Genomic DNA, 55694 nt, shown 5'->3' with positions numbered 1-55694 from the left:
CCACCGGGACCGTCACGGGCACAACAGGATTCACCGAGCCGGCCGGACAGCCGCTCACCTACAGCGTTACCACCGATCCCGCGCTCGGATCGGTCATGCTCACCGCCACGGGCGGCTTCACCTACACCCCGACCGTCGCTCTGCGGCTGGCCACCACCGACACCTTCACCGTCACCGCATCCGACGGGCTGGCCGCAACCTCAGAATCCATTACCGTCCCGGTCGCCGCGCAGGCCGGCTCACCCGTCACGACAGTCAACGGTCCGTCAGGTCTGACCATCAATCTCATCTGGGACTCCAGCGTCGCCCGAGCACCGGCGTCCTTCAAGGCGAACATCGAACAGGCCGCCCAGATGCTCGAGTCGACGGTCACAAACAAGATCACGCTGAATATCGCTGTCGGGTATGGCGAAATCGGTGGTACCCCGATTGGTCTCGGCTCGGCCGAGGGAGCGACATTCGGTGACCAATCGGAGAGCTATGCCGCACTGCGAAGCCAGCTGACTGCCTGCGATACCACCGCGATCGGGCAGTCGGTGGTCGCTCATCTGCCCGCGACCAACCCGTTCGGCTCCTTGAGCTATGACGTATCGGGAGCTCAACTCAAAGCCTTCGGCGTCGACCCCGCGAACAGCACCCAACTCGACGGCGAAGTGGGCTTCTCGACCGACTGGCCCAGCAGCGAGCTGGTTGCCGCCGCGCTGCACGAACTGACCCACGCAATGGGCCGCAACTCCGGCTGGGGATCGGCCGCCAACGGCTATGACATCACCCCACTGGACCTCACCCGGTACTCGGCTCCCGGCGTGCTGGTGTGCGACGGTTCGGTGGCACCCTCGGCGCGCCCCCAGTATTTCTCGGTCGACGGCGGCGCCACCGTGCTGGCCGACTACAGCAACTCATCGGACTACGGCGACTGGGCGACCACCAGCCTGACCTACACCGACCCGTACGACGCCTACGAGAACCCGGGCTCCAACTCGCTGACCGCCGTCGACGTCGAAGTGCTCGATGCGATCGGCTACACCACCATCTGAGGCTCACACCGCGGGGTAGCCCAGACTCCAGCCGCGATACGTCCAGCCATATCCGACATGGGGACTCGGGATGATCTGGATGTTGTGCCCGTTGCCGTAGCCTCGCTTGAGTCCTTGGACACCGCCGGAAAGATAGGTCCCGTCGCCGAGGGCAATGTCGATGTGGGCGCCGTAGGGGCTCTTGCTGAACACCAGTGCGCCCCGAGGGGCATTCATGTCGGTGTGTAGCTCGCCTTGGCGAAGTAGCGTCTGGTACATGGTCTCGGCCGCGCCGTCCCAGCCGTACTGGGCCTGCGGCACGCCGTACGCGTAGGCCACGAAGGCTTCGCATCCGTACGGGCCGAACATGTCTGAGCCGAGCACACTTTCGCCCCTGGCGATGGCGGCCTCGGCGCCGGGGATGGCATCAGCCGAGGCGTCGGAGGCGAATACCAGTGCCGCACCCAGAACAGTGGCAGACAGTAGTGAACATATCCGGGCGTACAAACTGGTGGCTCCGTTCCTGGCGCTGTTGGGCGTCTTGTGGACTCCGGGCGCGATCCCGAAAGGATCGAGCGACCTCGCGACGCTCGTTTCCCCGGAGTTCATGACTCGTTCAAGTTTCGCTCACATACCCGCCGGGCGATAGTTGAAACCGGATGTACTGCAGCTCGGCCTGGTAGCGGGACAATCCGCCGTCGCCAACGCCTCGCCCGCCTACCATCAGCCGATGCGTGGATCCAAGATTCTGATCACCGGTGCCAGCGGCCAGGTCGCGGTCCCGGTCGCCCTGGCCCTGGCTGCCGACAACGAGGTGTGGGGCGCTGCCCGCTTCACCGATCAGGCCGCCCGCGAGCGACTCGAGAAGGGCGGCGTGCGCACTCACGCCGTCAACATGGCCGCCGGGGACTTCACCGGCCTACCGACCGACTTCGACTATGTCCTGAACCTGGCCGTCGCCAAGAGCGGCCGCTGGGACAAGGACCTCGCCGCCAACGCGGAATCGGCCGGCCTTCTCATGGCTCACTGCCGCGAGGCCACGGCGTTTCTGCACTGCTCCTCCGGAGCCGTCTACGACCCGCCGGATGACGAACCCCGGACCGAACGCACGGTGCACGGCGACAACCACAAGCCCCTGCTGCCCACCTATTCCATCTCCAAGATCGCCGGGGAAGTCGTCGTGGCCACCATGGCGCGCGTCCTGGACCTGCCGGCCACCATCGCCCGCCTCAACGTGCCCTACGGCAACAATGGCGGCTGGCCACTGTTCCACCTCGACATGATGCTGGCCGACATGCCGATTCCCGTCCCACCCGGCGGACCCGCCGTTTACAACCCCATCCACGAAGACGACATCATCGCGATGATCCCGAAACTGCTTGCGGTGGCGTCTGTTCCGGTCACCACCGTCAACTGGGGCGGCGACCAGTTCATCAGCATCCAGCAGTGGTGCACCTATCTCGGCGAACTCGTCGGCAAGCAGCCGGTCTTCGCCGAGACCGACCAGACCCTGCGCGGGAATCCGTTGGACGTCACCAAGATGCACGAACTCATCGGTCACACCACCGTCGACTGGCGCGACGGCATGCGTGCGATGGCCGCCACCTTCCACCCGGAGCTGGTCGGCCGCTCGTGGTCCGCTTGAGTCCAGCACGAGGTAACCGCGAGTGGCTGACGCTGCTGCTCACCGGTCTCTGCATACTGGCACTGATATGGCCGGGGCGCGCTGCAGCCGACCCGGTGACCACCATCAACGGCACCACGCCGCCCGGCGTCCTGCAGCCCCTCGACGACGTGACGACGATGCTGGACACCATCACCGCCGATGGTGATCGACTGCTCGTCGTCCAGGGAACCCGCAAGGCCGGAACCCGGGCCGTCATCCACGTCCACGCCTATGGCGGCTACACCTGCGTCTTGACCGGCGCCATCACCGATTACGTCGAGGGACAGCCGCCGACGGTGTTCCCCGCGGGCAGTTGCTATTACATGCCCCCCGACGTCCCGATGACCGCGGTGAACCTGGGTACCGAGGACGTTCGCCTGATCGACAACTTCACGATTCCGCCCGGCGCAGCCCCGATGACGGTGCTCGAACCCGGATGGGGATCGCCGATGCCGATGCCCTGAGGGCGCGGCGAAGCGAGGCGATTTGGTGCGTTGACGCTCCGGGAACGCGCAGTCACCTTATGGTTTAGCCGTGCCTGAGTTGGATCGCCGAAACATGCTGTTGATGTCGGGGCTGGGCCTGCTGGCCGCCGCCGTCCCGCTGCCGAGCGCGCAGGCGAGCCCGTCGCCGCTACCCAAAGCCCCACCGGGTGGCTACCTCTACGTCGACGAGTTCGACGGTCCGGCCGGCTCGGCCCCCAATCCGGCCAACTGGACGGTCCAGAACTGGCAGGACGATGTCTGGCCGCCGGTCGCCAGCCAGTATCGCGACGACCGTCAGAACGTCTTCGTCGACGGCAACTCGAACCTGGTGATCCGCGCGACCAAGGACAACGACACCTACTACAGCGGCAAGGTGCGCGGGAACTGGCGCGTCCCCATGGGCCACACCTGGGAGGCCCGGGTCAAGCTCGACTGCATCGCCGCCGGGGCCTGGCCGGCCTACTGGGCGGTCAACGAAGACCCGCTGCCCGACGGCGAAGTCGATGTCATGGAGTACTACGGCAACATGAGCTGGCCCCCGGGCACCACGGTGCACGCCGCGTCCAACGGCAAGACCTGGGAGAGCAAGTCGATCGCCGGTTTGATCGACGGTGCCTGGCACACCTGGCGGATGCGTTGGGACGCAGACGGATTCAAGTTCTGGCGAGACTACACCGATGGCGCGGCCCCGTACTTCTCGGTACCGCCCAAGCCGATTCCGGTGCACGGCAACCCCACCGATCTGCGGTGGCCGTTCAACAATCCGGGCTACTGGCTGGCGCCGATGTTCAACCTCGCCATCGGCGGCCCCGGTGGGGGAGACCCGGCACTGACCACGTTCCCCATCTCGATGCTCGTCGACTGGATCCGCATCTGGTAGCGTCCCGAACCCGGGCCAGCTTGTCCATGCGTGTGTTCATGCCCAGGATGGGTCGCTGGAAAACCGCCGTCACGGTGAGCGTGGCAGCTGAGCACCCTCAGCGCGTACCGAGCCGCGGCGCTTCGCGGGTCCGGCCGCCGCGAGCGGGGTGGCGATGTCTTCCAGGGACTTTCCTTCCGCGTCGACAGCGAGGAACAAGGCCACCAGCCCGCCGGCAACCATGACCGCGGCCCCCAGCAGATAGCCCAGGAACAGCCGGACCGGCTGCGATCCGTCACCGATCAGCGCCCCATAGATCACCGGACCCAGGGCGCCGAAACACTGTGCGATCGCGAAGAAGACGGCGATCGCTTTCGCGCGAACCTCCAGTGGGAAGATCTCGCTCACGGTCAGGTAGGCCGAACTGGCGCCGGCCGAGGCGACATAGAAAATGACGCACCATGCGATGGTCTGCGTCAGGGCAGTGAGCAGGCCCGCGTTGAACGCCACGGCGCTGAGCGCCAGCAGCAGGCCGGACAGCACGTAGGTGCCCGCGATCATCTTCCGGCGACCGATGGTGTCGAAGAGGTGTCCGATGGTCAGTGGGCCGGCGAGATTGCCGACGGCGAAGGCGATCAGATACAGCGGTGCCGACTCCGAGGAGACACCGTAGAACTTGCCCAGCACCAGGGTGTAAGTGAAGAAGATCGCGTTGTAGAGGAACGACTGGCTGATCATCAGCGAGGCACCCAGGATCGACCGACTCGGATACTCGCGGAACAGAACTCGGGTCAGGGCCAGGTAGCCGACCTTCTCGGTGGGCTTGAGCTCGATGGCTTTGCTCTCATCGACGCTGGGAAGCGTTGCGCCGGTAGCCTTCACCTCGCGCTCGATGTAGGAGATCGACTCCTCGGCCGCCGCTTCCTGCCCGTTCATCACCTGCCAGCGTGGACTCTCCGGCAGATGCCGTCGCACCACCAGGATCACCACGCCGAGCACCGGTCCGATCAGGAAGGCCAGCCGCCACCCGATGGACAGGTCCATCGACTTGAGGAACACGAATGTTCCCAAGGTGCCGAGTATCGCTCCGGCCCAATAGGTTCCGTTCACCGCGATGTCCACCCGGCCGCGGTAGCGGGCCGGGATCAACTCGTCGATCGCCGAGTTGATGGCGGCGTACTCGCCACCGATACCCATTCCGGCGATGAAGCGGGTGACGTAGAGGAACACCAACCAGCCGGCGCCGTTACCCAGTGTGAGCGCGGTCAAAGCGCTGCCCAGCAGGTACACGCCGAGGGTCACCATGAACAGGTTGCGCCGCCCGAGCTTGTCCGACAGGCGACCGAAGAACAGCGCCCCGACCACCTCACCGGCCAGATAGACGGTGGCCAGGAAGCCCACCGCTGCCGACGACAGGGCGAGCGTCTCGGGCTGGCTCAACGTGTCGGCCACGGCGCTGGCAATGGTGATCTCCAGGCCGTCGAGGATCCAGGCGACACCCAACGCCATGACCATCCGGGTGTGGAAGGACGACCACGGCAGCCGGTCGATCCGTGCCGGGATCAGACTGCGGATCGCCTGATCGGCCCCCGTCGGTGCGGCCATGATCGCCTCCTCGCGAAACGGCGTGCTACCGAACGGGACTTCCCACCTTCGCGTCGCGGGAAACCACGAAGCCGCACGACGATTGGCCACTTACGCCACGCATCGGGCGCAACGGCGTGACGCAGGTGGCCATCCGTCGGGTCAGGACCGGCTCAGAAGCTTTCCTCGGGTTCCATCAGCACTACGGTGTTGCGGTCACCGGCCTTGGCCTGATACATCGCGGCATCGGCCCGCGCCATTACCGCCGTGACTGTTTCACCCGGAATGGCAAGGGTGGCACCGATACTCAGCGTGGCGCGGATTGTCTCGCCATTCTCCGCGATCGGCTCGGCGGCTTGTGCGCGAATCGTCTCACTGATCTCCAGCAGCTGATCGAGACCGCTGAGCCCGGGCAGCACCACGAGGATTTCGTCACCGCCCGTACGCCCGACGGTGTCACCGTGGCGCACACAATGGCGGATCCGTGCCGCCAACGTCGACAACACGGTGTCGCCGACGCCGTGTCCCCACGTGTCGTTGATGCTCTTGAAGCGGTCGACGTCGCAGAACAGCACGCCCAGGTGCGTTTCGACAGCCGGGGGATGCCGCAATGCCGCCGCCAGTTGGTTGATCGCCTCACCGCGAGTGGCCAGACCGGTGAGGGCGTCGAACCGGGCCAGGCGCTCCAGCTGCTGCTCCACCTTGACGCGGTCGTCCACGATCCGAAGGGACGCGATCACGCCGTCGGTCCCCCCGTCGGCGTCGACGTAGGGCTTGGCGTGAGCGTCGACCCAGCGGTAGTCGCCGTCGGCGGTGCGGAATCGCAGCCGCTGCGCGGCGGCATTGCCTTGAGCGACCTCCCGTACCACCGCCACGACCTCCGCGAGGTCGTCGGGATGAATCTGGCTCCGCAGATCCAGCCCGACCCAGTCGTCCTCCCGGTATCCCAGCGCGGCGTGCACTGACGGGGACACCCATTCGACCGCACCAGCCCGCAGATGCACGATGACGTCGACGGCGTTGTCGGCCAGGATCCGGTAGCGCTTCTCGGCCTCGGCGCGCTCCTGTGCCAGCTGCTCACTCCTGATCAGTGGATCCTGCTCGCCGCGGCGCAGCCGGAACCCGACGACCATGGTGATGATCGTGCACAGCAGCACCGAGAGGGCGAAGGCCGAGCGCTCGTCGCAGCCCAGGGCCAAGAAGATCAGCCGCAGCAGCGCCATGGTGATCGGAAACCCGATCGCCAGACCGTAGAGCCGCACCAGCGCCGCGCGGTCATGGCGTTCGAGCAGCCACGCCAGCGGAGGCCGGTCCGGGCGCACAGCCGACAGCGTGACCACGAGCGCGAGCGCGCCCACCGCCGTCAACATCGCCATTCCGGTCGAAGGGCCGTCGTAGACCAGCGCTGTCGCGTCGAACAGGTAGGCAACGATCGACACCACCGGGATGACGGCACTACCGAGGATGCACGCTGCCCACACGGCCGAAACCCATTGCCGGTCAAGTCGAATCAGGCCGGCAGCCGTGGCCAGCGGCAGTACCGACACGGCGGCCTGCCAGCTGGGGCGCCCGGGCGATGGCATGTCCAGCGGCCGCAGGGTCTCGGTGAACCACACCTGGTCGATGCCCCATGACCGGCCCGTCACGTTCTGCACCAGAAACACGAGATAGGCGACGCCCACCGCGGCGGCTGCACCGCGGGCGATCCAGACGCGGACCCGGCCGGGCCGACCAGACTGCAGCAGGATCGCGGCCGTCAGCACCGACAGCAGCAGACAGGTCCACGGAGTAATGGGCGGCCAGTCCGGGTCGACCCGCGTCAGGTACTCGATCCCGGTCGTCCAGCCCACCCAGCCGAGGGCTGCGATGGCGAGGGCGATGACGGCGGCGGCCCGCCGAGTCCGGGCCACGACCTCCGGCAGGGGAGCGCGGCGTCCGTTCATCGACACGCCTCCCCCAAGGTGGTGCAGCGGCACTTCTTGCCGCACGAACATCCTCGGCGGCATCGCCTCTCTTGGCAACCGTCGGCCGCGAGGCGTCACAGTTACGCGCTCCCACCCATCGGTACTTGCGCCCGGCTGCCCATGGTGCTCTGTCACACTCCGGGAATGATCCAGGGCTTCTCCCATATCGGCGTTTGCGTGAGCGATCTCGACCGGTCGGTGTGCTTCTATACCGAGGTATTCGGCTTCGTGGTTCTCTACCGACTCGACTTCGAGAACAACGAGGTCGCCGCCACCATGGAGCAGGAGGGAAAGTTTCGCTCCGCGATGCTGCTGCGCGACGACATCCGGATCGAACTGCTGCAATGGGTGGATGTCGCCACCACCGGATCCGGGGAGCGCAAGCCCATGACCGAACGCGGCCTCACCCATCTGTCCTTCCGTGTCGAGGACGTCGACGGCCTGACCGAGGCCATCCTCGCCGCGGGTGGGACGTTCCTGGAGTCGACGCGCACGGTGCTCGGTGACGTCGTCGATCCGACTTCTGGCCGGTTCATCTATCTGACCGATCCCGACGGCACCCGGATCGAACTCATGCAGAATGTGCCCGACCTGTCGGGGATCAGCGCTACCGATATCGCTGCCGCCGCCGCATCCGGTTAATCCGCGCAGGCTCGGCGCGGCAGGTCGGCGATCCGTACCGATGAGGCGATGATACGAACGTGACTGCTGATGCCAGTGTGACGAACTCCGAGCCGGTTTCCGACAAGCCCGCCGAGCAGGCCGCCCCGCCGTCCGCTGCCGAACCCACCCGGCAGCGCACCTGGTCGATGCCGAAGTCGCCGGTCAGCCGCGACCAGGCCGATCGGATCGGACGCGCAGCGCTCACGTCCATCTCCGCCGTCGGCCGGTTCGTCGCGGGAGTCGGCCGGACAACGGGCCGCATCCTGCGCCGGACCGTGCGCGCGGTGGAGGCGATCCCGCCTGCACTGCAACTGTTCTTCGGCGCCGCCATCCTGATGGGGCTCGGCATCGTCGGTGCCATCTCGTTGTCCTCTACCGCCGGACTGGTGTGCACCGTCGTCGTCATCCCGGTCTGCGCGGCGACCCTGGGCGCCCTCGGCTACCGCTGGTACAGCGGGCTCGGCACGGCCAGTCCGCAGCCGCGGGCCAGCGAGCCGTCCGAGTCGGACCTGATGCGCTCGGTGCACTACGTCGACCGCAAGCTCACCACCGCGCTGACGTCGTTCGGAACCGAGCAGCACCAGCAGGCGGTCATCGCTCTCTTTCAGGCCAAGACGGCCGTCGAACTCACCCTGGGAACCGAGGATGATCCGGCCAATTACGCCGACCTGACCCTGCGCCCGGACGACTACGGTCTACGCCCGCGGATCGGGGTCGAACCGGCTGTGCGAGAAGGCAATACGCTCGCGTCGTAACGCCGAGGCCGGACAGCACAACGGGTGGGACCCCGACTGGGGCCCCACCCGCTGCGTTGTGATGAACTACTCGCTGCCGCCACCGCTGCGGGCGCTGCCGCCGGAAGCGCGGCTGTGCGTGCCCTTGTCCGACGACGACTGGCCCGCCGTGCTGGAGTGCGACTCGGTGCGCGAACGTGCCACGCCGGCAACGCTCTTGTCGGTCGCCGGTGTGGACGTCCCGGTCTCCGTCGTGCCCTCCGTGGTGGAGTCCGTGGTGCTCTTGGCCGGATCCGTGGTCGCCGTGCGGGTCTTCACTGCGCCACTGGACACCGCCGGGGTGTCGGCGGCCTCGGTCTCGGCGGGTGCCGACGGAGCCGAAACCGACGGCGCCTCGGAGACCGGGGCTTGCGCCACCGGAGCCGCGGTGGCGGCCAGCGCCCGTGCCGGGGCTGCGGGGGGAACCGGTGCGCCCAACGCCTGGGCGATGGTGTCGCGCGCCCCCAGCAGAGCGCTGATCAGGCCTGCGGAGAAATCCTTTCCGACAGTCAGGATCCCGACGGTGGATTGCGGCTCGTAGCCGTTGAGGAAGGCGTTGGTGATGACGGCCGGCGCGTTTACGATCGCGCCGACGGCGGCGGGGATGTCCCCGGCCTTCAACGCGTCGAAGACGGCCTGCCCGGTATCGCCGATCGCTCCGACCACGCCAGCAATCGGCGAGATGGCCGCCAGCCCGACCGGAAGCAGAACGTTCGGCAGTGCATTGAGCACGTTGGCGAAGTTCTTCGCGATTTGCCCGGGAATGTTGAACACCGGGAGCAGACTGATCACCGGAGCCAGAACCAGGCTCAATCCGGCCTGGAACAGGGTGCTTGTGGCGGCGCTGATCTGGCCGGCGGCCAGCTGCTGGCCGGCCTGGAACAAGGCCTGCGGAATCGCGGTGACGCCTGCGACCAGGCCGCCACCGGCCTGCGACAGGGCCGTCTCGATGGTTTGCACGTTCGCCAGCTGGTTCTTGACGAATTGATCCAGGATCGGGCTCGGGTCGCTCTGGACCTGCTGGCCGAGCGCCGCGATGTTGTTGAATGTCGTGTTCAGGACGTCAACCCACACGGCGATGGGGTTACTGGAGGACGTCAGCGTGGTCGCCACACTCGACATGTTCAATGCCGGTAGGTGGTCGGCAACCGGAGTCACCACCACCGGCGACAGGGCGATCGCTCCTGCCGTCAGCAGCGCCGCTCCCTCAGTGACCCTGGACCGTAGAAATGCCTGCACAGTGCTCCCCTAACCTTGTCGGAAACTTACCGATGCGTAAGGTTACTGTGAAGTAAGTCGACTAGTGGTCGGTTTCGCGAAATTCGTTAAACTCGCTAGCTTCATAGCTGCGGACGGCCTGTCAACGAGCTGGGTGGGCGTTGGCACGCTGCGACAACCTACGTTGAGCGCAACCTCAGCGAAGGTGACGTTCCCGCAAAAACGCACCGTTAAACATCACCGTCAAATTAGTTTTGGAGGATCGACACGGCCTCGTGCAGGGGATCCGACGTCGTCGCGATGCCGCCCAGGAACGGATGCGACAGCTCGAGGATGAGGAACAGATTGGCCGCGACGATCAGCCCCACGATCGCGACCATCGGGTAGTGCATCCCGGGCTTCTCCACGCCGTAGATCACCACGGTGCCCACCACCATGGTGCTGGTCAGGAAGATGACCGCCCACAAAGGCCACGGCGGTCCGGTGTCGTCACGCGCGGTCAGCAGGCGCACGGTGCGCGCCTGGCTGATGTCATCGAACTTGGTCATGGACGTCGACAGCGCGCTCTTCTGGACGTCGTTGGTTGCGTCGACCTGCCGGTAGGCGGCGCTCAGCTGGGTCAGGGCCGCCTCGGTCTCCGGTGACCGCACGCCGGTGCCCTGGTCCCACTCGGCGATGGCCGCCTGTTCGTAGCGCAGCAGGCTGGCTCGGATGCGGTCGGCGTCGGTCTTGGTGAATGCATCGAGGTTTCTTGCCATTTCGACGGCGGCCGCGCCCTCGGCGCGGGCATTGGCGTCGGCACTGTTGGTCTGACCCCACATCGAGGAGACCACGAACCCGATGAAGAAGGCGTAGATGAAGCCGATGAACCCGTAGGTGAACTTGGTGACGTCATTGTGTTCGTCACCGGTCAGGACGGGGAACCGTCGCCGCACCACGGCGACCAGCAGCATCGCGCCACCGGCGATCATCACGATCAATCCGACCAGGAGAAGCCCCGGCGGGATGTGGCTGACGATCCATCCGCTCATTGCCGGCTCTCGGCGGGCGGGAAGTACATCTCCTGTGCAACCGTGCACACCAGAACACCGTCGCGGTTGAACATCCGCCCGCTGGCCAGGGCCAGCGAATCGGTACCGCTGGGTGTGCATTTGTCGTAAAGCACCCAGTCACGCAGATCCGCGGGGCGATGGAAAGTCACCGAATAGCCGCGCTGCGCCGACTCGCCCCGCAACCCGCGCGACATGGTGACCATCCCGGCCAATGTTGCGGCAGACAGGTAGACCACCAGTGCGGCGACCACGGCCGGATCCTCGGGTACCTCTCCGCGTGGGCGCCACCAGATCTTCGACCAGGCAGGGGTGGTGTCCTCGGCGTCGATGACCAAGCGGTCGAACCACTTCAAGCTCAGCCAGTCACCCTCGTAGGCAGCGGTGATAGTGCGGGGCGCCAACGGGACGTCGTCGGGGGCGGGCACCGCCGGCATCGGTGGCTGGTACTCGACACCGTCGCCGGTCCCGCTGCTGACCTTGAACGACACCATCGCCTCCAGCAGCACCCGGCCGTCCTGGCGGGCGGTGACCCGGCGCGCCGAGAACGTGCGGCCCTCCTGCAGGGTGACGACGTCGAAGTCCGCCGGACGGCGCGCATCACCGGCTCGCAGGAAGTAGACGTGCATGCTGTGCGCGGCCCGGCCCGGCGCGGTGTGCGCGGCGGCGATCAGCGCCTGTGCCGCGACGTGTCCACCGAGGACGTGGTTGTCCGGTGCCCGAAGTTGGTCGCCGACGAAGGACATGTCGTCCACCCGGCGAAGCGATAGCGCGGCAAGCACCTCGGGATAGGACGAACGCGTCACCGGCGAAATGCTGCCAGATCCGCGCGGTGATTCACACCCGCGCCCCGCGCAGCTGCTTGGCCCGGGCGAACGACGCGACGGTGTGGACGAATTGGTTGACCTCGTGATCGTGGACGCACGCGTGCGGGGCATCGCAGCGCCACAACCCGCTGCCCTCACCGCCGACTCGGCAGACCACCAAACGGCGTATCGACCTGCCGAACACCTCGCGGTGGGTGGGTGGCTCGTCGTGCAGGATCTGTACGCGCAGGGGCTTCCAGTCCTGCCGGTGCACGATCAGCGTGCGGGGTGTCCTCGTCACCACGATGGTGGTGGTGTCAGTCGGCCCGTGGATGCCCACCTGGATCACGTCGTCGATCAGTGGAACAGTCAATGAAACTGTCCCACAGCTCATTTCATCGATCGGCGGACACTGCATCGGTCACGGGTGGCTGTGGGTGATGCCCCATTCGGGCAGCGGATCGGGATAGCGGATCCACGCGGCCTGACCCGCGGCGAGTTCGGCATCGGTGAGCAATGCTGCGCGCAGCAGGTCGTGCACCTGCGCGTGATCGAGGCGGGCGCCGATGAACACGATCTCCTGGCCGGGCTCGATCTCGGTGGCCGACCAGTACTGCGCGGGCTCGATCACCAGGTTCGGGCCGGCCTGAGACCAGATCGCGGCGATCGACGGCCTGCTGGCGATCCAGCAGAAACCCTTGCTGCGCAACACCCTTCGAAGCTGGCCGAGCGCGTCACCGAGCCGCTGGGGATGAAACGGCCGCTCGGCGCGGAACGTGGTGCTGCTGATGCCGTACTCCTCGGTCTCGGGGGTGTGGCCGTCGGCGAGCTCCTCCTCCCAGCCCGGCGCGTTGGCGGCCGTGACCGGGTCGAACCGGCCGGTATCGAGCACCATCGACAGGGGGACGATGCCGTGGTCGGTGCGCGCGATGGTGGCCGAGGGATTCATCCGGCGGACCATCGCCTCGACCGCCCCGCAAGTCTGCTCGGGTACCAGGTCGGTCTTGTTGATCAGAATGACATCGGCGAACTCGACCTGATCCACCAGCAGGTCGGCGATGCTGCGGGCGTCACCCTCGCCGGCGGACATCTCGCGGGCGGCCAGCGCCTCCCCGCGGGCGATCTCGGTGAGGAACGTCGAGGCGTCGACCACAGTGACGAGTGTGTCGAGGCGGGCCACCTGGTCGAGCCGGAAGCCGTCCTCGAATTCCCAGCTGAAGGTCGCGGCCACCGGCATGGGCTCGGAGATCCCGGTCGACTCGATGACGATCTGGTCGAACCTGTTCTGCTGAGCCAACTCTCGCACCGAGGTGATCAGGTCTTCGCGCAGGGTGCAGCAGATGCAGCCGTTGGTGAGTTCGACGAGCTTCTCCTCGGTGCGATCGAGGTGTCCCTGTCCGGCCACCAGGGCGGCGTCGATGTTGACCTCGCTCATGTCATTGACGATGACGGCGACCCTGCGGCCTTCCCGGTTGGCCAGGATGTGGTTGAGCAGCGTGGTCTTGCCTGCGCCCAGGAATCCGGACAGCACGGTGACGGGGGGCTGGGTCGGCATCGCCTGAGTCATAGACATAACGATAATCATTTTCAATAAGAACGACAAGCCGGGTGCACTCCCGGAGTCCACACTGCTCAGTCCGGTCGCGGCATCAGGAACCCGGCGTCCGGGCCGATCTCGAAATAGCCGGCCGGCCCGCCGGCCCGCAGGATGGGGCGCGGTCCCGCCGTGTTGTAGATCCCGTCGACGAGGTGGTCACGATCGATGTGCACCGCCACCACCTCGCCAAGAACCATCCAGGTGTCCAACGCATCGCCGGCAGCCGAGGTGAGCCGGATCAGTTGGGACAGTTTGCATTCGAAGTTCACCGGGCTTTCGAGCACCATCGGTGAACTCACCAGCGACGCCGCAATCGCGGTCAACCCGGCGACGCCGAACTCGTCGACGTCGGCCGGCACCGATGCGGAGGTCTGGTTCATCTGATCCGCGAGGTCGCGGGTGGCGAGATTCCAGACGAAGTCACCGGTGGCCTCGATGTTGGCGACGCTGTCCTTCCATCCGACGGAGGAGAACCCGACGATCGGCGGGTAGTAGTTGAAGCCGTTGAAGAAGCTGTACGGAGCCAGGTTCCTCGTTCCGTCGGAGGCCTGGGTGGAGATCCAGCCGATCGGGCGTGGCCCCACGATGGCATTGAACGGATTGTGCGGTAGACCGGTGCCCTCGGCGGGGCGGAAATAGTGTGCGTCGCTGCCGGCCATACCGAAGCCTACTTCTTCTCCCGCCACACCCGCTCGAACGGCAACCGCCAGCTGTTCGGGGCGATCAGCTGGTGAATGGCGTTGGGGCCCCAGGTGTCCTGGGCGTACATCTTCACCGCCGGCGGGTCCTCCAGCAGGTCCGCTGAACGCTCCCACAGCGATTCGATGCCCTCGGCGGTGGTGAACAGGGTGTGGTCGCCGCGCATGGCGTCGAGGATCAATCGCTCGTAGGCCTCGAGAACGTCGTCGGAGTAGTCGGTCTCCTGGGTGGAGAACTGCATGGACAGCTTCTCCAGCTTCATCCCCGGGCCGGGGCGCTTGCCGTAGAACGACAACGACACCTTCGAGGCGTCGGCCAGGTCGAAGGTCAGGTGGTCCGGGCCCTGCGAGCCGACACCGGAGCCCGGCGGGAACATGGTGCGCGGTGCCTCTTTGAAGGCGATCGAGATGATCCGCTGGCCCTCGGCCATTCGCTTGCCGGTGCGCAGATAGATCGGCACCCCGGCCCACCGCCAGTTGTCGATCCCGACCTTGAGCGCGATGAACGTCTCGGTGTCGGAATCCCGCGCCACACCCTCCTCGTCGCGGTACCCGGTGTACTGGCCGCGGACCACGTTCGCGGTGTCGATGGGCAGCATGGAGCGGAAGACCTTGTTCTTCTCCTCGCTGATCGCCCGGGGCTCGAGCGCGGTGGGCGGTTCCATCACCACGAAGGCCATCACCTGGAACAGATGGGTGACCACCATGTCCTTGTAGGCGCCGGTGCTCTCGTAGAAGTTGGCCCGGTTGTCCAGGCCCAGCTTCTCGGGGATGTCGATCTGGATGTGGTCGATGAAGTTGCGGTTCCAGATCGGCTCGAACAACCCGTTGGCGAACCGGAACGCCAGGATGTTCTGCGCGGCCTCCTTGCCCAGGAAGTGGTCGATGCGGAAGATCTGCGATTCGCGGAACGTCTTGTGCACGAAGTCGTTGAGTTGGATCGCGCTGGCCAGGTCGGTGCCGAACGGCTTCTCCATGACCACCCGCGAGCGGGCCACCAGGTCGGCCTCCTTGAGCATCGTGATCACCGCCTGCGCGGCCTTGGGCGGCACCGACAGGTAGTGCAGTCGGCGCACCCCGGCGCCGAGCGCCTCCTCGGCGGTGGCCACCGCTGCGGCGAGGGCTTGCGGCCCGGCGCTCTGCGGAACGTAGGTGACCCGGCTGGCGAACTCCGCCCACTCCGCGTCGCTGAGCTTGTGGCTACCGAAGTCGTCGATGGCCTCGCGGGCGATCGCCCGGAACTCTTCGACGGTGAGATCCTCCAGCGAGGTGCCGACCACCTGGATGGCCGGCGCCAGCGCCGACTTCACCAGGTAGGCCATCCCCGGAAGCAGCTTGCGTTTGGCCAGATCTCCGGTTGCACCGAACAGCACGATCACATGAGGAGCCAGCGGCTCCTGTTCGCGGCGGCGGGGCCGCGAACCGGGAGAGGGGTAGGCGATCTGCGGCTTGTCAGTGTCCACGACGGGATGATGTCACCCGCGGGGCGCCACCGCACGGCTTAGCGGCTCACCCTCCGCTCAGGTGCCGTTGCAGCCGGCGGGCTGCCATCGTGGACGGCGGGCCGTCCGCGGGGCGTAGCGCCTCGTGCAGCCGGGTGCGCACCGCCTCGACGTCCAGGTGCATCCCGATGGCCACCAGGTCGCTGCGCGTCCCCGACGCTGCCCCGCGCGCCAGGTGAACCGACGGCCCGACGACGTTGACGACGACGGTGCGCCCGGCTGACCGGTGCCGCACCGCCACCTGCCCCTTGATCCGGTACACCCCGGGCGGCGGTGCCTCCAACAGCTCGAGCAGACGTTCGGTGTCCACTGGCGTCTGCGCCGTCACGGTCACCGCATCGGCGTGGACGTGATGATGGACGTCTGACGGTTCGTCGACGAACGCGTCGCGGAACGACAGCTGACCTCCTTCGTCGACCGCTGCGGCGACGTCGTAGAGCAGGGCCGGATCGATCCGGCCCTCGCTGACCCCGACGACGTAGGCGCGCGAGTTGCGTTCGCGCACCCGGTCTTCGATGCGGTGCAGCGTGGCGGCGCGCTCGGGCTGCGGGACCTGGTCCAGCTTGTTGACCACCACCAGCGTGGCCGCACCGTAGCGGGCCGGGGCCACCCCGCCGCAGTCGACGGTCTCGAAATGCCGGGCCGCGTCGATGACGTCGACCACACCGCCGTCGCGCACCCCGCCGATCTCGCTGAAGCCGATGATGCGGGCCAGCGCGGCCGGGTCGGCCAGCCCGCTGGCCTCGACGATGATCGCGTCCAGGCGCAGCCGCGGATCGGCCAGCCGCGCCAGCGCCGCATCGAGTTGACCGTCCTCGGGCAGGCAGCAGATGCAGCCGCCGGCGATCGAGGCGGGCTCGTCGATCTGGCCGCTGATCAAGCCCGCGTCGACGTTGATCTCGCCGAAGTCGTTGATCACCACACCGACCCTTGCCCGCGGCGTGCGCAGTACGTGGTTGAGCAGCGTCGTCTTCCCCGCACCGAGATAACCGGTGAGTGCGATGACCGGAATCGCCATGCCCGCGAGAGTAACGCTCCGCCTGCAGAGAGCGAAAAGCCACCGGCGCCCGAATGAAAAGTCACTGTGCGAAAACATCTTTCGCACTTTGCGACAATCGGGCCCGCCGAGGACTACAGTGCCAACGGCGAAATCCACAATCCACGCCAGTGGCGTCGCGGGGGCGCGCCGCCGATGAGTCGTCTATGGGGGAACTGTCATGCCCGGTGGCTTCGTGCTGCCCTGGGTCGGTCGCATCGCGGCCGCCGCGCTGGTCGTGCTGGCGCTCATCGCCACCGGCACCGCGCCGGCGCAGGCCGTCGTGATGTTCCACCCGAAGCCCGCCCTGCTGCCCACGCCGTGGACCAAGTTCGTCGGGACCGGTAACGCCCTACCTGACTATCCGCGCCCGCAGATGGTGCGCGCCGACTGGCTCAACCTCAACGGCGTCTGGGGCTACACCGGCCGGTCGGCCGGAGCCGCACTACCCGCGCCACCGCCGCCGGGGGCCTACCGGGAACAGGTGCTGGTGCCCTACCCGGTGGAGTCGGCGCTGTCCGGCATCGGCAGACATGACGACGAGATGTGGTATCGAAAGGTGTTCACGCTGCCCAGCGGTTGGCAGGGCCGGCGCATCCTGCTGCACTTCGGTGCCGTCGACCAGATCGCCACTGTATGGGTCAACGGTCAGCAGGTGGCCCACCACGAGGGCGGCTACACCGAGTTCAGCGCCGATATCACCCCGGCGTTGCGGCGGGCCGGGCGCCACGAGATCGTGGTGCGCGCGCAGGACCGCAACGAAGCCAACCCGTTTCCGGTGGGCAAGCAGCGCAACGATCCCGAGGGTCTGTTCTACACGGGCGCTTCGGGCATCTGGCAGACCGTCTGGCTGGAACCGGTGCGTCCCGCCCACATCGACAAGCTCGACATCACCCCGGACCTCACCGGCCTGACGCTGCGCCCGAGAACCGCAGGCACCACCGACCAGCGGGTGGTGGCGCTGCTCTCCGAACGCGGCGGCCGGGTGGTCGCGAGCTCGTCGGGTCCGGCCGGTGCACCGCTTCGCCTCACGGTTGCGGCACCCCGGCTGTGGACGCCCGACGATCCCTACCTCTACGACCTGACGGTGGCAGTGGTCAGTCCGGCCGGCAGGGTGCTCGACGCGGTGTCCAGTTACGCCGGGCTGCGCACCATCGGCACTGTCCGCGACCCCAAGGGCCGCCCGCGGATCGCGCTCAACGGCCGCACCACTTTCCTACACGGCCCACTCGACCAGGGCTACTGGCCCGACGGTATCTACACCGCGCCCACCGACGACGCCCTGCGTTCCGATCTGCAGCGCACCAAGGAGTTCGGGATGAACTTCGTGCGCAAGCATGCCAAGGTCGAACCGGCGCGCTGGTACTACTGGGCCGACACCCTGGGCCTGCTGGTCTGGCAGGACATGCCGTCGCTCGATGTCTCACTCGACATTCCGGTGGGCCCCGCGCCGGAGCCGTCCCCGGCGGCCAAGGCCAACTTCGAACGCGAACTGCTGGCGATGATCGACCAGCTGCGCAGCGTCACCTCGATCGTCGGCTGGGTGCCGTTCAACGAAGGGTGGGGCGAGTTCGACACCGCCCGTATCGCCAATCTGGTGAAGACGGCCGACCCGACTCGGATGGTGGACGCCAACAGCGGGGTCAACTGCTGCAAGTCGCGGCCCGACAGCCGCGCCGGTGACATCTACGACGACCACACCTACGTCGGCCCAGGAAAGACGTCCGTGCCCGGCGACCCGAGGGTGCGGGTCGACGGCGAGTACGGCGGCCTCGGGCTGGTGTTGGACCATAACCGGTGGCCGGGCCGTCCGCAGGCCTATGAACTGGCCCGCCGTCCCGACCAGCTCACCGCGCGCTACGTCGCGGTGAGCCGCGCCCTGGAAGCCCAGGTGCGTGCCGGTGGCCTCTCGGGTGCCATCTACACCCAGACCACCGATGTCGAGAACGAGGTCAACGGCTTCCTCAGCTACGACAGGTGGGTGGTCAAGATGCCGATACCCGTTGTCGCCGAACGAAATCGGGCCGTCATCGCCGCCGGAACGCCGGCCATGCCACCGCCGGACGTCCGCCGCTGAAGGTCAGTCGCTGAAGGTCAGTCGTCGGTGACTGTCAGTGCGACGTCGATGTTGCCGCGGGTGGCGTTGGAGTAGGGGCACACCTGGTGGGCCTTCTCGGCCAGCGCCACCGCCGTGTCGTGGTCGACGTTGGGCAGCGTGATCTCCAGTTCCACCGCGAGCGTGAACCCGCCGGCATCATTGGCGCCCAGCGACACCCGAGCTCCCACCGAGGAATCCGAGACGTCGGCCTTCTCCTGGCGGGCGACCAGCCGCAGCGCCGAGTGGTAGCAGGCCGCGTAGCCGACAGCGAACAGCTGCTCGGGGTTGGTACCGACGCCGGAACCACCCATCTCCTTGGGAATGCTCAGCTCGACGTCGACCTTGCCGTCGGAGGTGCGGCCGTGGCCGTCGCGTCCCTCGCCGGTGGCCAGGGCCTCAGCGGTGTAGAGAACCTTCATGTCAAATCCCTTTTCTTCAGTGGTGTGAAAGCACTGCCTCGGACAGGCGCAGCACTGCGTCGCGGAGCGCGACGATATCGTCCGGGCTCATTTCCGATGTCTGCATCAGCCGCTCGGGTATGCAGGCCGCCTTGTGCTGCAGCCGTTTTCCGGTCGGGGTGAGAACCACCTCGACCCGACGTTCGTCGTCGGCGCAGCGTTCCCGGGTGATGTAACCGATGGCTTCCAGCCGCTTGAGCAGCGGCGAGAGGGTGCCCGAATCGAGGTGTAGCCGCTGGCACAACCGGCCGACGTTGGCGTGGCCCTCCTCCCACAGCACCAGCAGCACCAGGTACTGCGGATAGGTGAGGTTGAGGTCAGCCAGCAGCGGCCGGTAGGCCGCCGTCACTGCGCGAGACGCCGAATACAGCGCGAAGCACAGCTGGTCGTCGAGTCGTGGAGCAGTCACGAGAGCCACTATAGGGCACAATTAAATTGTGCACAACCAATAGGTGCCGAGATCGCAATCGGCCCCTGCCGTCCCGGTAGGGGAGCAGGGGCCGATTGTCACAGTGCTAGAGCACCTTGGACAGGAATTCCTGTAGCCGTGGGCTTTTCGGGTTTCCGAAGACTTCTTCGGGGGTGTCATCCTCGACGATGTTGCCGTCGGCCATGAAGATCACCCGGGACGCGACCTCCCTGGCGAAGCCCATTTCGTGGGTGACCACCACCATCGTCATACCGCCCTGGGCCAACTGGCGCAGCACCTCCAGCACGTCGCCGACCATCTCCGGGTCCAGCGCGCTGGTGGCCTCGTCGAACAACATGATCGACGGGCTCATCGCCAGCGCGCGGGCGATCGCCACCCGCTGCTTCTGCCCACCGGACAGGGTGGACGGTTTGACGCCCGCCTTCTCGGCCAGCCCGACCTGCCCGAGCAGGTCCATCGCCTTCTTCTCGGCGGCGGCCTTGTCCATCTTCTTGGTGAGCAGTGGCGCCAGGGTGACGTTCTGCAGCACGGTCATGTGCGGGAAGAGGTTGAAGTGCTGGAACACCATGCCGATGTGCTGGCGCACCTTGTCCAGGTCGACCTTGGGGTCGGTGAGGTCGAAGTGGTCGACCACCATCTTGCCCGCGGTGATGTCCTCCAGCTTGTTCAGGCAGCGCAGGAACGTCGACTTGCCCGAGCCCGACGGCCCGATGACGCACACCACCTCGCCCTGCTTGATGTCGGTGGTGATGCCGTCGAGCACCACCAACTCACCGAAGGCCTTCTTGAGGTTGTCGATCTGGATCTTGACGGTGCCCGCTGGTTCTGCGGCGGCAGTCTCGGGGACGAGTTCGGTCATTTCACGATCCTTTTCTCGAGACGATCCGAGAGCTTGGTCAGCGCCATGATCACGACGAAGTAGATGACACCGATGATGAGCCACATCTTGAACGACTGGTAGTTGCCGGCGATGATGATCCGGCCCGTCTGGGTCAGTTCGGCGATGCCGATTACCGACAGGATCGAGGTGTCCTTGAGGGTGATCACGAACTGGTTGATGTAGGACGGGATCATCGTCCGGATCGCTTGCGGCAGAATCACTTTGCGCATGGTAGGCAGGTAGCCGATACCGAGGCTGCGGGCAGCCTCCATCTGCCCCTTGTCCACCGACTGGATACCGCCGCGCACGATCTCGGTCATGTAGGCCCCGGCGTTGAGCGACAGCGTGATGATGCCCGCGGTGAGCGCGCTCATCTGGAAGCCCAGCGCCGAGGGGATGCCGAAGTAGATGAAGAACGCCTGCACCAGCAGGGGTGTGCCGCGGAAGATGTCGACGAACGTGGTGCCGATACCGCGCAACCAGATCGAGCGCGACACCCGGAACAGGCCGAAGATGACGCCGAGGACCAAGGCGATGGCGATCGAGACGACCGTCAGGATGACGGTCATCTTCAGGCCCGCCAGCAGCATCGGCGATGTGCTCTTGATCAGTCCGAGGAACGAGTTGTCGTCGTTGGTCGCACCCTCACCGAGGTAGCTGTTGATGATCTTGTCGTACTCGCCGGACTTCTTCAGGTTGTTCAGGCCGGCGTTGAACTTCGAGAGCAGTTCGGCGTTGCGGCCCTTGTTGACCGCGAACCCGTAGCCGGTGGGATCTTCCTTGGGGGTGACGGTCTTGAAGCCGTTTCCCTGGGCGATGCCGTACAGCAACACCGGGTAGTCCTCGAACACGGCCACCGAATTACCGGTCTTCACTTCGTCGAACATCGACGACGAGTCGGCGAACGAGACGACCTGGAAGCCGTACTTGTCCTTGATGGAGTTGGCGAAGGTGGCGCCCTGGGTGCCGTTCTTGACCGCGACCCGCTTGCCGCGCAGATCCTCGTAGGACTTGATGTCGTTATTGGTCTTGAGCACCGCCATCTGGATGCCGGACTCGAAGTAGGGCTCGGAGAAGTCGAACACCTGCTTGCGCTTGTCGGTGATCGACATGCCCGCGATGACGCCGTCGACCTGGTTGGCCTGTACGGCCTGTAGTGCGGCGTCGAAACCCAGCGGTTTGATGTCGACCTTGAACTTCTGGTCCTGCGCGATCGCGCGGATCAGATCCATGTCGATGCCGACGAACTTGCCCTGCTTGTCCTGGAATTCGAAGGGCGCGAAGGTGGTGTCGGTGGCGATCACATAGGTTTCACCCTCGGCGGCGGCCGGGCTGGGCGAGAGCAGCGTAGTGCCGAATAGCGTGGCGAAGACGACGGCTGCCAGCGCGGCGACAGCGGCCGCGCGGCGGGGCCTACATCGACTCAGCCCGCGCCGTAACCTGTCAGCTCCCATGTGTTGGCCTCCCTGACCGTGCGTGTTCTGGCGACGTTCACGCTAGTGGCCCGGGCCTGCTCCTGCCGGGTAACGGCGACACGACTTATCGAGGGTGCGCGTCAAGAGGTGAACGTCTCGCCGAACGTGCTGGGGTTGCGACAAGTGGGCCTGGTTTCGCAACCGGTGCACACTCGGCGCGTGCCGGCGCGCCGAAGGCCAAAGGCGTTGTCGGCGTGGTACTTCAGCCCTGCTCGACGACGTTGTCGAAACCGGACTTGTCGACGGTGGGCGACCCGGAGTGGTAGGTGACCTTGTTGTCGATGCCGGATGCGCTGATCACGTCGACCGAGTCGACGGTGACGATGTTGTTCATCCCGGACACTTCGACCCGGGTGCAATGGCCGGTGATGACGACCGTGTTCTGCATCCCGCTGACGGTCACCGGGTTGTCGTTGCAGACGATGGTCTTGTTTTCCTCGATGCCCGAGACGCTGACCGTCTCTCCGGGCGCCGAGGTCTGGACGGTGGCCGCCGTCGTCGGTGGCTCCTCGGGTTCGGCGGTGGGCGCGGGGCTTTGCGGCCGAGAGGTCGGGCTGAACGGGCCACCGCCGCCCGAGATCGGCGGGGTGGTGGGCGTCGAGGTGATCGTCTTGGTCGCGAACATGGTGGTGAGGGCGATCGCACCGCCACCGATGAGTAGGCCGACGACCAACAGCGCCAATATGATCCAGCCGAGTTTCATGCCGGGGGAGGACGGTTGGTCAACCGGGGGCATGCCGGGAATGGGTTGACCGTAGTAACCCGGAGGCGGGGGTGGTGGTATCGGCGGAGGAGCCCAGGCGGGCGGTGGCGGCTGTTGCCCCATCGGGGTGGTGCCCAGCTCGGCGGTCCCTGCGATGTCGGTCAGCGGTTGCTCGAGTTCCCGAATGCGCTTCTCGGGATCGTCCTGCTGGTCCATGGCCCTCAACTAACGCGCGTGAGCGGGTACCTTCCGCCCGGGTGACGTTTCATTGTGAGCCATCAACGGGTGATTCGGCGGCAAAGCGGCCAGGCGGATGTCACCGCCGTAGTGCGCCACCACGCGGTGGTCCATCAGCCGGCGCCACAACGGCGGCACCAGTGTCAGCGGCAGCAGCGCCGCGTAGCCGGCGGGCAGCTCAGGCGCCTCGTCGAAATGCCGCAACGCCTGGTACGGCCGCATCGGGTTCGCGTGATGGTCGGAGTGCCGCGGCAGGTGGAAGAGAAAGATGTTGGACAGCACGCTGTTGCTGTTCCAGCTGTGCGCCGGACGAACTCGCTCATAGCGGCCGTTGGGCAGCTTCTGACGGCGCAACCCGTAATGCTCCATGTAGTTGACCATCTCGAGCAGGCAGATGCCCACCACCGCCTGGCCGATCAACCACGGCAGGACCACCGGACCGAACCACACCGCCAACCCCGCGTACAGCGCCAGGCTCATCGGCCACGCGGTCAGCACTTCGTTGCGCAGCGACCACGGTGAGTGGCCGCGGCGGGCGAGGCGGCGGGCCTCCAGCCGCCAGGCCGTGCGCACTCGCCCGCCCACCGATCGCGGCAGGAACGCATAGAAGCTCTCACCGAGCCACGAGCTCGTCGGATCTTCGACAGTGGCGACGCGGACGTGGTGGCCGTGATTGTGCTCGACGGGGAAGTGGCCGTACCAGCATTGCGCCAGCGCGATCTTGCTCAGCCGTTTCTCGGTGCGCTGGTTGGTGTGGCCGATTTCATGGGCGACGTTGATGGCGCAGCCGCCGACGATGCCCACGGCGACCATCAGGCCGAGCTTGTCGACGGTGCTCATCGACAGCCAGCCGCCACCGGCCCACAGCCAGCAGGCGAAAGCCAGCGACAGGTATTGGCAGGGCAGATACAGGTACGTTGCCCAGCGGTAGAACGGGTCCTTCTCCAGTGCGAGAAGGGCGCCGTCGGGCGGACCTGCGGTGTCGGCGCCGCCGAGATAGTCCAGCACCGGCCCGATGACGAAGACCAGCACCAGGCCCAGCCACCAGAACGCTGACGGCCCGAGGAAGAACACGCACAGCCAGGACAGTCCGACCATCCCGGGCATGATCGTGCTGAACAACCACAGGTAACGCTTGCGATCACGCCACCCCGGAGGCTCCGGTGAGATCAGGGACGCCGGTAAGGGCATGCTCAGTGTTTACCGTTTCGAGACCAAGACCGCAAATGTTATGCCCATTGCCACAGGGCCGTGTCGTCGCACCGGGAGGGGCGTATCTGCGGGTCGGCACATGCCTTCAGGTTTTGCCTCGTTTGCTTGGAGCAACTGCCCAGTATTTGCCGATGGGGCACAGTGTTCGGCCACAGCGCGGCGGGTATGCGGTGTCCATGTGGCGTGCACCGGTCCGGTTCTACGACCACGGCCTCGGCTGGCTGCTGGGCCGGCGGTTCCTCTGCCTGACACATCAGGGCCGGACCTCGGGCAAGCGCTATCGGACGGTGCTCGAGGTCCTCGCCATCGAGGGCGACGAGGTGATGGTGATCGCCGGAACTGGACCCAGCGCGGATTGGTTCCGCAACCTGGCTGCCGGTTCGCCCGGCAGTGTCCAGATCGGGCGGATCGTGTTCGCCGCCGACCACCGCGCACTGGGCGCCGAGGAGGCCGCGGGTGTCGTGGCCGACTACGAGCGGCGGCACCGACTGGTGGCCCCGGTCGTGCGCAAGGTTCTCTCGGCGTTGGTGGGCTGGCCCTACGACGGGAGCCCGGCTGCCCGCCACCGGCTGGTTCGCCAGCTTCCGCTGGTGGCTTTTCGCCCTGCTCAGACGCCAGACTCCCAGCAGATCGGAAGTTTTCCGGGCTCGTGCCGTGGGTAGGCTCGGCAGATGTTGACACCTGTGCGCGCCGGCGTTGCCGCGTTGATCCTCCCCGTTGCTGTCGTGTCCGCCTGCTCGAACAATCCCTCGGCAAGCCAGGGCGGGTCGTCGTCGCCGTCGTCGTCGGCCGCAGCGGGGGCGGAAAGCCTTGTGACGCAACTGAAAACACCCGATGGTAAGACCGTTGCCAACGCCACCTTCGACTTCTCCGGCGGCTTTGCCACGATCACGGTCGAGACCGTGGCCGGCGGCATCCTGACCCCCGGATTCCATGGTCTGCACATCCACTCGGTGGGCAAATGCGAGCCCGATTCGGTGGCCCCCAGCGGCGGGGCGCCCGGTAATTTCAACTCCGCGGGCGGGCACTTTCAGGTCCAGGGGCATACCAGCCACCCGGCCAGCGGGGATCTGACGTCGTTACAGGTTCGCCCGGACGGGTCGGCCAAGCTGGTCACCACCACCGCTGCCTTCACCAAAGCCGATCTCACCGGGCCGCAGGGAACGGCTCTGATCATCCATGAAGGCGCGGACAACTTCGCCAATATCCCGCAGCGCTACACCGTCGACGGCAAGCCCGGTCCGGACGAGCAGACGATGGCCACGGGTGACGCGGGCAAGCGGGTGGCGTGCGCAGTGATCAGCCCGGCGAGCTGACCGGGGCCAATGGGCCGAGAAATGCTGTGATCTGGACCACTAGCGAAGTGTCGAGACGGCCTCACTAACTGCCGCCAGCAGCGAAGTTCCGGTGCGTCCGCCCGCTGATCGGTCGCGATTGTGGTCCGGCACACCGTCGCCAGCGTCAGTTCCTTAAGGGTAATCCTTAAGAATTTAGACATCACTGGGGCATTGTGATGTTGGCAACTACCGATCGCCAAGGGGTGAGAATTTCATTAGCCGACGGCATTGTCCGTGCGCCCACAACATGTATTCATCTAAGTCAAAGCAGCAGCTCAAGGCTAGTATTTGAAATTCATTCGCGGAATGCAACAAATTGATAACGATCGCTGGCTTAACGGCACCTGAGACCAGCGCGACGGATGTGAATTGGCCTCGCGGGAATGCAAATTCTGGGTTAACTGTCTCGGTACACTGAAAGACACGCGACGCCTCCTGGCGTCACATGCACGCTCAACACGAAACTCAGCCTGCTGAAGGCTGTCGGAGGAACGAGATCATGGCAAACACGTCAGCGGTGGCCGAGCGGGTCGCTGCAGCACATTCCCTGTGGTTGTCGTCGCTGCCCACGATCAAGCGCGCACCGACCGGTGACCTTCTTCCGGCGCTGCTCGACGAGGTCGGGCTCGAGCCCATCACGGCTCCCATCGTCAGTGCCGCAGGCTCGGTGGCCGCCACGCACGGTCCGGTCAGTGACATGGCCGTCAGCCCCGACGGCCGGCGCCTGGTGGTCGCGCACTACGGCGCCGACGCCGTCTCGATCATCGACACCGCCACCATGACGGTGACCGCGACGGTCAGCGGCATCGCCGAGCCCTACTCCGTAGTGATCGCCGATCGGGCCTACGTCACCTCGGCCTCGACCGAAGAGGACGCCATCGTGGCCGTCGACACGGCCACCGCGGTGCCCTTCGCCGCCAAGAACCTGGAGATGGCCGCGCGCGGCCTGGCCGTCAGCCCGGCCGGTGACACCCTGTACGTCGCACGCATCGGTGATGACCGCGCCGACGTCGCCGTCATCGACGTCGAGTCCGGTGCTCTGCGCGCCGTCGCCGTCTCGCCCGTGTCAGCAGCCTCGGTAGAGGCGGTGCAGCTCAGCGCCGACGGCACCCGGCTGTTCGTGGCGCTGACCACTACCTCGGGCGGCAGCCTCGTGGTCATCGACACCACCCGCTGTGTCGTGCTGGGCACGGTCGCCCTCGGCGGATCCATCGGTGAGATCGCCGCACATCCCAATGGCCGCAAGATCTTCGCCACCGGCTGGGACGCCGAGCTGGGCAGCGTCATCAACGTCATCGACGTGGCCGGCGCGCGGGTGATCGACACCATCGGTGTGCGGGGCATCCCCACCTCGCTGGTGCTCGGCCACGACGGTGATCTCGCCTACTTCGTCGACCGCGACCAGATCGCCGTCATGTGCACCGCCACCCACGAGGTCATCGACCACATCGCCGTCGGCGGTGCGCTGGCCTGCCTGGCGGCCGGACCGCAGGGCCGGTTGTATGCCGCCGACTACAGCGGTGCGATCAGCGCGCTGCAGTTGGGCTCCACCAGCGATCTGGCGCTGCTGGCCTCCTGACCGCGGGCGATCAGCCGCGGCCCGTGCAGTCCAGCGACACCGAGATGGTCTGGCTGGTGACGACGGGCACCAGGACGTTGCCGTTGTTCCTGCCCAGCGTCGGCCCCACGTAGGGGACCCACTGGGTGACGGTCTGCGGGTTGCGGACGCTGGTCACTACGCACTGTGACATCGGCGCGGTGCCGATCCGGTCGATGTTGACGGTGTAGCCCTGCTGCTGCAGCTGGTTGATGGTCTGCTGGGCCGAGGTGTTGTCCGCCCACGCGGCGGCGGCAGGTCCGGCGACGATTGCGCCCGCTGCCGCAACCGCGGCAAGCATCCATGTTGTGCGCATTCGCGCATCCTCCTTCTGACGCCCCCAATGATCCTCCTCCTGTATCGCCGGCGTCGACCGAAATGTTGCACTGCGTTTAGCGCCATCGAGGCGGGGAAGCCAGAGTTTGGGCGGCCACGGTCGACGAGGATCGGGGCAGCCCACCGCACACACGTCCGGCATACCAGGGGAGGGCCCATGGCAGAGAACAACAGCGGACCGCAAGAAGGCATCAAGGGCGTCGTCGAAGACGTCAAGGGCAAGGCCAAGGAAGCCGTAGGGACGGTGACCGGCCGCGGTGACCTCACCGAAGAAGGCAAGGCCCAGCAGGACAAGGCGGAGGCCCAGCGTGACGCCGCCGCCAAGGAAGCCGAGGCCGAGAAGGCGCGTGGCGAGGCGAAAGCCGAAGAGCAGCGCCAGAAGTCGAATCAGTGAGACCGTGATGACGGGCCCGGCCGCAGTGCGCCGGGCCCGTTGTCATGCGTCAGCGCCGCGGGGCGTACATGATGAGCCCCACCCCGAGCAGGCACACCGCTGAACCGATCACATCCCAGCGATCCGGCCGGAACCCGTCGGCGGCCATCCCCCACAGCAGCGACCCGGCGACGAACACCCCACCGTAGGCGGCCAGGATCCGGCCGAAGTTCGCATCCGGTTGCAGTGTGGCCACGAAGCCGTAGGCGCCCAGGGCGGCGACGCCCACGCCCATCCACAGCCAGCCCCGGTGCTCACGCACACCTTGCCAGATCAGCCAGGCCCCGCCGATCTCCAGCAGCGCGGCGGCCACGAACAACAGAATCGACTTGGCGACGGTCACCGCTTCAGCATGGCAGCGTCATCGTCTGACATCTCGGGGGATCTGTCTCTCATCGCCCGGCCGCGGCGATAGGTTAGGCGCCATGCACAGCACCATGCAGCAGTTCTCGTTGACCGTCGGGGCCATCCTTCGTTACGCCGTCACCGTGCACGGCGACCGGACCGTGACGACTGCGACCGGCGACGGTGGTTACCGGCATGCGACCTATCGGGATGTCGGTCAACAGGCCGCGCGCCTGGCCAACGCGCTGCGCAGGCTTGGCGTCGAGGGTGACGACCGGGTGGCCACCTTCATGTGGAACAACCAGGAGCACCTGGAGGCCTACGTCGCCGTGCCCTCGATGGGTGCGGTGCTGCACACCCTCAACATCCGGCTGTTCCCCGAACAGATCGAATTCGTGGCCTACGAGGCCGAGGACACGGTGGTGATCGCCGACCTGTCGCTGGCGCCGATCCTGGCCCCGGTGCTACCCAAGATGGAAACCGTGCACACCGTGATCGCCGTCGGCGCCGGTGACCTGGAGCCGTTCGAGCGCTCCGGCAAGAAGGTTGTCCGCTACGAGGATGTGACCGCCGCCGAGTCCGACCAGTTCGACTGGCCCGATGTCGATGAAAACTCTGCTGCGGCAATGTGTTACACCAGCGGTACCACCGGCCACCCCAAGGGGGTGGTGTACAGCCACCGGTCGAGCTACCTGCACTCGATGGCCGTGTGCAGCGGCAACGGCATGGGATTGAGTTTCTCGGACAAGGCATTCCCGATCGTGCCGATGTTCCACGCCAACGCCTGGGGCCTGCCGTACGCGGCGCTGATGGCCGGGGCGGACATCGTGCTCCCGGACCGGTTCATGGACGCACCGTCACTGGTGAATCTCGTCGAGACCCAGCGGCCCACCGTGGCCGGTGCCGTGCCGACCATCTGGAACGACGTGATGCACTACCTGGATCGCGATACCGGCCACGATATTTCGTCGCTGCGGCTGGTGGCCTGTGGTGGTTCGGCCGTGCCGGTGTCGCTGATGAAGACCTTCGAGGAAAAGCACGGTGTGCAGATCCGCCAGTTGTGGGGGATGACCGAGACCTCGCCGATGGCCACCTTGGCGTGGCCGGCGCCGAACACTCCTGCGGACAAGCTGTGGGAGGTGCGCGGCACGCAGGGCAGGCCGATGTGTGGCGTGGAGGCCCGCATCGTCGACGACGAAGGCACCGCCCTGCCGCACGACGGCGAGGCGGTCGGCGAGCTGGAGGTGCGCGGGCCGTGGATCACCGGCTCGTACTACCGCAACACCGATGAGTCGAAGTTCCAGTCCGGGTGGCTGCGCACCGGTGACGTCGGCCGTATCGACGGGCAGGGCTACATCACCCTGACCGACCGCGCCAAGGACGTCATCAAGTCCGGTGGCGAGTGGATCTCCTCGGTGGATCTGGAGAACCACCTGATCGGGCATCCGGCGGTGCGGGAGGCCGCGGTGGTCGGCGTGCCGGACGAGCGCTGGCAGGAACGGCCGCTGGCCGCGGTCGTCCTGCACGACGACGCGCAGGTGACTCCGGCGGAGCTACGGGACTACCTGGCGGACAAGGTCGTTCGATGGTGGCTGCCGGAGCGCTGGACCTTTGTCGACGAGATCCCCCGCACCAGCGTGGGCAAGTACGACAAGAAGACCATCCGCTCCCGGCACGCCGAGAACGCCTACCAGGTCACCCAGCTGTCCTGACGGCTGTCACAGCGAGAACCGAAATCCTGTGCGGGCGCTCATCGCCTAGTCCGCTGCGGCCAACTCGAAGCGGATGAGCCGTGAACTGTTGCCCACCACCGCCACCGACGAGGCGTTGTGCAGGACCGCCGCCATCACCGGAGACAGTGCGCCACCGGCGCCGACGATCAGTCCCACCGCGTTCACCGCGATCGACATCCCGTAGTTCTGCCGGATCGCCCGCACCGCGCGGGAGCCAAGGGTCTGCAGATCGAGGATGCGCGCCAGATCGTCGCCGGCGAGCGCGACATCGGCCGTCTCGACCGCGACGTCGGTTCCGGCCAGGCCCATGGCGATACCGATGTCCGCGGCGGCCAGCGCCGGTGCGTCATTGACGCCGTCACCCACCATCGCCACGGTGTGGCCCTCGTCGTGTAGTCGCTGGATGACTGCGAGCTTGTCCTCCGGCAGCACCTCGGCCTGCCACTCGTCGATGCCGACGACATCCGCGATGGCCCTGGCGGTTTCCGGATGGTCGCCGGTCAGCATCACGACACGTCGGACGCCCCGTGCTCGCAACCCGGCCACCACGTCGGCGGCATTGGGTCGCGCTTCGTCGCGCAGGCTGATGAGGCCGACCAGAGTGCCGTCCACCGCGAGGAGCAACGGTGTCTCGGCCTGCTGCTGAAGCCGGGTCATCCAGTCGGCCGCCTTCCTGGACACCCGGACCTTCTCGCGGCGCAGCAGTTCTGGGCTGCCCAACAGCAGTGTTCTGCCATCGGCGCGGGTACGCATGCCCAGTCCGACCAGGACCTCGCACTCCTCGTGCGACGGAATGGTGATGTGGCGCTCTTCGGTGGACCGGATCACGGCCTGGGCCAGTGGGTGACGAGAGTGGATCTCGGAACTCGCCGCGTAGGCGAGTACCTGCTCGGGCTGCCAATCCTTATGGAAGGCAACGACATTGGTGACGACCGGCCGGCCGACCGTAAGCGTTCCGGTCTTGTCGAAGACGACCGCGGTGATGTTGCCGGCCCGCTCGAGGTGGGAGCCACCCTTGATCAGGATCCCGCGCCGGGCACCGTTGCCGATCGCGGCGCTGATCGCCGTGGGCGTGGCAAGCCCGACAGCGCACGGGCAGGCGACCAGCAGCATGGTCATCGCCCGCCGGACATCGCCGGTGATCGCGAAGGTCAGCGCCGACAGCAGGAACGACGCCGGCACGAACCGGCGGGAGAAGTTCTCGCCGATGGTCTGGATTGGTGCGCGGTCACGTTGGGCCTCCTCGACGCGCGTGATGATGCGCCCGATGGTGGTCTGGTGGCCGACGGCCACCGCGGCAACGGCGATGCGGCCCTGCACGACGATCGACCCGGCATGCACCCGATCGCCGGGGCCGAGGCTGACCGGGAGCGGTTCACCGGTGATCGCCGACTGGTCCACGACGGCCTCACCGTCGACGACGTCGCCGTCGACCGGGACGGCGACCTGCTCGTGGACCACCACGACGTCGCCGATCGCCAGCGAGTCGGTCGCTACCTGCACCTCGGTGCCGTCGACCAGCCGGATCCAGGCGCTGTCCTGGCCGCCCGCGAGCAGATCGGAGATCGCCCGCCGGGTGCGGCGCAGCGTCAACTCCTGAAGGTACTCGCCAATGTTGAGTAACCACAGCACCGTCAGGGCGACGACGTTCTCCCGCAGCACCAGGCTGGCGAGCGTGGCCGCCGTCACCAGCAGATCGGTTCCCGCCGAACGTCTTGCGCGCAGCGACGCCAGAGCGCCACGCAGGAATGGATAGCCCGTGATCAGAGTGACCGCAGAGGCGAACAGCCGGCTGGTGGGTCCGAGCAGGGGAGGGCGACGCAGTACGTACCGCCGAGCGGCCAGTGCCAGCAGGGCCACCCCACCGATGGTCATCCGCATCACGTCGGTGTTGGTCACCTCGGCGGAGCGCGGGACGGCCGGTGCACGTGGCTCGCCGGGTTGCGCGATGACGGCCGTGATGGTGTCGATCAGGCCCGCCGAATCGCAGCGCCCCGGTGTGTACCAGACCACCACCGATCCGGTACGCGGATAGGCGTGCGCGGCGCGGACTCCCGACCGGATCGCCAGCGCGTCCTCGATGCAGACTGCGTGGCGGGAATTGCCCTGTAGCTCTTCGACATTCATCCGGAGCCGGCCTGCAGCGTCGGAGATGATGGTCACCACGTCGGATCGCTCAGTGGGTGTGATCGTGGCCGGCGTCGCCGGCGACCGGCGCAGGTGCTTCCTCGCCGATCTGCTCACGGGCCTCGGCCACCACGTCGCCGATCGCCAGACGGACTCGTTCGGCGTTGGCCTCGGCGGCGCGGACGCCACGCAATCCCGCTGCGGTCGCGGTGACCGCCGTCTGGCGCAATGGAAGTCTGGCGGTGGCCTTCTTCAGGGCCTCGTACGCGGCCACCCCGACCACCCCGGTCACCACCGTCGTCGCCGCTTTCGCGGCTGCAGCCTGCCACATCACGAGCGCTGCCCATAACGCCGATGGAACTTCTCGACCTGGCCTGCGACGTCCATGACGCGGCGCTCGCCGGTCCAGAACGGATGCGAGTCGGCCGTCACCTCGACAACCACCAGGGGATAGGTCCGCACACCGTCGGCCGACTCGAGCTCGATCGTGCGCGACGTGGTCGCGGTGGATCGAGTCAGGAAGGTGGCGCCGGTTCCGGCGTCCTGAAAGACCACCGGCCGGTAGTCGGGATGGATGTCTGCTTTCATCGCTCCTCATCGAAATCGTAGGTTGCAGTGCCGAGTTCGGCGTGTACGACCGACTCGTCACAGGGGTCCTCGTGCCAGTCGCCGAACGGATCGTCGAAATGGGCCCACAGCTGTGGGTCGGCCATTTCATCGTCGGTCAGCAGGGCGCCGGCCAGCACGGTGGTGATCTCGGCGGGGTCGGCGCCACAGGCCAGCGCCGCCATCGACGTGTGCCGGTCGCCGTACTGCTCGTCCCAGATCAGTGCTGACAGCGCCCGGCGTTCGGTCTCGACGTAGGCCAGCTCTGAATCATCCATGGCAGCAAGCCATTTCCCGCCGGAGGTGACGCGCAGCCCTCCGCCGGCGGATTCCAGGTACATCATCTGCTCCGGCTGGCTGGCCAGCCAGAGCCGGCCGCGGGTGCGGACCACGCCGCTGAACAGGACGTCGATCGCGTCGTGCAACCGCAGTGGATGAAACGGCCGGTTCGCCTCGAACTCGACGATCCCGACGTCGCCGTCGGCGTCCAAGGGGGGCTGGCCGGCCAGGAGCGGACCGCACGGATCGTCGCTGGTGCCGCGCCGGGCGTTGTCGTCGAGATTGGCGACCGCCTCCTGCACGTGCTCCTCGGTCTGGATGATCCAGGCCCGCGGGGCCAGCCGCCGCAGGACGGCCAGCGTCCGGGTGTCCAGCTGCGGCGCCACCACGATGTCGGCGAACTCGACTTGTCCGACGGCCACCTGTGCCACGGTCCGCCCGTCGTCGAGGTCCTCGTCGCCCAACGCCTCGGCCAGCCAGTGGTCGGTGTCCACAGCCGTGATGACGCCGGTGATCTCGACATCGCGTGCCGCCGGGCCGTCGGTGTACCCGGGGCCCATCTGAACCCGGACATGGTTGATCGCCCAGCAGATCGGCTCGGGCTCCAGCCACTGGTCCAGGTGTACGACGATCCGGTCGACATCGTCACGCCGGTGCAGCCGGCGCAGCAGGACCAGGAGGTCCTTGCGCACTGTGCAGGACACGCAGCCGTGCGCGAGTTCCAGGGCGGCTTCAGCCGTCGTGAGGATCCCGTTGCGCAGCGTGCTCACCAGTCGGCGGACGACGTGACCGTCGAATCTGTGCCGCACGACCAGGGTTCGCTCGTGCCGGAGCAGGACTCTGACGAGGGCATCGGTGTCGCCTTGGCCCGCAACCAGCAGTACCGGGGTCCGCACTACGCCTCCCTTAAGTGAAAATGATTTCCAATTGGTGCGCCTTGGAGGGTACAGTCCGAACCCGCACTTGTCGAAAACGATTTTCAATAACTTACGCGGGAGGTCTCGTGTCCGCACGTTGCCAGGTCACTGGTCGCGAGCCGAGTTTCGGCAACTCGGTATCGCACTCGAATCGGCGTACCAGCCGTCGCTGGACGCCCAATATCCAGCTCAGGACCTACTACCTGCCCTCGGAAGGCCGCCGGGTGCGGTTACGGGTCAGCGCCAAGGGCATCAAGGTCATCGACCGGGACGGCATCGAGGCCGTTGTCGCCCGGCTGCGTCGGGAAGGACAGAAGATCTGATGGCCAAACGGTCCAAGATCGTCAAGAACGAGCGGCGCATCGCGATCGTCGCCAGATATGCCGACCGCCGCGCCGAACTGAAGCGCATCATCTCCTCACCGGCCAGCTCGGCTGACCAAAAGACCGCTGCGCAAGCCGAATTGGCGCGCCAACCACGCGATGCCAGCGCGGTCCGGGTGCGCAACCGCGACGCCGTGGACGGTCGCCCCCGTGGACACCTGCGCAAGTTCGGCCTGTCCCGGGTGCGGGTGCGCGAGCTGGCCCACCTGGGGCAGCTTCCGGGAGTGCGGAAGTCGAGTTGGTGAAAGCGATGACGAACACCCGGTGGTAGCCGAGCCGACCAGTCGTCCGTTCACCCTGGTGGTGTGCGTCGGGTGCGCGGACCGGCGTGACGACACCCGGCTGGAGGCATTCCGGTCCGTAGTTCGCCAGTGCCGGCACGGAATTCTGGTGTCGGCGCCGTGCCTGCTCGGCTCGGCCTTCTGCGCAACACGGCCGGGTGTCGGGGCCCTCGTGCTGGTGCAGCCGTGTGCCGTCGACCGCACGCCGAGCGGCCCGGGCCACTGGATCGGTCCCGTCGTCGACGGCGACGATGTCGGGGACGTCTGCGCCTGGATTCGCCAGGGGCGGTGGGATCCGGCGGACCTGCCGCAACGCCTGCAACACCCGCTGTCCGTCGTCAGCCGTGCCAGCCTGCTGAACTGACCGGCCGGCGTCGCCGGATCAGCGTTCGGCGCGCTGGTAGGCGGTGACGACGGCCGCCCCGCCCAGACCGATGTTGTGTTGCAGCGCGGCGGTCACGTTGTCCACCTGCCGCTTGTCGGCGGTGCCGCGCAGCTGCCAGGTGAGCTCGCTGCACTGGGCCAGGCCGGTCGCACCCAGCGGATGCCCCTTGGAGATCAGCCCGCCGGACGGGTTGACCACCCAGCGACCGCCGTAGGTGGTGTCGTTGTCGTCGATCAGCTTTGGTGCCTCACCGGGCCCGCACAGGCCGAGGGCCTCGTAGAGCAACAGTTCGTTGGCCGAGAAGCAGTCGTGCAACTCGATGACCTGGAAGTCCTCCGGGCCCAGGCCGCTCTGCTCGTAGACCTTGCGCGCCGCCTGGACGTTCATGTCGTAGCCGATGATGTTGCGGGCCGAGCCGTCGAACGTCGAGGCGAAGTCGGTGGTCATGGCCTGGCCGACGATCTCCACAGCCTGGCCTGCCAGCCCATGGTCGTCGACGAACTTCTCGGAGGCCAGTACCACCGCGCCCGAGCCGTCCGAGGTCGGCGAGCACTGCAGCTTGGTCAGCGGATCGGAGATCATCTTCGCTGCCAGGATGTCCTCCAGGCTGTACTCGTCCTGGAACTGGGCGTACGGGTTGTTCACCGAATGCTTGTGGTTCTTGTAGCCGATCTTGGCGAAATGCTCTGCGGTAGCACCGTATTCGCGCATGTATTCGCGGCCGGCCGCGCCGAACATCCACGGCGCGACGGGGAAGGCGAACTCGTCGATCTCGGCCAGCGCCTTGACGTGGCGGCCCAGCGGGGTCTCCCGGTCGGTGGCGCCGCCACCCAGCGAGCCAGGCTGCATCTTCTCGAACCCGAGAGCGAGCACACAGTCCGACAGCCCGCCGCGAATCGCCTGCGCACCCAGGAACAGTGCGGTCGATCCCGTCGAGCAATTGTTGTTGACGTTGACGATCGGGATGCCCGTCATGCCGAGTTCGTAGAGGGCCCGTTGCCCGGAGGTCGAGTCACCCGAGCAGTAACCGACGAAGCCCTGCTCGACCAGGTCGTAGTCGACCCCGGCGTCCTCGAGTGCCTTGGTGCCGGACTCGCGCGCCATGTCCGGATAGTCCCAGCCCTCACGACTGCCCGGCTTCTCGAACTTCGTCATCCCGACTCCGACGACGAACACCCTGTTTGCGGCCTTGGCCATGGCGCCACACCTTTCCGTCCACACTGACTTGTGCGAGTCTGCGCCTGCTCGCGGGCAGGTCGTGTAGATCTAGTTGTAACACGTTCTAGTTTCTGGAGGTGAGGCTCGTGGCACTGCGCGTCATCCAGTGGGCAACCGGCTCGGTCGGGGTCGCCGCGATCAAGGGCGTGCTCGACCACCCCGAACTCGAACTCGTCGGCTGCTGGGTGCACTCGAGCGACAAGGCGGGCAAGGACGTCGGGGAGATCATCGGCACCGGCCCGCTCGGGGTGACCGCCACCGGCAGCATCGACGACATCCTGGCGCTGGACGCCGACGCGGTTATCTACGCCCCGCTGCTGCCCGACGTCGACGAGGTGAGCGCCCTGCTGCGCTCGGGCAAGAACGTCGTCAGCCCGCTCGGCTGGTTCTATCCCACCGAGGCCGAGGCCGCCCCACTGGAAGCCGCCGCCCGCGAGGGCAACGTGACCTTGCACGGTGCCGGGATCGGCCCGGGCGCGGCCACCGAACTGTTCCCGCTGCTGCTGTCAGTGATGTCCACCGGGGTGACGTTCGTGCGCGCCGAGGAGTACTCCGACCTGCGTACATACGGGGCGCCCGACGTGCTGCGGCACGTGATGGGATTCGGCGGCACACCCGAGAGCGCGCTCAGCGGACCGATGCAGAAGCTGCTCAACGGCGGCTTCTTCCAGTCGGTGCGGCTGATCGTCGACCGGTTGGGGTTCGCCGCCGAACCGATGATCCGCACCCAACAGGAGATCGCCGTCGCCACTGCACCGATCGACAGCCCGCTCGGCGTCATCGAACCGGGGCAGGTGGCCGGGCGCCGGTTTCACTGGGATGCCGTGGTGACCAACACCGTTGTCGTGCGGATCACCGTCAACTGGCTGATGGGAGAGGAAAACCTCGATCCGCCATGGTCTTTCGGGCCCGCTGGCGAACGCTACGAGATGGAGGTGCGGGGTAACCCGAACACCTTCGTCACGGTGAAAGGCTGGCAGCCCGAGAGCGTCGAGGAGGGCTTGGTGAGCAACCCCGGCGTGGTGGCCACCGCGGCGCACTGCGTCAACTCCATCCCGGCGACCTGCGCGGCCGCACCCGGGATCGCCGGGTTCTTCGACCTGCCGCCGATCACCGGCCGGGCGGCGAAGTACCTGAGTCGCTGAGTCGGCCTACCATCGGGCCTATGGCCCATCCTGTCGTCGTCGAACAGTCCCGGGCGATCCCCGTCGCGCCCGCCGACGCCTTCGTCAAGACACTGCCCATCGCCCTTCCGGTGCTGTTCTCGCACTGGTACGGACCCATCCCGCCGATCAAGGCCGTCCACGGCCAGGACGGTGATTGGGGCAGCGTCGGTCAGACCCGTAACGTCGCACTGGTCGGTGGCGGTGGCATGCGGGAAACCTTGACCAGCGTCGATCCCCCGCAGTCGTTCGGGTACACCCTGTCCGGCATCCGCGGGGCGATGGCGCCGCTGATCGACCACGTCGAGGGGTTGTGGATCTTCGGCCCGCAGGGCACCGGCACCAAGGTGACGTGGCGGTGGACGTTGCACCCCAAGTCCGCACTGAGCGCGCGGGCCATGCCGGTGTTCGCTCGGATCTGGCGCGGGTACGCCAAGCAGGCGCTGGAGACCCTGTCGGACCAGCTGCTGGGCTGAGCGCCGCTCAGCGCGGTTCCAGTACCGCCTGCGGTCCGCGCAGCATCAGCTGGCGGCCGATGATGATCCGCTGGATCTCGCTGGCGCCCTCCCAGATTCGTTCCACCCGCAGCTCGCGGAACATCCGCTCGGCAACGTTCTCGCGCATGTAGCCCCGCCCGCCGAAGATCTGCACCGCCCGGTCGGCGACGCGCCCGGCCATCTCCGAGCAGTACAGCTTGGCCATCGAGGCCTGACCGTGCAGGGCCTTGCGATCCAGCCCGGCGTCGATACCGCGGGCCACCTCGTAGAGCAGGCTGCGGGCGGCGAACAGTTCGGTGGCGCTGTCGGCGAGCATTCCCGCCACCAGCTGATGCTCGCCGAGCGGTTTGCCGTCCACGATGCGGTCTTTCGCGAATGCGGTGACCTCGTCGACCAGCCGCTGGGCGGCGCCCACGCAGCGGGAGGCGACCATGATCCGCTCGAAGCGGAACCAGTCCTGGGTGAACAGCATGCCCTCGCCCTCGGCGCCGACGAGGTGGCTGGCCGGCACCCGAACGTCGGTGAACGACACGATGGGATGCTCGTCGGGGATGTTGTGCGAATAGTGCGGTGTGCGAACCACTTCCACCCCGGGCCAGGGCAGGTCGACCACCAGCAGCACATGGTCGCCCTGATGCGGTCCGTCGGTGAGCACCGCCTGCACGAAGCAGTAGTCGGCCAGGTTGAACGACGTCACGTGCCACTTGACGCCGTTGATCACGTAGTCGTCGCCGTCGCGCCGGGCGGTGGTTTCCAGCGCTGAGACGTCGGAGCCGGCGAATTCCTCGGTGATCGCGTACGCCTCGTGCTTCTCGCCGCGCACCGCCGGATACAGCCAGCGCTGCTTCTGATAGTCGGTGGCAACCTCGGCCCACCACTGCGGGGGAGTGTGGGCTACCCAGGCGATGGCATTGGTGACTCGGCCGACCTGCTCCTGCACCAGAACCTGTTGCAGCGCCGTGAATCCCGGGCCGCCCACCGATGCAGGCATGTTGGTGGCATACAGGCCCAGTTCGATGGCACGGGCGTGGTGGGCGGCGGTGAGCTCCTTGGGCAGCTGGCCGCCGGCCGCCTCGGCCTCGGCCTCGTAAGGGATCAGGGTCTCGACGAACTCGCGGGCGGTATCCCGGATCCGTAGGTCTTCGGCTGACAACCCGTACATTCGGCCCTGCTCTCCGCTCGCTCCAGCTATTGACTGAGCGTTCAGTCTATGTCACGGTCTTGAGGTATGACCAGCAGTCAGAGTGCGGATGTGGTGGTGGTCGGTGGCGGCACCGTCGGTGCGTGGACGGCGGTTCAGCTAGCCGAACGGGGCGCCGGCCGGGTGGTGCTGCTGGAGATGCAGACTCTCGGCGACGGCGCCAGCAGCCGCGCCTCGGGCATGGTGCGCGCCCAGGGTGGCACCGAAACCGCCATCACACTCGGGCTACGCAGCCAGGAGTTCTACGCCACCAGCGGCGAACGATTCCCGCTGGACTGCGGGTTCGTCCGGCAGGGCTACCTGATGCCGTGCTTCACCGAAGCCGAAGTGGCCCAGGCTCATGAGCGGATCGCCCTGCAGCACCAACTGGGTCTGGACGTCGAGTGGCTGTCGTCGGCCGACATCGACAGCCGGGACACCGGGATGGCGCCGGGATCGAGCCTGGGTGGCTCGTATGCACCGGGCGACGGCTACATCAACGCACCCCGCAATGTGCTGGCCTATACCGCGGCACTGACCGCGCATCGGGTCCAGGTCCGCGAGCGCACCACGTTCACCGGACTGCGCGTGATCGGTGGGCAGGTGGTGGGCGTGGACACCTCGGCGGGACCGATCGACACCCCGCGCGTGGTGCTGACCGGTGGGCCTCACCTCGGTGAGGTGGGAGTGCGCGCGGGCGGCCGGATTCCGGCCGGCGGCACCCGCCACCAGGTGGTGGTCACCGAACCCCTGCGCGACGCCAACATCGACGAGCTGCCGATGGTCTTCGACGTCAGCGAGGGGATCTATTGGCGCCCCGGCGAATTCGGTGGCGTGCTGTGGGGGATGAGCAACCCCGAGGAGCCGGCAGGCGTGGCGCTGGAATTCGACTGGGTCTATTACGAGAAGGCCAAGGCCCGCATCGAGGAACTGTTCCCACCGGTGCGCGGGCTGGGGCTGCGCCGCACCTGGGCGGCGACCATCGACTACACCAATGACCATCTGCCGATCCTCGGTCCGTTGCTCACCGACGACGGACCGTTGGCCGGCACCGTGGTGGCCAGCCCGGCCGGCCACGGAATGATGTGGGGCCCAGCGGTTGCCGAGGCGGCGGCCGATCTGACGCTCACCGGTGAATGCACCTGGCTCGACCTCACCGATCTGGGACTTGACCGGTTCGACGCCGACGGCAACAGCCGGGTGGCGCCCGAACCGATCTCGCTGCCCTTCCCCGAACACGCCTGACAACGAAAGGTTTTCATCCTGATGACTGCTGCTGTGCTCACCGCCGTGCTCGCCAATGCCGCCGACGCCGAACTGGAGGACTGGGGTCCGCTGGACGAGGCCACCGACCATCCGATGGCCACCCACGGCCTCGAGGTGTGGGCCGACGGCGACAAGTCCGGCGGCATCTGGCAGTGCGAGCCCGGGCCGTCGCACTGGACGCTGGAGACCAACGAGGTGATCTACGTGGTGTCCGGCCGGATGACCGTGACCCCCGACGGCGGCGAGCCCAGCGAGGTCGGCGCCGGTGATCTGGCCGTGTTCCCGCTCGGCTGGACCGGCACCTGGCTGATCCACGAGACCCTGCGTAAGGCCTACGCGATCTTCTGATCCGCCCGCGTCCACCGATCGGTGGACCCCCGATTCACCTGGAACTGCGTCCCATCGGTGGACTGTGCAGGTGAATGCGGCCGGTGATGGTTATCCCACGGATCGGGCGGCAACCGGCAGCCCACCGAATTGGGAGGACCACCGATATGAACAATTCCAACACCGTCGCCGAGACCGTCCAGGTCGGCCGGTTGAGCGTCACCACCCATCGCGTACCCGCGGCTGGTCAACTGTGTTTCGCGAAGGCCAGCAGCGCGCTGTGCTTCCGCGCCCGGTAGCTTCCGGTGGCGCTCGCAGCAGAGCACGAACGCGCACTGGCTTTCAGTGCGCCGTTCGTGGTCGACCGCCTGGTCAAGGACCGGGTCGCCGATAGTGTTGCCCAGGCCGAAGAACTCTTCACCGAAGCCAAGCGTTACCTGGTGCTGTGTGAAGCGACTCCCGAAACATCGTTCGGGATGCACTCGGCCATGGTCGACGCGGCCTGGCACACCTTCGTCCTGTTCACCACGGAGTACGCCGACTTCGGCATGCAGTACTTCGGCCGCTACCTGCACCACGCACCCGTGGTCGACGGGCTGGATCCGGCGCTGACTCAGGCCGGGTCGTTCGAGCACTTTCGTCAGCGATACGAGGAGTTGTTCGCCCAGCCACTGCCGACGGTCTGGTACGACGACAGCACCCTCGCCCCGGCGCGGCGCGTGATCAATGACGGGTCGGGCGTGCTGAGCGCCCGTTCCGACGGGCACACCGTGCAGCTGGTCGACGGCAACGGCGACGCGGTGCTGACGGTCAACGCGCTCGCGTCGGACGCCGTCGACTTCATCGCGCGCACGTGCGACTTCTATGTGCGTGAACTCCCCGGCGGCCTTACCGATGACGAGAAGGTCGGCTTGCTCCAACCGCTGGTGCGCGCGGGTGTGATCCGGCTGGCACCGTGAGAGATTCCGTCATCAGCGTGGGTGCACAACCAAATCGGTGAGGTAGCCGACCTCGTGGACGGAACTGTTGCCGATCAACTCGACGCGTTCCCGCCCGTCGGCTCGCCACCCCATGGTTTCGTAGAAGCGCCGAGCACGCAGATTCGCCGAGATGACCCACAGGTGTGCCTGCGGGTATCCGGCGTCGCTCAAGTGGTCGCACCCGGCGGCGAGGAGCGCCCGCCCTGCCCCGCAGCGCCAGCTAGCGGGTCGACGTACAGCGCCCACACCTCACCGCTTCCGGCCATGTCGTCGTCGCGGGATGGGCCGACCGTGATGTGCCCGCAGATCACCGCACCGTCGATGGCAACCAGGGTGCATCGGTGGCCGGCGTCCATACTGGCGAAGTTGTAGCGACTCGCGCGGTCTTCGGGCCGAAGCCCCTCGAGGTAGGACTGATCTATCAGACCCCGGTATGCCTCCCGCCAGGAGCGGACCGCGACCTCGGCAAGGGCCATCGCGTCGGCGGCGACGGCTGCGCGTACCTCGATCACGTCCGTAACCTTAGGCTTTACCCGGGGCGGGGCGATGACCGTGGCACGACCAACGCATCGACGGCGACCGCGCCACTCGGGGAGGCGATCACCGGGTTGGCCTCCACAGCATCGAGGTGCTCGCCCAATTCGATTGCCAGCCGTGAGAATCCGACGACCGCATCGGCCAGGGCATCGATGTCCACCGGCGGCGCGCCGCGCCACCCGGCCAGCAGCGCAGCGGTGCGCAGCGATCCCAGCAGCGCGGTGGCCGATTCCCGGGTGACCGGCGGCAGCGCCACCGCCCGATCAGCGAGCAGTTCGACCAGGGTGCCGCCCGCGGCGACGATGACCAGTGGGCCGAAGTTGGCGTCGCGGACCACACCGACGGAGATCTCCACCCCGGCAGGCACCATCGCGTCGATGCTGACGCCCGGTCCCAGCGCCTCGGCCATCCGCAGATACGCCTGGTGGAGCGCCTCGGGTGTGCCGAGGTTCAGCACCACCCCGCCGACGTCGCTCTTGTGCGCGGCACCAAGGGTTTTCAGCGCCACCGGGTAGCCGACGGCCTCCGCGGCAGCCAGCGCCCCGTCGATGTCCTGCGCTACTCGCGAACGGGCCACCGCGATGCCGTAGTCGGCCAGCAGTTCGAACGCGGTCGGCGCGTCCCAACCCGGCTGCGCCAGCCGAGCCCGCCACCGATCGCGCCGTTCGACGTCGACAGCCACCTCGGCTGGCAGAAGTGTCGGCGGCCAGGTCGCCAGGTGGCCCAGCGCGGCGATTCCGCTGCGCGCATTCTCCAGCACCGGAATGCCGTTGCTGCGCAACCTCTCCGCGGTCGGCCGGTCGATTGCCGAGCCCACCGAGGCCAGCACCGCCAGTGGCGCGCTGGTGCCGGCGGCGACATCGAGGACGGCGTCGGCGTAGGCGGTGTCACCGTCGTACTCGGTGACCAGGTCGATGGCCAGCGCGGTGACCGCGACGCCCGGATCGTCGATCATGGCCTGTAGACACCCGCCGAAGAGCGCCCGGGTGTCGGCACCGGTACCCCACACGTCGAGCGGGTTGGTGGCCTCCAATCCCTCGTCGAGCAGCTCGCTGATGGCGGTCAGCGTCGGCGCGGCCAGGTCGGTGAAGTCCACGCCGACGTCATGGGCCAGGTCGACGCCCAGCGCCCGCTCGGCGCCCGAGTCGTGCACCGTCGCAATACCGCGGGTGCCCGGTCGTGGCCGGCGCCCCGCTTCGAAAAGCTCAATGGTGTCGGCGAATTCGGCGATATCGCCGACCCGGATGGCGCCGGTATCGGCGCAGAACGCCTGCCAGCCCGCGGCGTCGCCGGCCAGCGCCCCGGAATGCGCCGCGACCATGGCACGTCCGCGCGGCGAGTGGCCGACCGGCAGGATCACCACCGGGATGTCGCGTTCGGCGGCCCGGCGCAGATTGGCGCGCAGCCGGCCCACCGCCCGCGGCGTCTCCAACAGTAGGGCGATCAGGGAGGTCTGCGGATCGTCGAGGATGTAGTCGACGTAGTCGGCGGTGGTGGTCACCAGTTCCTGCCCGGAGGACACCGCCAGCCGGAACCCGAAGCCGCGCCGGGCGCGCAGGATCGTCGAGAACGCCGAACCGGAGTGGGTGACCAGCGAAACCCCGCCCGCGGGAAGCGGATCGGGCTCCAGATAGCCCAGCGCCCGCAATCCGGTGGCGTTGTTCACGAAGCCCATGCACCCGCCCCCGCACACCGCCATGCCGGCCTCGGTGGCCGTGGCGGCCACGGCCTGGCGCAACTGCGCACCGTGTGCGGACCCGAAGATCACCGCCGACCGTGCCGCCGCGGCCGCGGCCGCCTTGACCTGATCCAGCAGAGCGGTGTCGGGGACGCCCAGCAGCACCAGGTCCACCGGCTCGTCGAGCGCGGCCAACGAGGAGACGCAGGGGATTCCGTCGATGCTGTCGTAGCGGGGATTGACCAGGTGCAGACGCGCCGAACTGCGCCGCGCCTCAACGATCATCCGCTCGCCGAAGCTGCCCGGGCGGGGGCTGGCCCCGACCAGCGCCACCGACCGGGCTCCCAGCATGGCGGCGACGGACATGGTCTGGCTCAGGACGCCCGGCCGATCTTCGGGAAGACCCGGCGCTCGGCGCGCTTCTTGTCGGCCAGCGCCGCCCGCACCGCCTGCCAGCCCGGGATGCCGCACACCCCGCCACCGGCGTGGGTGGCCGAGCTGCCGTTGTACAGCCCGGCGATCGGGGTGCGGTAGTCGGCGAAGCCGGGGGAGGGCCGCATGTGGAACAGCTGCTCCAGCGACAGCTCACCGTGGAAGATGTTGCCGCCGATCAAGCCGTACTCGACTTCCATCTCGTGCGGGCCGACGATGTCGCGGTACATGATCGAACCCTTGAAGCCGGGCGCCACCTGATCGTAGAGATCGATCAGCCGGTCGGTGTAGGCCTCGAGTTCCTCGGTGTGCGGTTCGTTGGCCCACTCCGCCGGCACCCACTGGGTGAACAGCGACATGATGTGGGTGCCATCGGGATTCAGCGTCTTGTCCAGCGTCGTGGGGATGACACCGTCGCTGAACGGGGCCAGTGCGGGCCGTCCGGCACGGGCGTCCTGGAACGCCGCCTCGATGTAGTCGATGGTCGGGGCCATCTCCACCGAGCCGGTGTGGTGTTCGGCCAGACCACTGCTGGGGTCGGCGGTGAAGCTCGGCAACTCGGCCAGCGCCAGGTTGATCTTCACCACGCCGCTGCGGGTCTTCCAGTGCTCGATATCGCTGACGAAGTCGTCAGGCAGCTCACCGCGCGGGGTCTGATCGAGGAACGCGGTCCTGGGATGCAGCGTGGTGACGACCAGCGGGGCCCGCAGCTCCTCGCCGTTCTCCAGTGCCACCCCTTCGATGCGGCCGCCCCGCACCAGCATCTTCGACACCCGGGCGTTGGTCCGGATCTCGGCGCCGAAGCTGCGTGCCGAGCGCGCGATGGCCTCCGACACCGCACCCATCCCGCCTTCGGGGTAGCCCCAGCTGCCCAGCTGGCCGTCGCCCACGTCGCCGATGGAGTGGTGCGCCATCACGTAGGCGGTGCCGGGCTCACACGGGCCGGCCCACGTCCCGATCACGCCGTTGACCGCCAACGCGCCTTTGATTTGCGGTGATTCAAACCAGTCGTCGAGCAGATCGGAGATGCTCATCGTGAGCAGCCGGGTGATGTCACCGGTCTTGCGGACCGTCAGCCCGCGCTGACTCCAGGCCAGCTTGGCCAGCTCCAGCAGATCCGACGGACGACGCGAGCCGATGCTCGGTGGCACCTGGGTGAGCAGCGGGCCCATCACGTCGGCGATGCCCTCGAGCCAGGCGTTCCACTTCGGCCATGCGTCGGCGTCCTTCTTCGACCACTTGGCGATCTGCTCGTAGGTGCGGGCCGGGTCGTCCTCATAGATGGTCAGCGAGCCGCCCTCGGGAAACGCCTGGTAGTAGGGGCCCATCGGATGCACCTTGTAGCCGTGCCGTTCCAGCTGCAGATCGTTGACGATGGTCGGCGGCATCAGGCTCATGACGTAGGACAGCCGGGTGACCCGCAGGTGCGGGGCGTCCTCCCATGGCGCTTCGGTGGTGGCGGCGCCGCCCAGGGCGCTGCGCGCCTCCAGCACCACGGTCTTGGCGCCGGAGCGGGCGAGGTAGGCGGCCGAAACGAGGCCATTGTGTCCGCCGCCGATGACGATGGCGTCGTAGGTGTTCGACATGGCGCCCCACTTTCGTTCGCCCGATGGGCATCTTTGACTGACTGTTCAATCTAACCAAGTGATAGGCTTTGGACAAGTGCCAATGCCGGTACTGCCGATGGGAGTTGATCAATGGCCGAACCCGCGCCCGCGACGGAGAACAACGAAGGTCGTCGCATCCAGATGCTGCGTGCCGCAGCGGAGCTCATTTGTGAACGCGGTTTCGCCGAAACCCGGATCTCCGATGTCGCCAAGCGCGCCGGCGTGAGTTCGGCATTGGTGATCTACTACTTCGGCACCCGCGACCGGCTGCTGGTGGATGCGCTGCGGTATTCGGAGGAGTCGTTCTACGAGGCCGCCGAACAGATGCTGGCCGAGATTCCTTCGCTGCGCGAGCGCCTGTCGCTGCTGACCCAGTGGACCTGTGTTCCCAACGCCGACAACGAGATTCCCGGCGCCTGGGGGCTGTGGTTCGATCTATGGGCGCAAGCCTTCCGGCACGACGAGGTCAGGGCGGGGCGGGTGGAGCTCGACGCGCGGTGGCGCCGGATGATCGTCGATGCGGTGGACTCGGCCGACCTGGGTGCGGAAGTCGACGCACGGATGTTCGCCCTGGAGTTCTCGGCGCTGCTCGACGGATTGTCGATCCAGGTGGCCCTGGAGGATCCCGAGGTGGACTCGAAAGTGGCCTACGAGATCGCAATGCGTTTTGCCGAGCGCGAACTGAACCTGCCCGCCGAGACCAAACAGCCGGTGGCGGCGGGCAAGCGCCGCCGCTGAGTCACCTGCTCAGAGAGGCCACCGGATCGGTCACCAGCTCCGCGGCCGGGTCCACCACCAGTGTGGCCGCGCTGCGGGTCAACACCCGCACCGCATCCGACGTGCACACGCAGGTGACCGCCATACCGGGCGAGTAGCCCACCGACTGCGGGCCGAACTGGTTGGGCACGTCGACGATCAGCGCAGTGGGTGCGCCGACGGCGACGTGCACCTGGGTGGTCGCGCCGTGGTAGACGACCTCGGCCACGGTGCCGCTGATCGAGTTGTGCCCGCTGGGTACCGGTGCGGCGGGATCGGCCAGGGTGATGCGCTCGGGCCGGATCACTATCGCCGCCGGCCCGGCCGTGCATCCGTCGTCGACCGCCGCACCCAGGCGGGTCCCCAGTGCCGAGCACACCGCGGTGCCGCCCCTGCACTCCAGCACCTCGGCATCGAAAATGTTTGCCGCCCCGAGGAATCCGGCCACATATGTGGTAGCCGGGGCCGAGTAGATATCCTGCGGTGGGCCGACCTGCTCGACCCGGCCCTCGGCCAGCACCGCGATCTGATCGCTCATCGTCAGAGCCTCGTCCTGATCGTGGGTGACATAGACGAACGTGATCTCGACCTCGCGCTGCACCGAGCGAAGCTCGAGCTGAAGTTGCTTGCGCAGCTGGGCATCCAGGGCACCGAGCGGCTCGTCGAGCAGGAGTACCCGGGGCTGCAGTACCAGTGCCCGGGCCAGCGCGACACGCTGCTGCTGGCCGCCGGAGAGCTGGCCCGGCTTGCGCTTGGCGAACGGATCCATCCGGACCATCTCCAGCGCCTCGCCCACCCGGCGCCGGGTCTCGTCCTTGGACACCTTCTGATAGCGAAGCCCGAATGCCACGTTCTCGGCCACCGTCATGAACGGGAACAATGCGTAGGTCTGGAAGACCGTGTTGACCGGACGCTTGTGCGGGGGATCGGCCACGACATCGCGGCCGTCGAGTTCGATCCGGCCCGAATCGGGCTTCTCGAAGCCGGCGATCATGCGCAACGTCGTGGTCTTGCCGCACCCGGACGCGCCGAGCAGCGAATAGAACTGGCCCGCCGGGATATCGAGGTCGATACCGGTGACCGCGGGGACATCGTCGAACGCCTTGGCCAGCTGGTGCAGCCGGATCGCGCCGCCGGTCACCGGAGGCCGCCCGGACAGCAGCCGCTCAGCCCGCCACCGCCGTTGCCAGCCGGGCGAAGTTCGCGGCGAAGCGGTCGACATCGGCCTCGTCGTGCTGGACGGACAGCAACCATTGCTCCACCTTGCCCCAGGGCGGCAGGAAAACGCCGCCGTTGTGTTGCATGAGCCAGTGCAAATGGCCCAGGCGGTCGTCGATCTGCAGGAAATCCCGGAACTCGCGTACCGGTTCGCTCTTGAACGTCACGCAGCCCTTGGCACCGACGCTGACCACATGCCAACCGTAGCCGTAATCGGCGATGGTCGCGTCCACAGCGTTGCGCAGCCGGGTGGCCAGAGCATCCATCCGGCGGTAGGCGTCGGCGGTCAGAACCTCGGCGAGGGTGGCCCGGGTGGCGGCCATCGCCAGTGGGTTGCCGTTGAACGTGCCGACCTGTTCGTAGCGTCCGTCGGCGATCGCGGACATCACGTGGGTGCTGCCGCCGATGGCGGCGACCGAGATGCCGCCGCCCAAAGCCTTTGCCAGACAGAGCATGTCGGGCACCACACCGGAGATGGCGGTGACGCCGCCGGGGCCGGTGGTGAAGCCGGTCTTGACCTCGTCGTAGATCAGCAGCGCGCCCTGGTCGTGCAGCAGGTCGCGGATGGCGGCCAGATAGCCGTCGGCGGGCGGGATGATTCCGGCGTTCATCATCACCGGTTCAACGATCATCGCGGCGACCTGACCGCGATGCTCGGACAGCGCCCGTGCCACCGCATCGGGATCGTTGAACGGCACCACGACCACCAGATCGCGGATCGCCGCGGGGATGCCGCTGTTGCCCGGTACCCCGGTCGGATGGTCGCGCGGGCCCACCTCGTCGGCCTCCGGCAGCACCGAGACCTCGACCGAGTCGTGGTGGCCGTGATAGCAGCCCTCGACCTTGATGATCAGATCGCGCCCGGTCACCGAGCGGGCCAGATGCACCGCATCCATGGTGGCCTCGGTGCCGGAGTTGGCGAATCGCCACAACGGCAGATCGAACCGGCGGGACAGTTCACCGGCGATCCAGATGGCGTCCTCGGTGGGCTGGGCGAAGTGGGTACCGCGCCGGACTTGCCGACTGACCGCCTCGACGATGGCCGGATGTGCGTGGCCGGCGATGGAAGCCCCGTAGCCGCCGTGCATGTCGACGTACTCGGTGCCGTCGACGTCGTAGACCTTGGAGCCCGCGCCGTGGCTCATCCACACCGCCTGGGGTTGGGCGATCTGCCAGTTGGACGTGGCGCCGCCGGCGAGATGTTCGCGCGCCCTTGCGATCATCTCGGTGCTACGCGGCTGGCGCGCCAGGAAGACCTTCTCCTGATCGGCGATCAACTGGTCCACCGAGTCCGCCACCGGGCTCTCGATGATCGACGAAGCCACGGGAAACCTCCGCTCGAATGCTGGTCGGACCTGCGCATTAGCGCCGCGCCAGCTATTGACTGAGCGTTCAGTCTATGTCAGAGTCCACCTAGCGACAAGACAAAAAACTCACGGAGGTGCGGATGACTGTCCCCAATCGACCCGGTCCGAACCGCCGCCAGTTTTTGACCAGGGCCGCACTGCTCGCAGCCGGCACCCCGGCGCTGATCGCCTTCCTTGATGCGTGTTCCAAAGGCGCGCAAACGAGTTCGGCTCCCAGCCTGACGATCGCCTCGCCGTCCAGCCCGGTCACCTGGGATATCGCCGGTGACAACAAGCCCATCGCAGACGGGCTGGCCCCGGAGAAGGGGGCCACCCTTCAGCTCTACAGCTATGCCGACTACATCGCCCCCGATGCCATCAAGTCCTTCGAGGAGAAGTACTCGACGAAGGTTCAGGTGTCGACGTTCAACGACACCGACGAGGCGCTGACCAAGATCCGCGGTGGCAACGTCGACTATGACCTGTTCTTCCCCAGCTACGATCAGATCAGCCGGCTGGTCAAGGGTGACCTGGTGCGCTCGCTCAACCACAGCTACATCCCGAACATCAAGAACGTCTGGCCGTTCTTCTCCAACCCGTGGTACGACCAGGAGTGGCGCTACACGGTGCCCTACACCGTCTACACCACCGGCATCGGCTGGCGGACTGACCAGGTTCCCGCCGACATCGGCGCGCTGAAGAATCCCTACGAATCGCTCTGGGATCCGGCGTACAAGAACAAGACCGCCGTCATCGATGACTGGCACACCGCGATGGCGATGGTGCTGCTGAAGATGGGCATCACCGACATCAACACCTCCTCGGCCGACGATCTGAAGAAGCTCGGGGATCAGCTGACTGCTCTAGTCCAGGCGACATCGCCCAAAGTCACTGTGACGATGTACAGCGATCTGCCCGCCGGGCAGATCAGCTTGTCGCAGATGTGGTCCGGCGACATCATCAACGCCGTCAACTACCTGCCCCAGGGCGTCAAGCCGGATATCCTTCGGTACTGGTTCCCGACGGATGGAAAAGGCATGGTCGACAACGACCTGATCGTACTGCTGCGCGGCGGCAAGAACCCGGTGCTTGGCCACCTGTTCCTCAACCACATGCTGGAGACCGAAGTCGCCAAGCAGAACTTCCAGCAGATCGGCTACCAGCCGCCCCAGGTTTCGCTGAACCCGGATTCCCTTGTGGCAGAGGGCCTGGTTCCGGAGAACCTGAAGAGTGCGATCGTGCGCCCGGAGTACTTCGACGTCGGTTACCGGCTGCTGGAACTGGATCCCGCCAACGACGCCGCCTGGCACAACGTGTGGCGGGGCTTCAAGGCTGGAGGATCCTGATCGCGGTGGTCGCGCGGACGCGCAACTCCGCATTGTGGCCCGCCCTGGCGATGCCGGGCATCCTGTGGCTGCTGCTGTTCTTCCTCGCACCGCTCTACGTGGTCCTGGCCATCGTCTTCGGCGAGGTGGATCCGATCTTCCGCACCCCGATACCGGTGTGGAATCCGTTGGACTGGAACCCCGCCCAGTTCAGCTACGTCCTGACCCATATCGTCGGCGCGAACGGGGTGTTCGGCCCCGCACTGCTTCGCACCGGGGTGTACGTGCTGGCGGCCAGCGCGCTGTGCCTGCTGATCGCTTTCCCGGTGGCCTACTACACCGCGCGGCTGTCCGGACGGTGGGTGGGCATTTTGCTGACCGCGTTGATCGCACCGTTCTGGATCAGCTACATGATGCGAATGTTGGCCTGGGTCAACCTTCTTCAGGACGACGGACTGGTGAACAGGATGCTGGGCCTCGGCGGCCTGTTCCACGTCGACACCCATTGGTTGACCGGTCAACCGGTGGTCGTGGTCCTGGGTCTGGTGTACGGCTATGTGCCCTACATGATCCTGCCGCTGTACGCCGGGCTGGACCGGCTGCCGCAGGCCACCCTGGAGGCTGCCCGCGATCTGGGCGCCGACCGGTTCGGGTCGTTCTGGCGGGTGACGTTGCCGATGTGCCGGCCGACGATCGTGGCCGCCGTCCTGCTGACCTGCCTGCCGATGCTCGGTGACTACTTCACCTCGGACATGCTGTCGGCCTCGCCGAAGACGGCGATGGTGGGCAACCTGATCAACGACAGCGTGCAGTCGCCCGGGCAGACCGGCCAGGCGGGCGCCTTCGTCATGCTGGTGCTGCTGGTCACCGTGCTGCCGATGTTCTACTACGTGCGCGTCACCGCGCGCGGCGACGAGGTGTCGACGTGAGAGGTCCGGTGGCGTGGTGGAAGGACCCCTGGCGTCCACCGCGGATCCTGATCGCGGTGACGATCGGCTATCTGCTGTGGTCGCTGTTACCCGTGCTGATCGCGGTGATCTTCTCGTTCAACGACGGAAAGTCCCGTACGACGTGGCAAGGGTTCTCGTTCCGCTGGTACTGGGGGGACGCAACCCGATCGGTGTGGCATGACGCGTCTCTGCACACCGCGCTGCTGCAGACCCTGAAGCTCGGCGTACTGACCACCGTCATCACCGTGCCGCTCGGGGTGATGCTGGCCATCGGGATCGACCGCTGGCGCGGGCGGCTGCCTGCTGGCGCGAATCTGCTCATGCTGGTCTCATTCGTCCTGCCCGAGGTGCTGCTGGCTGTCGCCCTGCTGTTCGTGATCACCACGCTGGCGCTGCCCATCGGCCTGGGCACCGCGGCACAGGTGATCGGACTGGTGACCTTCCAGATCGCGTACCCGGCGGTGCTGGTCCGGGCCAGGCTTGCCACCATCGGGGGCCAATATGAAGAGGCGGCAATGGATTTGGGCGCCTCGCCGGTGCAGGCATTGCGCCGGGTGACGCTGCCGATGCTCGTTCCGGCGATCTTCGCCAGTACCGTGCTGGTGTTCGCCGATGTCATCGATGACTTCGTACTGGTGCGTTATCTGTCCGGGAACTCCTCGACCGAACCGGTGTCGGTGAAGATCTACAACACCGCCAGGGCTGCCCCGACGCCGGCGCTCAATGCCTTGGCCACCCTGCTGCTGGTGTTCGCGCTGCTCGCGGTCACCATCGGATATCTGCTGTACCGGAGGATGACTCGCGGTGACGCGACGACCGGCAAGGGGATCGCGGCCTTCGCCGGCGAGGCCTGAGTCTGCGTCCATCTCTGGACCGGAACCGCGCGACCGACTAGTCTGACTGTATGTTCAAACAGTTCGTGCCCGCCCCGGTTCCCGCCGACGATCTGGCTGCCGCCCTCGCACCGTTCGGGCAGTCGCGGATGCTGCCGCGGGAGGCCTACGTCGAGGCGGCCGTCTTCGAGTGGGAGAAGCAGTACATCTTCTCGGGCTGGCACTGCGTCGGCCACGCCAGCGACCTCGACGGTGTCGGCGCACAGAAGGCTGTGGGCTCCGGCAAGAACAGCATCCTGCTGGTGCGCGGTGAGGACGGGCAGGTGCGGGCCTTCGCCAACGTGTGCCGGCATCGCGGTCATGAGATGCTGGCGTGCGGGTCCACCGCCAAGCGCCGCGGGGTCGTCTGCCCCTACCACTCGTGGTCCTACAAGCTCACCGGTGAACTGCGCAACGCGCCCGGCTTCGACGATGCCGACGGATTCCAGTTCGAGCCAAGCGCATTCGGGCTCACCGAGCTTCGGCTGGTGAACTGGCACGGTTACCTCTTCGTCGACCCCAGCGGCCAGGACATCGACTTCGAGCAGCACGTCGCCGGCCTGGAAGACATCGTCGGCCCCTACCGGCCCGAGGAGCTGACCGTGGTGGACCGGCACTCCTATGTGCTGGACACCAACTGGAAGGTGATCGTCGAGAACTATCAGGAGTGCTACCACTGCCAGGCGATCCACCCCGAGCTGTCCCGCATCTCGCCGCCCACCAGCGGGGAGAACATCGACCTGCCCGGTGACTGGATGGGCGGCTGGATGTCGATCATCGATGGCGCCCAGACCATGTCGCTCAGCGGCGCGAGTGGCGGGGTGGCGATCAAGGGCCTGTCCGAGCAGGAACTGCGCACCGTCATGTACCTGGTCGGCTTCCCCAACCTGCTCGTCAGCCTGCACCCCGACTACGTCATGACTCACGTGATGACCCCGCTGGGCGTCGACCGCACCCATGTCGAATGCGCCTGGGCATTCCCGAAGGAAGCGCTGGAAGCGCCGGACTTCGACCCGTCCTACGCGGTGGACTTCTGGGACCTGACCAACCGGCAGGACTGGGCCGCCTGCGAATCCGTGCAGCGCGGGCTGAGCTCACCGCACTCCAGGCCTGGCCCGCTGGCCCCCGATGAGGACGGTGTCTACCAGTTCGTCACGCGGGTCGCGAAGGCCTACCAGGGCACCCGCTGAGTCCGACGATCGGACGCCCGTGATTGGGCAGATCATCTAGTTGTGATGGGCATTCTGTACAGAATCGCCATAGGGTGGACCGCGCCGAGTGCTCGATAGTGGGAAGCGCGGAGGACCTCATGAATGCCCACACTGTGACCGTAGCCCTGATCCAGCAGCCCTCGGCGGTGCTCGACAATCAGGAATCGATGCGCCGCGCCGTCGCTCACGTCGCCGACGCCGCCGCGCGCGGTGCCCGGCTGATCGCCTTCCCGGAGACCTGGCTTTCCTGCTACCCGGCATGGGTTTTCGGAATGGCCGGCTGGAACGACCCGCAGGCACGTCGCTGGTATGGCCGCCTCGTCGACGACAGCATCGCCATCGGCGGTGCCGACGATCTCGACGATGACCTGGGCCCACTGCGGGCGATCGCCCGGGACCTGTCGGTGACGGTGGTCATCGGGGTCAACGAACGCGCGGATCCCAACAGCGCCACCCTGTTCAACTCTCAGGTCATGATCGGAGATCGCGGTCAGCTGTTGAACGTGCACCGCAAGCTGACCCCCACCCACACCGAACGTATCGTGTGGGCCGCCGGTGACGCGGCCGGCTTGCAGGTCGTCGATACGCCGGTGGGCCGGGTAGGCGGGCTGATCTGCTGGGAGCACTTCCACCCCTTGGCGCGTCAGGCGCTGCACGCCCAAGGCGAGCAGATCCACGTCGCGTGCTGGCCCGACATGCCCGACATGCACCACACCATCTCCCGCGGATATGCCTTCGAAGGACGGTGCTTCGTGCTGGCCGTGGGCAACTACCTCACCGTCGACGATGTGCCCGCCGAACTGGTCGACAGTTTCCGGGCGGGTCTCGGTCCGGATGCGGCTGACTCCGACGTGTTGTTCGACGGCGGCTCGGCCGTGATCGCCCCGGACGGATCCTGGCTTTTACCACCACTTTTCGGCAAGCCCGAGACCATCCTGGTCGACCTTCCGCTCGCAGCGACGAACAGCTTCAAACACGATCTCGACGTCGCGGGCCACTACTCCCGGCCGGATGTGTTCGAACTGCGGGTCAATCGGACGCGCCGCAGCTCGGTGACGTTCCATGAGTAAGGCGGACAGGGAAACTCGATGTCTCACATACTGATCGGCGTCGGACTGATCTCATTGGTAGCCGGCGCGTGGTCGGGATTTGCCCTACTGGTGGCCGTCGACAAGCCCGAACTGCTCAAGAAGGTGGGGGTGGTGGACCCGACGCGGGTGCGTCAGGTCCATCTCGACTGGATAGTGATGGGCGTCGTCTCGATCGCCACCGGTCTCGCTGTGCCCGATCTGCCGACGGTCATCGGAGTGCTCGTTCTCCTCGGTGTGGTGGTGAATCCGGCATCCTTCATCCCGATGGCGTTCTCCCGCAACGTGGCCGGCACCCGCTGGTTCCAGACGGTGTCGATGATCTCGTTCATCGCCCTGTGCGTCGGTCTCACGGGGGCCGCCCTCAGTTTCTGGCACACTGCGAGGCTGTGACGACACGAGCCTTGATCCTGGCCGGCGGCGGCCTGGCCGGGATCGCCTGGGAGACCGGGATCCTGCGCGGCATTGCCGACGAAGCGCCGGACACCGCCCGCACCCTGCTGGACTCCGATGTGCTCGTCGGTACCTCCGCCGGATCCACCGTGGCCGCCCAGATCAGCAGCACGATGCCGCTCGACGAGCTCTATGAACGCCAAATAGCGCCGTCCTCGAGCGAATTGGATCCCGGCGTCGACATCGACAGCATCGCCGAGCTGTTCCTGAGTGCGATGGCCGAACCCGGTGCACTGCAGGCCAAGCTGCGCCGCATTGGTGCCGTCGCGGCCGCCACCCCGACCGTCGCCGAACCCGTCCGCCGGCGGGTGATCGAAGCGCGCCTGCCCAGCCATGACTGGCCGCAGCGCGACCTGCGCATCACCGCCATCGACATCGCCACCGGCGAGCTGGCGGTCTTCGACCGGGCATCCGGGGTGTCG

Annotated in this window: 60 protein-coding genes (2 of these 60 cut by a window edge); 29 read left to right on the top strand and 31 right to left on the bottom strand. The window is 67.0% G+C overall.

Annotated elements, in window-relative coordinates; translation table 11 throughout:
- Positions 1–1037, top strand: partial view of an NF038122 family metalloprotease gene (locus G6N35_RS13865; protein ID WP_163804778.1) — the 3' portion only. Its footprint begins 649 nt before the window's first position; the window shows 1037 of its 1686 coding nt (coding positions 650–1686); its start codon lies beyond the left edge, outside the window; its stop codon occupies positions 1035–1037.
- A gap of 3 nt (positions 1038–1040) precedes the next feature.
- Here the strand turns inward: G6N35_RS13865 and G6N35_RS13860 are convergent, their stop codons facing one another.
- On the bottom strand, positions 1041–1523 hold the full coding sequence (locus G6N35_RS13860) for a hypothetical protein (RefSeq protein WP_163804777.1): 483 nt from the start codon (positions 1521–1523) through the stop codon (positions 1041–1043).
- A gap of 223 nt (positions 1524–1746) precedes the next feature.
- Here G6N35_RS13860 and G6N35_RS13855 point away from each other — a divergent pair, with 223 nt between their 5' ends.
- The 3 genes from G6N35_RS13855 (at position 1747) to G6N35_RS13845 (ending at position 4047) form a co-directional block, all read left to right on the top strand.
- The gene (locus G6N35_RS13855; RefSeq protein WP_163804776.1) at positions 1747–2661 is read left to right on the top strand and encodes an NAD-dependent epimerase/dehydratase family protein; all 915 of its coding nucleotides are present in this window, start codon (positions 1747–1749) and stop codon (positions 2659–2661) included.
- Entirely contained in the window at positions 2658–3146 is a 489-nt protein-coding gene (locus G6N35_RS13850; RefSeq protein WP_163804775.1) for a cupin domain-containing protein, read from the top strand. Before G6N35_RS13855 ends, G6N35_RS13850 begins: the two co-directional genes overlap by 4 nt.
- Before the next feature lie 79 nt (positions 3147–3225).
- Positions 3226–4047, top strand: a complete 822-nt coding sequence (locus G6N35_RS13845; protein WP_246224595.1) for a glycoside hydrolase family 16 protein — start codon at positions 3226–3228, stop codon at positions 4045–4047.
- A gap of 69 nt (positions 4048–4116) precedes the next feature.
- On the opposite strand, the gene G6N35_RS13840 is transcribed toward G6N35_RS13845, so the two are convergent.
- Both G6N35_RS13840 and G6N35_RS13835 read right to left on the bottom strand, forming a co-directional pair.
- The gene (locus G6N35_RS13840; protein WP_163804774.1) at positions 4117–5631 is read right to left on the bottom strand and encodes an MFS transporter; all 1515 of its coding nucleotides are present in this window, start codon (positions 5629–5631) and stop codon (positions 4117–4119) included.
- A gap of 152 nt (positions 5632–5783) precedes the next feature.
- Positions 5784–7553 (bottom strand): diguanylate cyclase domain-containing protein, encoded by a 1770-nt coding sequence (locus tag G6N35_RS13835; protein WP_163804773.1) that lies wholly within the window; start codon positions 7551–7553, stop codon positions 5784–5786.
- A 165-nt stretch (positions 7554–7718) separates the two neighbouring features.
- Here G6N35_RS13835 and G6N35_RS13830 point away from each other — a divergent pair, with 165 nt between their 5' ends.
- Positions 7719–8216 (top strand): VOC family protein, encoded by a 498-nt coding sequence (locus tag G6N35_RS13830; protein ID WP_163804772.1) that lies wholly within the window; start codon positions 7719–7721, stop codon positions 8214–8216.
- 59 nt (positions 8217–8275) lie between these two features.
- On the top strand, positions 8276–8992 hold the full coding sequence (locus G6N35_RS13825) for a hypothetical protein (RefSeq protein WP_246224307.1): 717 nt from the start codon (positions 8276–8278) through the stop codon (positions 8990–8992).
- 66 nt (positions 8993–9058) lie between these two features.
- On the opposite strand, the gene G6N35_RS13820 is transcribed toward G6N35_RS13825, so the two are convergent.
- From G6N35_RS13820 to G6N35_RS13785, 8 genes are all read right to left on the bottom strand, one after another.
- Positions 9059–10249 (bottom strand): hypothetical protein, encoded by a 1191-nt coding sequence (locus G6N35_RS13820; RefSeq protein ID WP_163804771.1) that lies wholly within the window; start codon positions 10247–10249, stop codon positions 9059–9061.
- Positions 10250–10476: 227 nt separating this feature from the next.
- Entirely contained in the window at positions 10477–11259 is a 783-nt protein-coding gene (locus G6N35_RS13815) for a bestrophin-like domain (protein ID WP_163804770.1), read from the bottom strand.
- Complete coding sequence (locus G6N35_RS13810) at positions 11256–12023, bottom strand: acyl-CoA thioesterase (protein WP_246224594.1); 768 nt, start codon at positions 12021–12023, stop codon at positions 11256–11258. The genes G6N35_RS13815 and G6N35_RS13810 overlap by 4 nt, the downstream gene beginning before the upstream one ends.
- 91 nt (positions 12024–12114) lie before the next feature.
- The gene (locus G6N35_RS13805) at positions 12115–12456 is read right to left on the bottom strand and encodes a hypothetical protein (RefSeq protein ID WP_163804768.1); all 342 of its coding nucleotides are present in this window, start codon (positions 12454–12456) and stop codon (positions 12115–12117) included.
- A gap of 48 nt (positions 12457–12504) precedes the next feature.
- Positions 12505–13638: a GTP-binding protein gene (locus G6N35_RS13800; protein ID WP_163807665.1), complete on the bottom strand. Its 1134-nt coding sequence runs from the start codon at positions 13636–13638 to the stop codon at positions 12505–12507.
- A gap of 77 nt (positions 13639–13715) precedes the next feature.
- Positions 13716–14339 carry a flavin reductase family protein gene (locus G6N35_RS13795; RefSeq protein ID WP_163804767.1) on the bottom strand — a complete coding sequence of 208 codons (624 nt, stop codon included), beginning with the start codon at positions 14337–14339 and terminating at the stop codon, positions 13716–13718.
- Between the two features lie 8 nt (positions 14340–14347).
- On the bottom strand, positions 14348–15841 hold the full coding sequence (gene zwf, locus G6N35_RS13790) for a glucose-6-phosphate dehydrogenase (protein ID WP_163804766.1): 1494 nt from the start codon (positions 15839–15841) through the stop codon (positions 14348–14350).
- Positions 15842–15887: 46 nt separating this feature from the next.
- Positions 15888–16898 carry a CobW family GTP-binding protein gene (locus tag G6N35_RS13785; protein WP_163804765.1) on the bottom strand — a complete coding sequence of 337 codons (1011 nt, stop codon included), beginning with the start codon at positions 16896–16898 and terminating at the stop codon, positions 15888–15890.
- A gap of 199 nt (positions 16899–17097) precedes the next feature.
- Here G6N35_RS13785 and G6N35_RS13780 point away from each other — a divergent pair, with 199 nt between their 5' ends.
- A complete protein-coding gene (locus G6N35_RS13780; protein WP_163804764.1) occupies positions 17098–18993 on the top strand; it encodes a glycoside hydrolase family 2 protein in 1896 nt (631 codons plus the stop codon).
- Between the two features lie 17 nt (positions 18994–19010).
- Here G6N35_RS13780 and G6N35_RS13775 read toward each other — a convergent pair whose 3' ends face one another.
- The 6 genes from G6N35_RS13775 to G6N35_RS13750 all read right to left on the bottom strand — a co-directional run bounded on the left by G6N35_RS13775 (position 19011) and on the right by G6N35_RS13750 (position 24388).
- Positions 19011–19433 (bottom strand): organic hydroperoxide resistance protein, encoded by a 423-nt coding sequence (locus G6N35_RS13775; protein WP_163804763.1) that lies wholly within the window; start codon positions 19431–19433, stop codon positions 19011–19013.
- Positions 19434–19449: 16 nt separating this feature from the next.
- On the bottom strand, positions 19450–19881 hold the full coding sequence (locus tag G6N35_RS13770) for a MarR family winged helix-turn-helix transcriptional regulator (protein ID WP_163804762.1): 432 nt from the start codon (positions 19879–19881) through the stop codon (positions 19450–19452).
- Between the two features lie 106 nt (positions 19882–19987).
- Positions 19988–20761: an amino acid ABC transporter ATP-binding protein gene (locus G6N35_RS13765; protein ID WP_163804761.1), complete on the bottom strand. Its 774-nt coding sequence runs from the start codon at positions 20759–20761 to the stop codon at positions 19988–19990.
- The gene (locus G6N35_RS13760) at positions 20758–22236 is read right to left on the bottom strand and encodes an amino acid ABC transporter substrate-binding protein/permease (RefSeq protein ID WP_163804760.1); all 1479 of its coding nucleotides are present in this window, start codon (positions 22234–22236) and stop codon (positions 20758–20760) included. The genes G6N35_RS13765 and G6N35_RS13760 overlap by 4 nt, the downstream gene beginning before the upstream one ends.
- Before the next feature lie 223 nt (positions 22237–22459).
- Positions 22460–23176 carry a DUF3060 domain-containing protein gene (locus G6N35_RS13755; protein ID WP_163804759.1) on the bottom strand — a complete coding sequence of 239 codons (717 nt, stop codon included), beginning with the start codon at positions 23174–23176 and terminating at the stop codon, positions 22460–22462.
- A gap of 9 nt (positions 23177–23185) precedes the next feature.
- Positions 23186–24388 carry an alkane 1-monooxygenase gene (locus G6N35_RS13750; protein ID WP_163804758.1) on the bottom strand — a complete coding sequence of 401 codons (1203 nt, stop codon included), beginning with the start codon at positions 24386–24388 and terminating at the stop codon, positions 23186–23188.
- A 152-nt stretch (positions 24389–24540) separates the two neighbouring features.
- Here G6N35_RS13750 and G6N35_RS13745 point away from each other — a divergent pair, with 152 nt between their 5' ends.
- The 3 genes from G6N35_RS13745 to G6N35_RS13735 all read left to right on the top strand — a co-directional run bounded on the left by G6N35_RS13745 (position 24541) and on the right by G6N35_RS13735 (position 27325).
- The gene (locus G6N35_RS13745; RefSeq protein WP_197748425.1) at positions 24541–25071 is read left to right on the top strand and encodes a nitroreductase family deazaflavin-dependent oxidoreductase; all 531 of its coding nucleotides are present in this window, start codon (positions 24541–24543) and stop codon (positions 25069–25071) included.
- Between the two features lie 9 nt (positions 25072–25080).
- Complete coding sequence (gene sodC / locus G6N35_RS13740) at positions 25081–25725, top strand: superoxide dismutase[Cu-Zn] (RefSeq protein ID WP_163804757.1); 645 nt, start codon at positions 25081–25083, stop codon at positions 25723–25725.
- Between the two features lie 520 nt (positions 25726–26245).
- On the top strand, positions 26246–27325 hold the full coding sequence (locus G6N35_RS13735) for a YncE family protein (RefSeq protein ID WP_163804756.1): 1080 nt from the start codon (positions 26246–26248) through the stop codon (positions 27323–27325).
- A 10-nt stretch (positions 27326–27335) separates the two neighbouring features.
- Here G6N35_RS13735 and G6N35_RS13730 read toward each other — a convergent pair whose 3' ends face one another.
- On the bottom strand, positions 27336–27659 hold the full coding sequence (locus tag G6N35_RS13730; RefSeq protein WP_163804755.1) for a hypothetical protein: 324 nt from the start codon (positions 27657–27659) through the stop codon (positions 27336–27338).
- A 177-nt stretch (positions 27660–27836) separates the two neighbouring features.
- On the opposite strand from G6N35_RS13730, the gene mbp1 reads away from it, so the two are divergent.
- Positions 27837–28073, top strand: coding sequence for a microaggregate-binding protein 1 (gene mbp1 / locus G6N35_RS13725; RefSeq protein WP_163804754.1), 237 nt, complete (start codon positions 27837–27839; stop codon positions 28071–28073).
- A gap of 49 nt (positions 28074–28122) precedes the next feature.
- Here mbp1 and G6N35_RS13720 read toward each other — a convergent pair whose 3' ends face one another.
- Positions 28123–28455, bottom strand: a complete 333-nt coding sequence (locus G6N35_RS13720) for a YnfA family protein (RefSeq protein WP_163804753.1) — start codon at positions 28453–28455, stop codon at positions 28123–28125.
- 82 nt (positions 28456–28537) lie between these two features.
- Here G6N35_RS13720 and G6N35_RS13715 point away from each other — a divergent pair, with 82 nt between their 5' ends.
- Complete coding sequence (locus G6N35_RS13715) at positions 28538–30169, top strand: long-chain fatty acid--CoA ligase (RefSeq protein ID WP_163804752.1); 1632 nt, start codon at positions 28538–28540, stop codon at positions 30167–30169.
- Between the two features lie 45 nt (positions 30170–30214).
- Here the strand turns inward: G6N35_RS13715 and G6N35_RS13710 are convergent, their stop codons facing one another.
- Genes G6N35_RS13710 through mrf form a run of 4 tightly spaced genes read right to left on the bottom strand, consistent with a single transcriptional unit; the run spans position 30215 to position 34098 of the window.
- Complete coding sequence (locus tag G6N35_RS13710) at positions 30215–32317, bottom strand: heavy metal translocating P-type ATPase (RefSeq protein WP_163807663.1); 2103 nt, start codon at positions 32315–32317, stop codon at positions 30215–30217.
- Positions 32318–32366: 49 nt separating this feature from the next.
- Entirely contained in the window at positions 32367–32648 is a 282-nt protein-coding gene (locus G6N35_RS13705; RefSeq protein WP_163804751.1) for a DUF1490 family protein, read from the bottom strand.
- Positions 32648–32905 carry a type B 50S ribosomal protein L31 gene (locus tag G6N35_RS13700; protein ID WP_163804750.1) on the bottom strand — a complete coding sequence of 86 codons (258 nt, stop codon included), beginning with the start codon at positions 32903–32905 and terminating at the stop codon, positions 32648–32650. The genes G6N35_RS13705 and G6N35_RS13700 overlap by 1 nt, the downstream gene beginning before the upstream one ends.
- Complete coding sequence (gene mrf / locus G6N35_RS13695; RefSeq protein WP_163804749.1) at positions 32902–34098, bottom strand: ribosome hibernation factor-recruiting GTPase MRF; 1197 nt, start codon at positions 34096–34098, stop codon at positions 32902–32904. The genes G6N35_RS13700 and mrf overlap by 4 nt, the downstream gene beginning before the upstream one ends.
- A gap of 107 nt (positions 34099–34205) precedes the next feature.
- On the opposite strand from mrf, the gene rpmB reads away from it, so the two are divergent.
- Genes rpmB through G6N35_RS13680 form a run of 3 tightly spaced genes read left to right on the top strand, consistent with a single transcriptional unit; the run spans position 34206 to position 35147 of the window.
- Positions 34206–34442, top strand: coding sequence for a 50S ribosomal protein L28 (rpmB, locus tag G6N35_RS13690; RefSeq protein ID WP_163804748.1), 237 nt, complete (start codon positions 34206–34208; stop codon positions 34440–34442).
- The gene (gene rpsN, locus G6N35_RS13685; protein ID WP_163804747.1) at positions 34442–34747 is read left to right on the top strand and encodes a 30S ribosomal protein S14; all 306 of its coding nucleotides are present in this window, start codon (positions 34442–34444) and stop codon (positions 34745–34747) included. Before rpmB ends, rpsN begins: the two co-directional genes overlap by 1 nt.
- A gap of 19 nt (positions 34748–34766) precedes the next feature.
- Positions 34767–35147, top strand: coding sequence for a hypothetical protein (locus G6N35_RS13680; protein ID WP_163804746.1), 381 nt, complete (start codon positions 34767–34769; stop codon positions 35145–35147).
- 18 nt (positions 35148–35165) lie between these two features.
- Here G6N35_RS13680 and G6N35_RS13675 read toward each other — a convergent pair whose 3' ends face one another.
- Positions 35166–36365: a lipid-transfer protein gene (locus G6N35_RS13675; protein ID WP_163804745.1), complete on the bottom strand. Its 1200-nt coding sequence runs from the start codon at positions 36363–36365 to the stop codon at positions 35166–35168.
- 107 nt (positions 36366–36472) lie between these two features.
- Here G6N35_RS13675 and G6N35_RS13670 point away from each other — a divergent pair, with 107 nt between their 5' ends.
- Both G6N35_RS13670 and G6N35_RS13665 read left to right on the top strand, forming a co-directional pair.
- Entirely contained in the window at positions 36473–37531 is a 1059-nt protein-coding gene (locus tag G6N35_RS13670; RefSeq protein ID WP_163804744.1) for an NAD(P)H-dependent amine dehydrogenase family protein, read from the top strand.
- A gap of 20 nt (positions 37532–37551) precedes the next feature.
- A complete protein-coding gene (locus G6N35_RS13665; protein WP_163804743.1) occupies positions 37552–38025 on the top strand; it encodes an SRPBCC family protein in 474 nt (157 codons plus the stop codon).
- A 7-nt stretch (positions 38026–38032) separates the two neighbouring features.
- Here the strand turns inward: G6N35_RS13665 and G6N35_RS13660 are convergent, their stop codons facing one another.
- Positions 38033–39208 carry an acyl-CoA dehydrogenase family protein gene (locus tag G6N35_RS13660; protein ID WP_163804742.1) on the bottom strand — a complete coding sequence of 392 codons (1176 nt, stop codon included), beginning with the start codon at positions 39206–39208 and terminating at the stop codon, positions 38033–38035.
- Between the two features lie 66 nt (positions 39209–39274).
- Between G6N35_RS13660 and G6N35_RS13655 the strand changes: the two genes are divergently transcribed.
- From G6N35_RS13655 to G6N35_RS13645, 4 genes are all read left to right on the top strand, one after another.
- Positions 39275–40471, top strand: a complete 1197-nt coding sequence (locus G6N35_RS13655; RefSeq protein WP_163804741.1) for an NAD(P)/FAD-dependent oxidoreductase — start codon at positions 39275–39277, stop codon at positions 40469–40471.
- A gap of 21 nt (positions 40472–40492) precedes the next feature.
- The gene (locus G6N35_RS13650) at positions 40493–40840 is read left to right on the top strand and encodes a cupin domain-containing protein (protein ID WP_163804740.1); all 348 of its coding nucleotides are present in this window, start codon (positions 40493–40495) and stop codon (positions 40838–40840) included.
- A 146-nt stretch (positions 40841–40986) separates the two neighbouring features.
- On the top strand, positions 40987–41118 hold the full coding sequence (locus G6N35_RS27620) for a hypothetical protein (protein WP_281357004.1): 132 nt from the start codon (positions 40987–40989) through the stop codon (positions 41116–41118).
- Positions 41119–41124: 6 nt separating this feature from the next.
- Positions 41125–41778, top strand: a complete 654-nt coding sequence (locus tag G6N35_RS13645) for a glycine-rich domain-containing protein (protein WP_163804739.1) — start codon at positions 41125–41127, stop codon at positions 41776–41778.
- A gap of 12 nt (positions 41779–41790) precedes the next feature.
- Here the strand turns inward: G6N35_RS13645 and G6N35_RS13640 are convergent, their stop codons facing one another.
- From G6N35_RS13640 to G6N35_RS13625, 4 genes are read right to left on the bottom strand one after another with little or no spacing between them, the layout of a single operon-like run.
- Positions 41791–41970, bottom strand: a complete 180-nt coding sequence (locus tag G6N35_RS13640; protein WP_246224306.1) for an N-acetyltransferase — start codon at positions 41968–41970, stop codon at positions 41791–41793.
- Complete coding sequence (locus G6N35_RS13635; RefSeq protein WP_163804737.1) at positions 41967–42311, bottom strand: GNAT family N-acetyltransferase; 345 nt, start codon at positions 42309–42311, stop codon at positions 41967–41969. Before G6N35_RS13635 ends, G6N35_RS13640 begins: the two co-directional genes overlap by 4 nt.
- Before the next feature lie 17 nt (positions 42312–42328).
- Entirely contained in the window at positions 42329–44380 is a 2052-nt protein-coding gene (locus tag G6N35_RS13630) for an acetate--CoA ligase family protein (protein ID WP_163804736.1), read from the bottom strand.
- An 8-nt stretch (positions 44381–44388) separates the two neighbouring features.
- Positions 44389–46032, bottom strand: a complete 1644-nt coding sequence (locus G6N35_RS13625) for a phytoene desaturase family protein (protein WP_163804735.1) — start codon at positions 46030–46032, stop codon at positions 44389–44391.
- Between the two features lie 111 nt (positions 46033–46143).
- On the opposite strand from G6N35_RS13625, the gene G6N35_RS13620 reads away from it, so the two are divergent.
- Complete coding sequence (locus G6N35_RS13620) at positions 46144–46791, top strand: TetR/AcrR family transcriptional regulator (protein WP_163804734.1); 648 nt, start codon at positions 46144–46146, stop codon at positions 46789–46791.
- Position 46792: 1 nt separating this feature from the next.
- Here the strand turns inward: G6N35_RS13620 and G6N35_RS13615 are convergent, their stop codons facing one another.
- Together G6N35_RS13615 and G6N35_RS13610 are read right to left on the bottom strand one after the other, a co-directional pair.
- Positions 46793–47950 (bottom strand): ABC transporter ATP-binding protein, encoded by a 1158-nt coding sequence (locus tag G6N35_RS13615; protein WP_163807662.1) that lies wholly within the window; start codon positions 47948–47950, stop codon positions 46793–46795.
- A gap of 25 nt (positions 47951–47975) precedes the next feature.
- Positions 47976–49352 carry an aspartate aminotransferase family protein gene (locus G6N35_RS13610; protein ID WP_163804733.1) on the bottom strand — a complete coding sequence of 459 codons (1377 nt, stop codon included), beginning with the start codon at positions 49350–49352 and terminating at the stop codon, positions 47976–47978.
- A 122-nt stretch (positions 49353–49474) separates the two neighbouring features.
- On the opposite strand from G6N35_RS13610, the gene G6N35_RS13605 reads away from it, so the two are divergent.
- The 7 genes from G6N35_RS13605 to G6N35_RS13575 form a co-directional block, all read left to right on the top strand.
- A complete protein-coding gene (locus G6N35_RS13605; protein WP_163804732.1) occupies positions 49475–50719 on the top strand; it encodes a polyamine ABC transporter substrate-binding protein in 1245 nt (414 codons plus the stop codon).
- Positions 50720–50724: 5 nt separating this feature from the next.
- Entirely contained in the window at positions 50725–51627 is a 903-nt protein-coding gene (locus G6N35_RS13600; protein ID WP_246224305.1) for an ABC transporter permease, read from the top strand.
- Entirely contained in the window at positions 51624–52502 is an 879-nt protein-coding gene (locus G6N35_RS13595; protein WP_163804731.1) for an ABC transporter permease, read from the top strand. Before G6N35_RS13600 ends, G6N35_RS13595 begins: the two co-directional genes overlap by 4 nt.
- 50 nt (positions 52503–52552) lie before the next feature.
- Positions 52553–53710, top strand: coding sequence for an aromatic ring-hydroxylating oxygenase subunit alpha (locus tag G6N35_RS13590; RefSeq protein WP_163804730.1), 1158 nt, complete (start codon positions 52553–52555; stop codon positions 53708–53710).
- 119 nt (positions 53711–53829) lie between these two features.
- Positions 53830–54801, top strand: a complete 972-nt coding sequence (locus G6N35_RS13585; RefSeq protein ID WP_163804729.1) for a carbon-nitrogen hydrolase family protein — start codon at positions 53830–53832, stop codon at positions 54799–54801.
- Between the two features lie 18 nt (positions 54802–54819).
- Entirely contained in the window at positions 54820–55212 is a 393-nt protein-coding gene (locus G6N35_RS13580) for a hypothetical protein (protein ID WP_163804728.1), read from the top strand.
- Positions 55209–55694, top strand: partial view of a patatin-like phospholipase family protein gene (locus G6N35_RS13575; protein WP_246224304.1) — the 5' portion only. 378 nt of this gene lie beyond the right edge of the window; the window shows 486 of its 864 coding nt (coding positions 1–486); its start codon is at positions 55209–55211; its stop codon lies beyond the right edge, outside the window. The genes G6N35_RS13580 and G6N35_RS13575 overlap by 4 nt, the downstream gene beginning before the upstream one ends.

It is taken from the genome of Mycolicibacterium anyangense (assembly GCF_010731855.1).
Classification (GTDB): Bacteria; Actinomycetota; Actinomycetes; order Mycobacteriales; family Mycobacteriaceae; genus Mycobacterium; species Mycobacterium anyangense.
Note: the sequence above shows the minus strand (reverse complement) of the source record. Positions and strands in the feature narration are given on the sequence as shown.

Excerpts from the sequence above, each read along its gene's own strand:
- G6N35_RS13655 (WP_163804741.1), top strand. The coding sequence starts at position 39,275 with ATGACCAGCAGTCAGAGTGCGGATGTGGTGGTGGTCGGTGGCGGCACC.
- G6N35_RS13585 (WP_163804729.1), top strand. The coding sequence starts at position 53,830 with ATGAATGCCCACACTGTGACCGTAGCCCTGATCCAGCAGCCCTCGGCG.
- G6N35_RS13710 (WP_163807663.1), bottom strand. The coding sequence starts at position 32,317 with ATGAATGTCGAAGAGCTACAGGGCAATTCCCGCCACGCAGTCTGCATC.
- G6N35_RS13665 (WP_163804743.1), top strand. The coding sequence starts at position 37,552 with ATGGCCCATCCTGTCGTCGTCGAACAGTCCCGGGCGATCCCCGTCGCG.
- G6N35_RS13830 (WP_163804772.1), top strand. The coding sequence starts at position 7,719 with ATGATCCAGGGCTTCTCCCATATCGGCGTTTGCGTGAGCGATCTCGAC.
- G6N35_RS13590 (WP_163804730.1), top strand. The coding sequence starts at position 52,553 with ATGTTCAAACAGTTCGTGCCCGCCCCGGTTCCCGCCGACGATCTGGCT.
- G6N35_RS13735 (WP_163804756.1), top strand. The coding sequence starts at position 26,246 with ATGGCAAACACGTCAGCGGTGGCCGAGCGGGTCGCTGCAGCACATTCC.
- rpsN (WP_163804747.1), top strand. The coding sequence starts at position 34,442 with ATGGCCAAACGGTCCAAGATCGTCAAGAACGAGCGGCGCATCGCGATC.
- G6N35_RS13785 (WP_163804765.1), bottom strand. The coding sequence starts at position 16,898 with ATGGCGATTCCGGTCATCGCACTCACCGGTTATCTCGGTGCGGGGAAG.
- G6N35_RS13855 (WP_163804776.1), top strand. The coding sequence starts at position 1,747 with ATGCGTGGATCCAAGATTCTGATCACCGGTGCCAGCGGCCAGGTCGCG.
- G6N35_RS13745 (WP_197748425.1), top strand. The coding sequence starts at position 24,541 with ATGGGGCACAGTGTTCGGCCACAGCGCGGCGGGTATGCGGTGTCCATG.
- G6N35_RS13625 (WP_163804735.1), bottom strand. The coding sequence starts at position 46,032 with ATGTCGAACACCTACGACGCCATCGTCATCGGCGGCGGACACAATGGC.
- G6N35_RS13780 (WP_163804764.1), top strand. The coding sequence starts at position 17,098 with ATGCCCGGTGGCTTCGTGCTGCCCTGGGTCGGTCGCATCGCGGCCGCC.
- G6N35_RS13750 (WP_163804758.1), bottom strand. The coding sequence starts at position 24,388 with ATGCCCTTACCGGCGTCCCTGATCTCACCGGAGCCTCCGGGGTGGCGT.
- G6N35_RS13675 (WP_163804745.1), bottom strand. The coding sequence starts at position 36,365 with ATGGCCAAGGCCGCAAACAGGGTGTTCGTCGTCGGAGTCGGGATGACG.
- G6N35_RS13765 (WP_163804761.1), bottom strand. The coding sequence starts at position 20,761 with ATGACCGAACTCGTCCCCGAGACTGCCGCCGCAGAACCAGCGGGCACC.
- G6N35_RS13815 (WP_163804770.1), bottom strand. The coding sequence starts at position 11,259 with ATGAGCGGATGGATCGTCAGCCACATCCCGCCGGGGCTTCTCCTGGTC.
- sodC (WP_163804757.1), top strand. The coding sequence starts at position 25,081 with ATGTTGACACCTGTGCGCGCCGGCGTTGCCGCGTTGATCCTCCCCGTT.
- G6N35_RS13800 (WP_163807665.1), bottom strand. The coding sequence starts at position 13,638 with ATGCCGACCCAGCCCCCCGTCACCGTGCTGTCCGGATTCCTGGGCGCA.
- G6N35_RS13705 (WP_163804751.1), bottom strand. The coding sequence starts at position 32,648 with ATGTGGCAGGCTGCAGCCGCGAAAGCGGCGACGACGGTGGTGACCGGG.
- G6N35_RS27620 (WP_281357004.1), top strand. The coding sequence starts at position 40,987 with ATGAACAATTCCAACACCGTCGCCGAGACCGTCCAGGTCGGCCGGTTG.
- G6N35_RS13650 (WP_163804740.1), top strand. The coding sequence starts at position 40,493 with ATGACTGCTGCTGTGCTCACCGCCGTGCTCGCCAATGCCGCCGACGCC.
- mbp1 (WP_163804754.1), top strand. The coding sequence starts at position 27,837 with ATGGCAGAGAACAACAGCGGACCGCAAGAAGGCATCAAGGGCGTCGTC.
- G6N35_RS13700 (WP_163804750.1), bottom strand. The coding sequence starts at position 32,905 with ATGAAAGCAGACATCCATCCCGACTACCGGCCGGTGGTCTTTCAGGAC.
- G6N35_RS13660 (WP_163804742.1), bottom strand. The coding sequence starts at position 39,208 with ATGTACGGGTTGTCAGCCGAAGACCTACGGATCCGGGATACCGCCCGC.
- G6N35_RS13755 (WP_163804759.1), bottom strand. The coding sequence starts at position 23,176 with ATGGACCAGCAGGACGATCCCGAGAAGCGCATTCGGGAACTCGAGCAA.
- G6N35_RS13730 (WP_163804755.1), bottom strand. The coding sequence starts at position 27,659 with ATGCGCACAACATGGATGCTTGCCGCGGTTGCGGCAGCGGGCGCAATC.
- G6N35_RS13795 (WP_163804767.1), bottom strand. The coding sequence starts at position 14,339 with ATGGCCGGCAGCGACGCACACTATTTCCGCCCCGCCGAGGGCACCGGT.
- G6N35_RS13760 (WP_163804760.1), bottom strand. The coding sequence starts at position 22,236 with ATGGGAGCTGACAGGTTACGGCGCGGGCTGAGTCGATGTAGGCCCCGC.
- G6N35_RS13810 (WP_246224594.1), bottom strand. The coding sequence starts at position 12,023 with ATGTCCTTCGTCGGCGACCAACTTCGGGCACCGGACAACCACGTCCTC.
- G6N35_RS13840 (WP_163804774.1), bottom strand. The coding sequence starts at position 5,631 with ATGGCCGCACCGACGGGGGCCGATCAGGCGATCCGCAGTCTGATCCCG.
- G6N35_RS13835 (WP_163804773.1), bottom strand. The coding sequence starts at position 7,553 with ATGAACGGACGCCGCGCTCCCCTGCCGGAGGTCGTGGCCCGGACTCGG.
- G6N35_RS13620 (WP_163804734.1), top strand. The coding sequence starts at position 46,144 with ATGGCCGAACCCGCGCCCGCGACGGAGAACAACGAAGGTCGTCGCATC.
- G6N35_RS13630 (WP_163804736.1), bottom strand. The coding sequence starts at position 44,380 with ATGTCCGTCGCCGCCATGCTGGGAGCCCGGTCGGTGGCGCTGGTCGGG.
- G6N35_RS13775 (WP_163804763.1), bottom strand. The coding sequence starts at position 19,433 with ATGAAGGTTCTCTACACCGCTGAGGCCCTGGCCACCGGCGAGGGACGC.
- G6N35_RS13605 (WP_163804732.1), top strand. The coding sequence starts at position 49,475 with ATGACTGTCCCCAATCGACCCGGTCCGAACCGCCGCCAGTTTTTGACC.
- G6N35_RS13580 (WP_163804728.1), top strand. The coding sequence starts at position 54,820 with ATGTCTCACATACTGATCGGCGTCGGACTGATCTCATTGGTAGCCGGC.
- G6N35_RS13715 (WP_163804752.1), top strand. The coding sequence starts at position 28,538 with ATGCACAGCACCATGCAGCAGTTCTCGTTGACCGTCGGGGCCATCCTT.